The 57,453-nt window shown below is 69.0% G+C and carries 47 protein-coding genes, 3 tRNA genes and 2 pseudogenes (2 of these 52 cut by a window edge); 31 read left to right on the top strand and 21 right to left on the bottom strand.

The window, feature by feature from the left end:
• Positions 1–234 (bottom strand): annotated as a pseudogene (locus ABCR94_RS08165) (hypothetical protein); its annotated part reaches 499 nt to the left of the window's first position; the annotation flags it as partial.
• A gap of 149 nt (positions 235–383) precedes the next feature.
• Between ABCR94_RS08165 and ABCR94_RS08160 the strand changes: the two are divergent.
• Complete coding sequence (locus ABCR94_RS08160) at positions 384–536, top strand: hypothetical protein (RefSeq protein ID WP_347118393.1); 153 nt, start codon at positions 384–386, stop codon at positions 534–536.
• 159 nt (positions 537–695) lie between these two features.
• Here ABCR94_RS08160 and ABCR94_RS08155 read toward each other — a convergent pair whose 3' ends face one another.
• From ABCR94_RS08155 to ABCR94_RS08140, 4 genes are all read right to left on the bottom strand, one after another.
• Positions 696–1,118, bottom strand: coding sequence for a hypothetical protein (locus tag ABCR94_RS08155; RefSeq protein ID WP_347118391.1), 423 nt, complete (start codon positions 1,116–1,118; stop codon positions 696–698).
• A 63-nt stretch (positions 1,119–1,181) separates the two neighbouring features.
• Positions 1,182–2,951 (bottom strand): ParB/RepB/Spo0J family partition protein, encoded by a 1,770-nt coding sequence (locus tag ABCR94_RS08150; RefSeq protein WP_347118390.1) that lies wholly within the window; start codon positions 2,949–2,951, stop codon positions 1,182–1,184.
• Positions 2,952–3,045: 94 nt separating this feature from the next.
• Positions 3,046–3,516, bottom strand: a complete 471-nt coding sequence (locus ABCR94_RS08145) for a DUF6197 family protein (protein WP_347118389.1) — start codon at positions 3,514–3,516, stop codon at positions 3,046–3,048.
• A 65-nt stretch (positions 3,517–3,581) separates the two neighbouring features.
• Positions 3,582–4,325 (bottom strand): DUF2786 domain-containing protein, encoded by a 744-nt coding sequence (locus ABCR94_RS08140; protein ID WP_347118388.1) that lies wholly within the window; start codon positions 4,323–4,325, stop codon positions 3,582–3,584.
• Positions 4,326–4,958: 633 nt separating this feature from the next.
• Here ABCR94_RS08140 and ABCR94_RS08135 point away from each other — a divergent pair.
• The 5 genes from ABCR94_RS08135 (at position 4,959) to ABCR94_RS08115 (ending at position 16,388) form a co-directional block, all read left to right on the top strand.
• Positions 4,959–5,309, top strand: coding sequence for a hypothetical protein (locus tag ABCR94_RS08135; RefSeq protein WP_347118387.1), 351 nt, complete (start codon positions 4,959–4,961; stop codon positions 5,307–5,309).
• A gap of 967 nt (positions 5,310–6,276) precedes the next feature.
• A complete protein-coding gene (locus ABCR94_RS08130; protein ID WP_347118386.1) occupies positions 6,277–7,398 on the top strand; it encodes an ATP-binding protein in 1,122 nt (373 codons plus the stop codon).
• Positions 7,395–10,631, top strand: a complete 3,237-nt coding sequence (locus ABCR94_RS08125; RefSeq protein WP_347118385.1) for a helicase-related protein — start codon at positions 7,395–7,397, stop codon at positions 10,629–10,631. The genes ABCR94_RS08130 and ABCR94_RS08125 overlap by 4 nt, the downstream gene beginning before the upstream one ends.
• Positions 10,628–13,345 carry a DUF1156 domain-containing protein gene (locus ABCR94_RS08120; protein ID WP_347118384.1) on the top strand — a complete coding sequence of 906 codons (2,718 nt, stop codon included), beginning with the start codon at positions 10,628–10,630 and terminating at the stop codon, positions 13,343–13,345. The genes ABCR94_RS08125 and ABCR94_RS08120 overlap by 4 nt, the downstream gene beginning before the upstream one ends.
• Before the next feature lie 49 nt (positions 13,346–13,394).
• The gene (locus tag ABCR94_RS08115) at positions 13,395–16,388 is read left to right on the top strand and encodes a DUF499 family protein (RefSeq protein ID WP_521976410.1); all 2,994 of its coding nucleotides are present in this window, start codon (positions 13,395–13,397) and stop codon (positions 16,386–16,388) included.
• A 782-nt stretch (positions 16,389–17,170) separates the two neighbouring features.
• Here the strand turns inward: ABCR94_RS08115 and ABCR94_RS08110 are convergent.
• Entirely contained in the window at positions 17,171–18,286 is a 1,116-nt protein-coding gene (locus ABCR94_RS08110; protein WP_347118382.1) for a helix-turn-helix domain-containing protein, read from the bottom strand.
• 243 nt (positions 18,287–18,529) lie between these two features.
• Here ABCR94_RS08110 and ABCR94_RS08105 point away from each other — a divergent pair, with 243 nt between their 5' ends.
• Genes ABCR94_RS08105 through ABCR94_RS08085 form a run of 5 tightly spaced genes read left to right on the top strand, consistent with a single transcriptional unit; the run spans position 18,530 to position 21,798 of the window.
• Complete coding sequence (locus tag ABCR94_RS08105; RefSeq protein WP_347118380.1) at positions 18,530–19,435, top strand: AAA family ATPase; 906 nt, start codon at positions 18,530–18,532, stop codon at positions 19,433–19,435.
• 19 nt (positions 19,436–19,454) lie between these two features.
• Positions 19,455–19,901 (top strand): CBASS system Cap8 protein, encoded by a 447-nt coding sequence (locus ABCR94_RS08100; RefSeq protein WP_347118379.1) that lies wholly within the window; start codon positions 19,455–19,457, stop codon positions 19,899–19,901.
• Positions 19,898–20,401: a hypothetical protein gene (locus tag ABCR94_RS08095; protein WP_347118378.1), complete on the top strand. Its 504-nt coding sequence runs from the start codon at positions 19,898–19,900 to the stop codon at positions 20,399–20,401. The genes ABCR94_RS08100 and ABCR94_RS08095 overlap by 4 nt, the downstream gene beginning before the upstream one ends.
• Before the next feature lie 24 nt (positions 20,402–20,425).
• Complete coding sequence (locus ABCR94_RS08090; RefSeq protein WP_347118377.1) at positions 20,426–21,292, top strand: CBASS oligonucleotide cyclase; 867 nt, start codon at positions 20,426–20,428, stop codon at positions 21,290–21,292.
• Positions 21,289–21,798 (top strand): S-4TM family putative pore-forming effector, encoded by a 510-nt coding sequence (locus ABCR94_RS08085; RefSeq protein WP_347118376.1) that lies wholly within the window; start codon positions 21,289–21,291, stop codon positions 21,796–21,798. Before ABCR94_RS08090 ends, ABCR94_RS08085 begins: the two co-directional genes overlap by 4 nt.
• Before the next feature lie 33 nt (positions 21,799–21,831).
• Here the strand turns inward: ABCR94_RS08085 and ltrA are convergent, their stop codons facing one another.
• The gene (gene ltrA, locus ABCR94_RS08080) at positions 21,832–23,097 is read right to left on the bottom strand and encodes a group II intron reverse transcriptase/maturase (protein WP_347117696.1); all 1,266 of its coding nucleotides are present in this window, start codon (positions 23,095–23,097) and stop codon (positions 21,832–21,834) included.
• A gap of 573 nt (positions 23,098–23,670) precedes the next feature.
• On the opposite strand from ltrA, the gene ABCR94_RS08075 reads away from it, so the two are divergent.
• The gene (locus ABCR94_RS08075) at positions 23,671–24,195 is read left to right on the top strand and encodes an S-4TM family putative pore-forming effector (RefSeq protein WP_347118503.1); all 525 of its coding nucleotides are present in this window, start codon (positions 23,671–23,673) and stop codon (positions 24,193–24,195) included.
• Positions 24,196–24,268: 73 nt separating this feature from the next.
• On the opposite strand, the gene ABCR94_RS08070 is transcribed toward ABCR94_RS08075, so the two are convergent.
• The 4 genes from ABCR94_RS08070 to ABCR94_RS08055 all read right to left on the bottom strand — a co-directional run bounded on the left by ABCR94_RS08070 (position 24,269) and on the right by ABCR94_RS08055 (position 25,978).
• On the bottom strand, positions 24,269–25,483 hold the full coding sequence (locus ABCR94_RS08070; RefSeq protein ID WP_347118375.1) for a tyrosine-type recombinase/integrase: 1,215 nt from the start codon (positions 25,481–25,483) through the stop codon (positions 24,269–24,271).
• Between the two features lie 100 nt (positions 25,484–25,583).
• A tRNA-Ile gene (locus ABCR94_RS08065) sits at positions 25,584–25,660 on the bottom strand.
• A 167-nt stretch (positions 25,661–25,827) separates the two neighbouring features.
• Positions 25,828–25,900, bottom strand: a tRNA-Asn gene (locus ABCR94_RS08060).
• Positions 25,901–25,905: 5 nt separating this feature from the next.
• Positions 25,906–25,978: transfer RNA gene (locus ABCR94_RS08055), tRNA-Asn, on the bottom strand.
• Positions 25,979–26,190: 212 nt separating this feature from the next.
• Here ABCR94_RS08055 and ABCR94_RS08050 point away from each other — a divergent pair.
• From ABCR94_RS08050 to ABCR94_RS08035, 4 genes are all read left to right on the top strand, one after another.
• A complete protein-coding gene (locus ABCR94_RS08050) occupies positions 26,191–26,493 on the top strand; it encodes a YtxH domain-containing protein (RefSeq protein ID WP_347118374.1) in 303 nt (100 codons plus the stop codon).
• A gap of 121 nt (positions 26,494–26,614) precedes the next feature.
• On the top strand, positions 26,615–28,051 hold the full coding sequence (locus ABCR94_RS08045; RefSeq protein WP_347118373.1) for an FGGY family carbohydrate kinase: 1,437 nt from the start codon (positions 26,615–26,617) through the stop codon (positions 28,049–28,051).
• A gap of 177 nt (positions 28,052–28,228) precedes the next feature.
• Positions 28,229–29,962, top strand: coding sequence for an ABC transporter ATP-binding protein (locus tag ABCR94_RS08040; protein WP_347118501.1), 1,734 nt, complete (start codon positions 28,229–28,231; stop codon positions 29,960–29,962).
• Complete coding sequence (locus ABCR94_RS08035; RefSeq protein WP_347118372.1) at positions 29,959–31,884, top strand: ABC transporter ATP-binding protein; 1,926 nt, start codon at positions 29,959–29,961, stop codon at positions 31,882–31,884. Before ABCR94_RS08040 ends, ABCR94_RS08035 begins: the two co-directional genes overlap by 4 nt.
• Positions 31,885–32,493: 609 nt before the next feature.
• Here the strand turns inward: ABCR94_RS08035 and ABCR94_RS08030 are convergent.
• The 3 genes and pseudogenes from ABCR94_RS08030 to ABCR94_RS08020 all read right to left on the bottom strand — a co-directional run bounded on the left by ABCR94_RS08030 (position 32,494) and on the right by ABCR94_RS08020 (position 37,117).
• A pseudogene (locus ABCR94_RS08030) lies at positions 32,494–33,769 on the bottom strand (RNA polymerase sigma factor).
• A 128-nt stretch (positions 33,770–33,897) separates the two neighbouring features.
• A complete protein-coding gene (dnaG, locus tag ABCR94_RS08025; protein ID WP_347118371.1) occupies positions 33,898–35,808 on the bottom strand; it encodes a DNA primase in 1,911 nt (636 codons plus the stop codon).
• A 46-nt stretch (positions 35,809–35,854) separates the two neighbouring features.
• A complete protein-coding gene (locus ABCR94_RS08020) occupies positions 35,855–37,117 on the bottom strand; it encodes an NAD(P)/FAD-dependent oxidoreductase (protein WP_347118370.1) in 1,263 nt (420 codons plus the stop codon).
• A gap of 135 nt (positions 37,118–37,252) precedes the next feature.
• Between ABCR94_RS08020 and ABCR94_RS08015 the strand changes: the two genes are divergently transcribed.
• Together ABCR94_RS08015 and ABCR94_RS08010 are read left to right on the top strand one after the other, a co-directional pair.
• Positions 37,253–37,390 (top strand): hypothetical protein, encoded by a 138-nt coding sequence (locus ABCR94_RS08015; RefSeq protein ID WP_347118369.1) that lies wholly within the window; start codon positions 37,253–37,255, stop codon positions 37,388–37,390.
• A gap of 199 nt (positions 37,391–37,589) precedes the next feature.
• Positions 37,590–38,606: a helix-turn-helix domain-containing protein gene (locus ABCR94_RS08010; protein ID WP_347118368.1), complete on the top strand. Its 1,017-nt coding sequence runs from the start codon at positions 37,590–37,592 to the stop codon at positions 38,604–38,606.
• Here ABCR94_RS08010 and ABCR94_RS08005 read toward each other — a convergent pair.
• From ABCR94_RS08005 to ABCR94_RS07995, 3 genes are all read right to left on the bottom strand, one after another.
• On the bottom strand, positions 38,578–39,882 hold the full coding sequence (locus ABCR94_RS08005) for a deoxyguanosinetriphosphate triphosphohydrolase (RefSeq protein WP_347118367.1): 1,305 nt from the start codon (positions 39,880–39,882) through the stop codon (positions 38,578–38,580). The genes ABCR94_RS08010 and ABCR94_RS08005 overlap by 29 nt on opposite strands.
• 95 nt (positions 39,883–39,977) lie before the next feature.
• The gene (locus ABCR94_RS08000) at positions 39,978–40,847 is read right to left on the bottom strand and encodes a sirohydrochlorin chelatase (protein ID WP_347118366.1); all 870 of its coding nucleotides are present in this window, start codon (positions 40,845–40,847) and stop codon (positions 39,978–39,980) included.
• A gap of 153 nt (positions 40,848–41,000) precedes the next feature.
• Complete coding sequence (locus tag ABCR94_RS07995) at positions 41,001–41,189, bottom strand: hypothetical protein (RefSeq protein WP_347118365.1); 189 nt, start codon at positions 41,187–41,189, stop codon at positions 41,001–41,003.
• A 157-nt stretch (positions 41,190–41,346) separates the two neighbouring features.
• Here ABCR94_RS07995 and ABCR94_RS07990 point away from each other — a divergent pair, with 157 nt between their 5' ends.
• Together ABCR94_RS07990 and ABCR94_RS07985 are read left to right on the top strand one after the other, a co-directional pair.
• Positions 41,347–41,961 (top strand): SanA/YdcF family protein, encoded by a 615-nt coding sequence (locus ABCR94_RS07990; RefSeq protein WP_521976479.1) that lies wholly within the window; start codon positions 41,347–41,349, stop codon positions 41,959–41,961.
• 119 nt (positions 41,962–42,080) lie between these two features.
• On the top strand, positions 42,081–44,246 hold the full coding sequence (locus tag ABCR94_RS07985; protein WP_347118362.1) for a molybdopterin oxidoreductase family protein: 2,166 nt from the start codon (positions 42,081–42,083) through the stop codon (positions 44,244–44,246).
• Between the two features lie 51 nt (positions 44,247–44,297).
• On the opposite strand, the gene ABCR94_RS07980 is transcribed toward ABCR94_RS07985, so the two are convergent.
• On the bottom strand, positions 44,298–44,945 hold the full coding sequence (locus tag ABCR94_RS07980; RefSeq protein WP_347118361.1) for an NADPH-dependent FMN reductase: 648 nt from the start codon (positions 44,943–44,945) through the stop codon (positions 44,298–44,300).
• A 245-nt stretch (positions 44,946–45,190) separates the two neighbouring features.
• Here ABCR94_RS07980 and ABCR94_RS07975 point away from each other — a divergent pair, with 245 nt between their 5' ends.
• From ABCR94_RS07975 to ABCR94_RS07965, 3 genes are all read left to right on the top strand, one after another.
• Positions 45,191–45,985, top strand: a complete 795-nt coding sequence (locus tag ABCR94_RS07975; RefSeq protein ID WP_347118360.1) for an aminotransferase class IV family protein — start codon at positions 45,191–45,193, stop codon at positions 45,983–45,985.
• Positions 45,986–46,260: 275 nt separating this feature from the next.
• Entirely contained in the window at positions 46,261–46,815 is a 555-nt protein-coding gene (locus ABCR94_RS07970) for a GVDTG sorting domain-containing protein (protein WP_347118359.1), read from the top strand.
• A gap of 130 nt (positions 46,816–46,945) precedes the next feature.
• Positions 46,946–47,575 carry a class F sortase gene (locus ABCR94_RS07965; RefSeq protein ID WP_347118358.1) on the top strand — a complete coding sequence of 210 codons (630 nt, stop codon included), beginning with the start codon at positions 46,946–46,948 and terminating at the stop codon, positions 47,573–47,575.
• A gap of 76 nt (positions 47,576–47,651) precedes the next feature.
• Here ABCR94_RS07965 and ABCR94_RS07960 read toward each other — a convergent pair whose 3' ends face one another.
• Entirely contained in the window at positions 47,652–48,437 is a 786-nt protein-coding gene (locus tag ABCR94_RS07960) for a sulfite exporter TauE/SafE family protein (RefSeq protein WP_347118357.1), read from the bottom strand.
• A gap of 62 nt (positions 48,438–48,499) precedes the next feature.
• A complete protein-coding gene (locus ABCR94_RS07955) occupies positions 48,500–48,946 on the bottom strand; it encodes a MarR family winged helix-turn-helix transcriptional regulator (protein ID WP_347118356.1) in 447 nt (148 codons plus the stop codon).
• 105 nt (positions 48,947–49,051) lie between these two features.
• On the opposite strand from ABCR94_RS07955, the gene ABCR94_RS07950 reads away from it, so the two are divergent.
• The 7 genes from ABCR94_RS07950 (at position 49,052) to ABCR94_RS07920 (ending at position 56,447) form a co-directional block, all read left to right on the top strand.
• Positions 49,052–49,333 carry a DoxX family protein gene (locus ABCR94_RS07950; RefSeq protein ID WP_347118355.1) on the top strand — a complete coding sequence of 94 codons (282 nt, stop codon included), beginning with the start codon at positions 49,052–49,054 and terminating at the stop codon, positions 49,331–49,333.
• 187 nt (positions 49,334–49,520) lie between these two features.
• Positions 49,521–50,882: an NAD(P)/FAD-dependent oxidoreductase gene (locus ABCR94_RS07945; RefSeq protein ID WP_347118354.1), complete on the top strand. Its 1,362-nt coding sequence runs from the start codon at positions 49,521–49,523 to the stop codon at positions 50,880–50,882.
• Between the two features lies 1 nt (position 50,883).
• Positions 50,884–53,439: a nitrite reductase large subunit NirB gene (gene nirB / locus ABCR94_RS07940; RefSeq protein ID WP_347118353.1), complete on the top strand. Its 2,556-nt coding sequence runs from the start codon at positions 50,884–50,886 to the stop codon at positions 53,437–53,439.
• Positions 53,440–53,525: 86 nt separating this feature from the next.
• Positions 53,526–53,882 (top strand): nitrite reductase small subunit NirD, encoded by a 357-nt coding sequence (gene nirD, locus ABCR94_RS07935; protein WP_347118500.1) that lies wholly within the window; start codon positions 53,526–53,528, stop codon positions 53,880–53,882.
• A 33-nt stretch (positions 53,883–53,915) separates the two neighbouring features.
• Complete coding sequence (locus ABCR94_RS07930) at positions 53,916–54,500, top strand: TetR/AcrR family transcriptional regulator (RefSeq protein WP_347118352.1); 585 nt, start codon at positions 53,916–53,918, stop codon at positions 54,498–54,500.
• A 152-nt stretch (positions 54,501–54,652) separates the two neighbouring features.
• Positions 54,653–55,423 carry an SDR family NAD(P)-dependent oxidoreductase gene (locus ABCR94_RS07925; RefSeq protein WP_347118351.1) on the top strand — a complete coding sequence of 257 codons (771 nt, stop codon included), beginning with the start codon at positions 54,653–54,655 and terminating at the stop codon, positions 55,421–55,423.
• 70 nt (positions 55,424–55,493) lie between these two features.
• Positions 55,494–56,447 (top strand): oxidoreductase, encoded by a 954-nt coding sequence (locus ABCR94_RS07920; RefSeq protein WP_347118350.1) that lies wholly within the window; start codon positions 55,494–55,496, stop codon positions 56,445–56,447.
• 27 nt (positions 56,448–56,474) lie between these two features.
• On the opposite strand, the gene ABCR94_RS07915 is transcribed toward ABCR94_RS07920, so the two are convergent.
• Positions 56,475–56,912 carry a MarR family winged helix-turn-helix transcriptional regulator gene (locus ABCR94_RS07915; protein WP_347118349.1) on the bottom strand — a complete coding sequence of 146 codons (438 nt, stop codon included), beginning with the start codon at positions 56,910–56,912 and terminating at the stop codon, positions 56,475–56,477.
• 123 nt (positions 56,913–57,035) lie between these two features.
• On the opposite strand from ABCR94_RS07915, the gene ABCR94_RS07910 reads away from it, so the two are divergent.
• A protein-coding gene (locus ABCR94_RS07910) for a CoA transferase subunit A (protein WP_347118348.1) crosses the window boundary here: on the top strand, positions 57,036–57,453 show its 5' portion. It continues 410 nt past the right edge of the window; 418 of the gene's 828 nt are visible here — the first part of the coding sequence; it begins with the start codon at positions 57,036–57,038; its stop codon lies off the right edge, out of view.

The following is a 57,453-nucleotide window of genomic DNA, read 5'->3' as shown; positions in this document are numbered from 1 at the left end:
GCGAAGATCGGCCGGGATGCCGCCTTCGCCGCCGTCCCAGTCGGAGTCCTTCAGCGTGCCGAACCGCCACAGGGCCTCTAGGCCCTTGATCGGGAGACCGGTGTACGGCTCAACGCACGTCGTGCCCAGCTGCCGGAATTCCCCGTTCTCGTGGCGGGCGAGATAGGTGGCTGTGCGGTGCCGAGCGATCTTGCAGCCGTGACAGAAGTTCTCAACTGCTCGGTATCCGCGCACAGCCTCGGCGTCCGGCTCGGGAAGTCCAGGGAAAAGGCTGAGCAGCGTCTCGCTGTCTCGCCCTCCTCGTCGTGGTCCAGTCGGGCGACGACGGTCCAGCCGTGGTGGCGGGGGATGTCTCCGGAGATCGTCACGGTGACAGTGGGGCGTTGGCCGATCAGGCGGCCGTCTGTGTCGCGGTGGTCGGCCAGGAACGGCGCGGAGGTGTCGAGCGAGTAGGCGGTGAGCTGGTGGACGGCGGCGCGGGCGTTGGCCGCCTCGACAAGCTGACGGACGCGAGACTCGGCCGTGGCGGGGACTGAAAACCGCATGGCTGCGCTGGTCATTGTGGGTGCTCCTGCTGGCGAGAGAGGAATCGAGTGCCCGGCCGGGCGGGTTGCCCTCCGCCTGCGGCCGGGGGGTCGGGCTGCTGCGGCCCGTGTGTCGGATGGGGTGTTGCCCTCCCCTTCCGACACAAGTAATTAAACCATGTTTTGTGGTGTGGGGCAAGCATCCCGGCCGGGGATGTCGAGTGCAGCGCGGTCGCGGAGATACGCGGCGAACAGAGCGGCGGTGTAGCTGTCGGCGGTGCCGTAGGTGCGGCGGCAGTCCAGGGCTCCGATGCGCTCGCCCCGGTGGCGGACGGGGAACGGCTGGCCGGGGGCGGGGATGGCGAGTGCGTACAGTCCGCGCGGGGTGTCCACGCGCAGGACGACGGCGGCGGCCTGGTGGTCGTAGGCGGCGGACCAGCGGGCGGGCCCGATGCCGAACTCCGCGAGCCCGGACGCAATGGCGCGGGCCTGCATGATGTCGGCGGTGGTGGCGGGGTCGGGCTCGGCGGGGGCGGGGATGCATCCGCAGCCGTGGTCGTCGGCGTGGATCTCGAACGTGGCTGTACGGGTCACTGTGGGGCTCCTGGGGTGGCCGGGGGCGGGATTCCCGCCCCCGGCGTCGGACGGCTGAGGGGGCTAGGCGGCGGCTTCGTCGTCGCTCGCCGGGTCGTCCGCCTCGGCCTCCGGCTCGCTCGACTCCCCTTCAGCGCCCGCCTGCTGCTCGGTCTCGGGCTCGCTGCCGGACGCGATCGCGGCGCGGGGCTTCTTCTTCGCCGGGTCGTACGGCTCGTCATCCACTACGGACTGCTCGATGGACGTGAGCGGGTACCCCAGCGATTCCAGGGCCTTGAACCACTGGCCGGTGGGCCTCCGCGTCCACGGGGCGTGCTGGTCGTCGGTCCGCCACGCCGACCGGCTCGCGCACTTCTCGCGGACGGCGGCGATGGCCGCGAACTGGAGCTGCGGGGCCCTGCGCGGGTCCTTGGCGGCGTGCGCGGCAAAGCGGGTCCGGTCGTTGGCCTGCTGGGCGTTCAGGCCCAGGAAGGCGGCCAGGATCTCGGTGGTGCCCTCCTTGTTCAGGTCGTCGGAGACACCCCAAGTGCCGCTGAGAAGAGCATCGTTGACGTGCCCGATCAATGCGTTCGTGGTGTTCTTCGTGGGGGTGCGGCGCTTGATCAGATCAGTGATCCACTTCCGGCGCAGCGCCTCGGAGGCGTCCCAGTCGATGTTGCCCTTCTTGACGGCGGCGCGGGCGGCGCGCTCGACCTCCTTCTCGGCGGTGGTCTTCGTGCCGCCGCTGCCGCTGGCGCTCTCGGGCACCGTGTGCCCGTACAGGCCGGGGGCGGAGCAGTAGGGCTCGTACCGATCGCCCCGCCGCTCGTCGAACACCCAGACCAGCCCCTTGCACTCGGCGTGCTCCTCGGTGCTGATGCCGCGCAGTCGCCACACGGTTGTGGCGCGGTCGGACAGCTCCTCGGCGTCCCTGATCCTCTGCCCGGCCGCCTCCAACTCGGCTCGGTGCGTCTCGGCCTGGACTCGCTTGTCACGCTTGGTTCGCTCAACGGCAATGGTCCAGTCAACGTCGCCGGGGTCCGCGTCGTCCTCGGCGGCGGCCTCGGTGATCGTGGCGAGCGCTTCGGGGTCGTCGGCAAACTCGGTGAGGGCAGCCATGTGCTCAAACGTCCACGCGTAGCTTGCGGCCGTGACGGCGGCGCTCAGCTTCTCGTCTGTCCGGACCCTGACCAGGGTCTTGACGTCCTTCTGTCGCACGCCTGCGGCCTTGGCGATGCGGCCGACCTGCGCGCCTGCCTCGGCGGCACTGAACATGGCCTGATTCATCTCCGACGGGGTCAGACTCTTGCGGTGCTGGGCGGTTGTGATCATGTCGAGGAACTGCCCGGCCTCATCGCGGTCGTCGTCGTCCCACTCGTACGGCACGTGGGTAAGGCCCGCGTCCTTGGAGCCGAAGAATCTACGGTTCCCGTCGTTGACCTGGAGGACTCCGCCGTCAAAGCGCTGGATCTTGACGGGGATGCGGCATCCCTCGGCACGGAGGGAGTCCACGAACGGCACGTTGATGTCGAGGTCTTCGCGGGCGTTCTTCGGGTGCGGAGTGAGCGCGTCGATCCGAATAACCGGACGGGGCGTGACCGGCAGGGTCTCCAGCCCTGCGGCGACGGCGGCGGCGAGACGCTGGAACCCGTCGATGATCTGCGGCACGTCGCCATGTGTCCGCACGACGTACAGCGGCTCTACGACACCACTCTCCTTCACGTCGGCCACCAGGTCGGCCGGGGCCTCGATGTCGCGGAGGTTGCCGGGGTGCGCGGCAAGTTCAGCGACAGTGAGGGTCGACCAGAGGGCAGGGGCAGCCTGGACGCCGGCCTGGGTCTTGATGTTGGTCATCGTTCCTTCTCTTTCTGGTGAGAGTTTGTCGGGGCCGTTCGACCCGGTGGGGATGTCGGTCGGGGGTGTTGCCCTCCCCCTCCGATACGCTTAATTAAACCATGTTTCGAAGGGCTGGGCAACCATGCTTCGCGTGACCGCCGCCACTCAGGTACGGGACTGCGGCGGCTCGGATCATCGCGGTGGCCTCGGCTGCGGTCCGCTCGGGCGCGTCTCCCCAGCACCACAGCAGGGTGCGACGGTAGGCGTCCTCGGTGAGTCGCAGCTTGCGCCACCGGACGCCGGACACGGGGCGGCCGTTGATGTGGTTGCTGAGCACCACAAGCGAATCGGCGAGGGCTCGACGGAAGATGTCCCACGGTTCACCGCGCACGGACCAGCCGGGCCGGGCGGCGCGGACGCCTCGCTCCCATGCGTGCAGCACGGTGCACGGTGCGTTCTCGCCCATCCGGCCGGGCTGCCAGAGGTGATCACCCTGATACAGGCCGACGCGTTCGATGTGGTCGGCGGCTGCGGTGAAAATGCGGGCGGGGGTGGCTGGCGGCTTGCGAGACGGCACGATCATGCTCCTGGGGTAGGTCGCGGGCAGGGTGGCCGGGGACGGCGGAGCCGCCCCCGGCCTGGATATGCCTACGCGGCTATGGACCCGGCCGTGGTGCGGCCGATCCGCTTACCGCCGATGTCGGCGCGGCTCCCAGCGGCCCAACCTGCTCCGTACCCGTTGCCGGTGATGGTGGTGGTGCCGCCCTTCCGGGAACGCGGGTACGCCTGCCGGTAGTTGCGCTCAACTACGGTCTTGCGGTCCGCGAGCACAAGGGCCGCGCTGCGGCCGGTGGTGGTGGTGGTCTCACCCTTGGCGTCTTCGCGTGCGCCGCGCTCGGCCTCCGCGATGCGGTCGCCCACCCGGTTGATAAAGCCGATGAGCCAGGAGCGTCGCCATGCGCGCGCCCCCTGCCCCGGCGGGACGGACTGAGTCACCAGGCCGCTGTTCATCTGGAGAAGGAGGGAGGTGTACAGCAGCTCGACGCGCTGAAGGTCGCTCGCGTACCCGAAGATGTGGACACGGCGGGACGGCCCGCTGCCGTCGCGGCCAAGGTGGATGAGTTCGCAGCCGAGTGCGGTAGCGATGCGGTTGATGAGGCGGACGCGCTCCATGGCCCACGGGTTGTCCAGAACGATCTGACGGTCCGTAGGGGCATCGCTGGACGGGTTGGAGTCGTTGAGCATTGCCTGCTCGACGCCGTACTTCGCCATCATCTCGAATGCCCGCTTCCGGGCCAGCTCCGCTTCCGCCTCGGGCGTGCGGGAGTCCTCCGCCGTGGCGAGCAGGGCCCGGATGGTTTCGAGTTTCATGGGCGTCTTGGTGGTGGTCACGTTCGTTCTCCTGGTGAGAGAGGTTCGCGGCGGCCGGTTGGCCTTCCGGTGCCGGTCGGGGGTTGCCCTCCCCTTCCGACATGACTAATTAAACCATGTTCTGGGGTGCTGGTCAACCTAAATAAGGGCTCTGACCTGCTCTTTCTCCACCACCGACCCGCACCCGCCCGGCCGGGCCCGGCCACAACGCGCCTGGGCGGGGTTCCCTCCTCGGTCGGACAGCTCCGCCGTACCAGGGTTCCGGGCGCGGTGTCCAGGCTCGCAAAGCGACCGCGCAGCGGCTCGGCCTGGACGCCGTGTCCGGGTTCCTGGTACGCCCCCTGGGGGTCCGGCCGAGGAGGGAACCCCGCCCTCACCTGCACCACAACGACACCGCACCCAACCAACCCGCCCCCACCCCCTCCGAGAGAGGACCCGCCAGAGGCACAAAATCCCTGACGTCGGCACCGACACCGGCGCCGCCCTCGTGGTTCGAGATGCCCGCAGACCTGTGCGTACGGTGCGCGCGATGAGCAGTGCATTTGAACAGAACTGGGGGCAAGAGTGAGCTCGACACCGGCAGCATCGGTAAGCGCGACAGAGCTGCGGCGGCGGGTTCGCGCGGTGGAAGCCCTCCAGGCGAAGACGCGGGAGATGGCCGCAGCGAACGTGTTGACCGCGCGCGAGACTGCGGCGAAGGCGGCGCGGGCGAAGGACGAGGCCGAGATTGCGGCACGGGAAGCCGCTGCTGTAGCTCTGCGGCTGTTCGACAACAACGCAGAGCTGGTTGCGGAACTGTTGGGTGTGCCGGCGGAGGAACTGGAACGCGAGGCGAAGCCTGTTACCGCAGCGCGCGCGAAGGAGATCATCGAAGTACTGCGGGCTCGCGTTGAACGCCCGCGCTCCAGCCGCGCCGGAAAGTCTCGGGCGGAAGTGTCGCTCCCGTCTCCCCCGGCCCCGGACACCTCGGCCCCGGTCTCCACGCAGGACGGCCGGCCGGGCTGATGCCGCCTGAGAACAATCTTGGGCCCGGACTTTTCCCGCTCTCGGCGGTGAACGGGTTCGGGCCCGCTCCGTTTGATGAACAGCTTGCCCTCATTGGTGAGCCAACGCCCGTACGCATAGCAGCGGTTGAGTGGACTGCCTGGCTTGCCGACGAGTCCGTTCGGGCCCGCTTCTTCGGCGGGATCTCCAGTACCGGCCACGCCAGCTTCAAGGCTGCCTCGCGGCCGGGCAGGACGCGACGCGGCACGGTGCCAGGCCACCTCTACGGGTACCAGCTCGCACACGGCGTCATCCCTCGGCTCGGCTGGGGAACCAACAGCCCAACCATCTGCCACCTTGGTCGGGCGCCGAGAAGGTCGCGGAAACATAACTTTCAGTGCCGTTCCCTGAGACCCCTCGGCCGTCGACTCATTCGCGGCGTCTGCGAAGACGCTTCCCGCTGAGACAGCGAAGCCCCTGAGACATCTGAGCTGTTCCTGACGCCGGGCGATTGAACTGCGGCACGTAACTGCTCGGGCTCGGCGGGCGCCGTTCGTCTGGGATCGGTGGGCCGCCGAGCCGGACGGCTAACCGATCCCGATGGCGGCTGTCTCACTGCAGGCTGGGGACCGCTGACTCTGTGGCCGGGAGTTGACCAGGCTGGGTGTCGGCAGCAACGCAGTCCTGTACGCGGTCGAGTTCGGCGACGCGGCCAGGAGGAAGCAGGGATCTGGTGGCTCGGATGCCGCTGCGGCTCTGGCTGAGGTTGCCAACTTTCACGTGGCGGATGCGGAGCCGGGCGTTCTGCTTGGCATGGCCTCCCCTTCCCCTCAAAGGGTGAAGCCTCGGAGCGACTACCCGTGTCGGGGCGACTGGTGACTGTCGCGGCGATCGGATGATTCGAAGATGAACGCCGGTGGCGTACCAGACGGGTACGCTAGCGGCGTACCTTCTGTAAGCCTCCACGTCATATCTCTTGGAGTCGGCGATGCGGGACACCGCGAGCCCGTTCGAGTTCGACGGGCCAATTCCTCTTGACCGCATGATCGACAGGCGGCGAGAGACCGACATGATCAAGACGTGGACCCGTGATGGGCGGCTGGTGGCGCTGGTGGCGCCACGGCGCTACGGCAAGACGAGCCTGATCCGCAAGATCGCAGCCGATGGCAAGCAGGGTGGGTTGGTGGTGGTTACCGCTGACCTGTTCGAAGTCGCCAGTCTGTCCGATCTGGTGCTTCGTCTGGAGCGGGCGTGGACGCAGCACACACCCGACACCCTGCGAGCGGCGGCCAGCAAGATCCTTGCCGCCGCGCAGACCGGCGTATCGATCACCGGCGCCGGATTCGCTGTGGCCCTGGCCGACAGGCCCACCGCCGACCCGGTGCCGGCGCTGCATACCCTGCTGGAGCTGCCCGCCCAGCTGGCCCAGCGCGAGGGCGGGCGGACTTTGATCGTGCTGGACGAATTCCAGTCCGTCGCTGGTGTGCCAGGGGCCGAGGAGCTGATCTGGCAGCACGTGTGGCGTCACCGGGACGCCGTCTCATATCTGTTCTCCGGAGGGAGGCCGGACATGCTGTCCGCGGTGTCCCATGGCGGGGAACAACTCTCTGGCAGGCAGGTAGAGACTCTGCGCCTGGATCGGCTGCCGACCGCAGAACTTCATGAGGTGATCAAGGAGCGGTTCGCCGCGCAGGGCCGTGACGTGACCAGTGTTCTGGGCGGAATGGTGACTATGGGTGAGGGACATCCGCAGCGGACCATGCTGCTGGCTCACCTGCTCTGGCTGGAGGTCCGCGCCGGGGAACGGGCCACCAGCGATCACCTTGAGGCGGCGGCCACTGCGGCGCTGCGGCAGATCGATCCCGAGGCCAGGGCCACGATGAGCGGGCTCACAGTGGGGCAGCGCAAGGTACTGCGGGCTGTGGCCGAGTACGGCACGCCCATGGCCGCGCGGGCCCTGCGGACGTTGGGCCTTCCCAAGACCACGGCACAGAAAGCGACGCCGCACCTGGTCGCTGCGGGGCTCATCGAAGACGCAGACCAGGGATGGCGAGTGATCGACCCGCTGTTGGCCCGCTGGATTCGGACGAACTACGGGACGCGCGCATGAGTATGCAGCCGGAGTACGAGATGGGGTTCGAACGCGGGCAGAGGGTGAGGGTCCGTGCCGCGGGAGTACCTGAGTTCGCCACCATCCGGTTCGCTCTCCCGGGCGACGAACCGGGGTCGTGGGACCTCATTCTTGTCGATGACCAGGACCGCCGGCACGAGGTGAACCTGTCAGTCGGAGACACCCAGACCGTGCGCCCCCTGGTCAGCGACGGACGAGCCGACTCCGCGCGGGTGCTGGCGGCCATGTGGACGCAGTGGATGCATGCGGCAGCCACCAACGCAGAGTCCAGTGCCATGGCGGCCACGCCGCTGAAGCCGTACGCGCACCAGACCACGGCCGTCTACGGCGCGATGCTGCCGCAGCCGCTGCTGCGGTTCCTGCTCGCTGACGAGCCGGGCACCGGCAAGACGATCATGGCCGGCCTCTACCTCCGGGAGATGCAGCGGCTGAGCCTGGTCAAGCGTGCCATCATCGTGTGCCCGGCGAACCTGGCCTCGAAGTGGGTGGACGACTTCGAGCGGCTGCTGGGGGGCGGGCTGCGGCAGCTCACCTCGGCCACGGTGCGTGAGAACGCGCTGAACTCCAACGACCTATGGGTGGTCTCGCTGGAGCTGGCGGCGGTCAACCCCGCCGTTCAGGAGGCCATTCGGCCGGACAAGGCCGGCTGGGACCTCGTGGTCTTCGACGAGGCGCACCGGTTGACCCCGACCGCGGCCGGGTTCCACCAGGTTGGCCGCCTGCTGGCGAAGAACACTCCACGGGCGTTGCTGATGACCGCGACCCCGCACCGGGGCAAGGAGTGGCTGTTCCGGCATCTGTTGCACCTGGTCGACCCGGCGATCTACCCGGATCCGGGCAGCGACCCCAATGTCGAGCTCAGCGCGCTGCGGCCGGGCCCGATCCACTTCCTTCGGCGGATGAAGGAAGACCTGGTCGACTACGACGGCAAGACACGGCTGTTTAAGGGCCGTTCCGCCCACAATCACAGTGTTCCTCTGTCGCAGACCGAGTACGGCTACTACCAAGCTGCCTTGGACATGGTCGACCGGTTCTTCCCCTCGACAGCGCAGCCGCTTGCCCGCATGGTGTACGGCAAGCGGACCGCTTCCAGCCTGCACGCGCTCGCCGAGACTCTGCGCCGACGCTACGACCACATGGGCGCGATGAGCGAGGCAGAGGCCGCCCTCATCGCCGACAGCGAGGACCAGGGCGACGAGGCGGAGATCGACGAGGCGAAGGTCATCCATACGGGCTCGACCTCCACCAGGGCCGAGCGGGCAGCGATCAAGAGCCTTGGGGACCAGATCAACGCCACGATCGGCGACCCCGTCTGGAAGCCGTCGAAGTGGAAACGGCTCACCGGCGACTGCTTGGCCAAACACGGGATTCTTCCCGGGAACGGCGAACAGGCCGTGGTGTTCACCGAGTACGCGGACTCGGCCCAGTGGATTGCAGAGCGCCTCGAATGCGAGGGATTCACCGCAAAACTCTACTCCGGACGACAGAGCAAGGCAGAGCGCGACGACGTGCGCCGGGCCTTCATGCGTGGAGAGTTTCAGGTCATCGTCACCACCGATGCTGGCAATGAGGGCATCGACCTGCAAGCCGCGCACGTGCTGGTCAACTACGACATCCCGTGGTCCCTGGTCCGCCTCGAACAACGGATGGGACGCATCCACCGCATCGGCCAGCTGCGGGACGTCCACCTGTACAACCTGGTCGCCACCGACACTCGTGAGGGCGAGACCCTGCTCAGGTTGCTGGACAACTTCGTCACCGCGGCGAACGAGATGCACGGTCAGATGTTCGACAGCCTGTCGGCCGTTGCCGAGATCACGGGCGTCGACTACGACAAGTGGCTGTCCGACCTCTACGGCAACGACGAGATCAAGAAGCAGCAGGCGATCGACGCCGCCCGGGCCATCCAGGCCCAGGAACTTACCCGGGCGGCCCGGCAGGTGCGGGACAACGAACGGCGTCTGGCCAGCCAGGTGGACGCGGTGGCCGCGCTGACGCTGCTTCAGCGTGATCTATTCGCGCGGATCAACCCGGCAATCGTCGAGGCGTATCTCGACCGGCTCGCCGCTGCCAACGTGCTGCAGTCGTCGCCGACCGCCGCCGGAGCCGGATTCCGGCGGCTTTCCCTCGGAGGCGGGGCCACGTTCCCGGCCACTCTCGGCAGCAGCAGCGAAGTCCACATCGCCACCAGCGGGGACGCGGTGCGGGAGGCGGCAGAGAGCATCGACGTCGGCGACACCATCACGCTCGGGCCCGGGGAGCCGGGATTCACTGATCTGATCGGCATGGTCGAACACACCCTGGCCGAGGACCTGCACCAGTCAGGTGCCGCCGCCGACCCCACCAGCCTCACACCGTACGACCTTTACGCATACACGGCGACCATGACCGAAAGCGACGGGAAACGCGCCAGCATCTGGGCGAGTCTGATCAAAGTCGACGACAGCGGCAACGCCCGCCCGGTGCGGTGGGAGGCTCTGGCCAACCTCGTGCCCACCGAGCAGCACGGCACCGCGCCCCATCCCGCACGCGAGGGACGGGCCTTCGCGGCGGCTGGCGAGGTGGCTGCCGTGACTGTCGAGGAGCACCGGCGGGTACGTTCCGACTGGTTCGCCCAGGCTCGCCGGGACTTGACTAACCTGCCGCTGAGTCTTACCGACGGCATCGGCGACCGAGCCGCCCGGGTCGAACTGCGACGTCGGCTTCAGGCTCAGACCGCTCAACGGCTCGACGAACTCGAACGGCTCGCTGACGTGCAGCTGACCGACCCGAAGCTGATCGGCCGGATCCGCGTCCTGGCCGCAGCCGACGTCACTGTTCAGGCCGAGATCGATGCCGAGTTGGTCTCCATGCGGCACGTCCAGCAGCTCCTCCAGGACGATGGGTGGGTGGTGGAGGACGTGCACACCGAGGGCCGGGGCTACGACCTGGAGGCCCGTCGTAACAGCCAGGTCCGGCACGTCGAGGTCAAGGGTGTGCTGGGCAGCGCGGCCAGCGACGGTATCCGGATGACCGGGAACGAGGTCCTGATCGCCACCCAGCACCGCAAGGAGTACTGGCTCTACGTCGTCGACCAGTGCGCCGACGGCCGAGGCCGCTTCTTCGGTGCCTACGAGGACCCGGCCACCCTCTTCGCCAACGACATGACCGGGAGCGCGGTCTTCCGCGTCCCCGGCAGCAGCCTCAAGAACGCACCGGGGAGCAACACATGACCAGGATGATCGAACGATGGTTTCCCAGTGCCGAGGTGTCGGCCAACAGCGACAAGGGCTGGGGATCGGGGAACAGCGAGATCTCCCTGTTCATGTGGTTCGCCAAGCGCCCCACCGCCCAAGCCAAAGCCGCCACGATCTGCTCGCTACTGCCCTGGCCCGACGACACTGAGGAACAGGCCCGGCTGCAGAACCTGGTCCGTGACGCCATGACGGGACGCTACGCATCGTGGAGCGACCTGCAGGCGGAGATCACCAAGGCGAACCCCGAAGGAGCGGCCACCCTCGACCCGTTCTCAGGGCGCGGCATGATCCCACTGGAGTCGGCGCGCTTGGGGGTCCAGGCGTCTGCCGTTGACTACAGCCCGGTGGCGGTGCTGGCGAGCCACCTGCTCACCTCGGCCCCGTTCGAGGACTGGAGCGAGGAACCCGAGCTTCCGTTCGGGGAAATCGGCCACCTGCTGACCTCCCGTACGGACCGGCTGCTCGGCGACCTTGAGAGCCTGTTCACGGAGATCCGGAGCCGACATGCAGCCGCGATGCGGGATGTCTACCCGCGGCACAACGGCGCGCTGCCGTGGGGGTATCTGTGGGCGGTCGAGATCCCCTGCCAGGAGTGTGGCCAGCAGTTCCCGCTCATCGGTTCCTACGAACTGATGCCCGCTCGGGGAAGCCGGGAGTCCGTGTCGTTCTACATCGACGCGGATCGGACCTCTGGTACCTGGGAGGCGGTCGTAGCGCCCGGGAAGCCCACCCGGGCGCCCACACTGACCAACGCCGTGGCGAACGGCAAGAAGGTGCCGGGCAAGAGTGCGATCTGCGTGTTCTGCAGCCACGTCCACCCGCTGGCCGTGCACCGGCGGCTGCTACAGGAAAGGCAGGGCCGGGACACTCTGGTCCTGGCCGCGGACATCGACTCCAAGAGCAAGAAGGCCTTCCGCCAGCCCACGTCCCAGGAGCGGGAGGCAGTCGAGGTCGCCAGCCAGGCGCTGGCCGCCGAGCCGGCGTTCAGCCCCTTCCTCCCGGCCGTCCCGGACGAGGTCATCGCCCCGGGGAATAACAACATCATCGGCCCGAGTATCTACGGGGCGAAGACGTACGGCGACTTCATGGTCGACCGTCAGACCCTCTCGTACGTGCGCCTGGCACGCATCATCAACCAGCTTGGGGACGAACTCACCGCAACCGGACTGTCACGGGACTACGTTCGCGCCCTGACCGGGTACGCGACGGCCGTCGTGGTCAAGAAACTGCGGCGTTCCACCCGCGGCGCCCGGTTCCAGAGCAAGGGCGGCGCGCAGGTCGGAGATCTGTTCGTCAACGAAGGCTCGATCACCTTCTCCCACGACTTCTTCGAGGCCGGCATTGGCGACGGCCCCGGAACGTGGAGCTCGATCTCGGACAACGTGTTGGCCGCCTGCCGCAACCTGTTCTCCGACCTGCGCGGTGCACCGGCCTCCGTCCAGCGGGGGACCGCCACCGCGCTGTCCTACCCGCCCGAGACCTTCACCGCAGTCGTCACCGACCCTCCATACGACCAGATGATTGCCTACGCGGACGCCTCCGACCTCTTCTTCACCTGGGCCAAGCGGTGCCTGCACAACACCTGGCCGGAGCTCGCTGTCACGGCCGACCCGCACGGCTGCCAGGACAAGAGCCAGGAGATCATCGTCAAGCGGGTCCGCGGCGAAGCCCCGGACGAGCACCGCACCCGCGCGCATTACGACACCCTCATCGCCGAAGCGTTCGCCCAGATGCGGCGGGTCGTACGTGACGATGGCGTCGTCACGATCGTCTTCGGCCACGGCGAACCGGAGGTCTGGCAGCGGCTGCTGCACTCGATCGAACACGCCGGGCTGGTCATGACCGGCTCGTGGCCGGCCAACACCGAGTCCGGCGGGCAGCAAGGCAAGGCCAACATCGAAACGACCTTGACCATGGCCTGCCGCCCCGCCCCTGCCGGCCGGCCAGCAGGCCGCAAGGGCGCTGTCGAGGCCGAGATCAAAGCGGAGATCAAGCGGCGTTACCCCGACTGGGAGCGGTGGGGCCTGGCCCCCGCGGACATGCTGATGGCCGCGGCCGGGCCTGCCATGGAAGTCGTGGGCCGATATAGCGAGGTCCTCGACGCCAAGGGCGAGCCCGTCGACATCTACACCTTCCTGCCGCTGGCCCGCACCGCAGTCCAGGAGGCTATGGCGGTCGAGGTCAACCACCAGCCGCTGGCGGCCTTCGATGCCCGCACCCGGTTCGCTCTGTGGTGGATCCGGCTCTACGGCCGGCAGGCCCAGGCGAAGTCCGAGCTGCGATGGCAGGCTCTCGCCTCCTCACTCGACCTGACCTCGGTCCGCGACCTGGTGGGCGATGCCGACAAGGGCGTCTGCTTCATCACGTCACGTGAGCACACCGGCAAGGTCAACGGGGACTCCGCCTCCATCGACGTCGCCCTGGCGCTCGCCGCCGCGTCGGACGAGGGTCTGCAGGCCATGGGGCAGGTGCTGGCGGCCTCGGAGCGGGGCGTCGACGACACCTACCTCTGGTCGACCGTCCAGTTCCTCGCAGACCGGCTCCCCGGAAACGACCCGGACTCCATCGCGTTCACCCGCGTCCTGCGCACCCGGCCCGGCATCAGCAACGCCGCCGAAGCAGTCACGGCCAGCAACCGCGAGAACGCCCGCCGACAGCAAAACCGCGAAGCCCAGCTGAAGCTGATCTGATGACAAGCACCCCACGAGCGCCCATGCCCACCATCCCAGGAGAACAGCAGTGACGACGAGCGTGACACCGTGGTGGAAGGCACTGAAGATCCGCCAGGAGATCTTGAATGCCTCCGGCGAGATCGACGACATGCAGATGTCGCTGTTCCGGGCCGTGCACGGCACCGGCACGGACCGGCCGCCGTACGCCGACGCTGGCTACTACGGTGACATCACCCACCCCGCCGGGCGACTAATCGACCTCCTCACCGAGATCGCAGTCCGCGTCGGGGGCGGTGACGACTACCTCAAGGCCCGGGCCGTCACCCGACTCGACCAGGGCATGGGGGGCGGCAAGTCGCATGCGTGCATCGGCGCCTTCCACCTGGCAGCCCACCCCGAGGCACTGCTGGCCACCGAGCTCGGCGAGAAGGTCGCCGAGCGGGCGAAAGCCAAGATGGGACGGCAGCTCGCGCACGACCTCGGACGGCCGCACGTGCTCGTCCTGCCGTGCGACAACATGACCGCTGGCGCCGGGGTGCAGGAGCTCGACGGTCCGGCTGTGAGCCTCTATGAGCGATTCCTGTGGCGGCTATTCTCCAAGGATTACGCCCTCTACGAGCGCTACCGGCCGTTCTGGAGCGACAAACATAAGATCGCCGAGGCCATCCGGGCAGTGAATCGGCCCGTGCTGATCATCGTCGATGAGGTCCTTGACTACATTGGCAACGGACTCGACGGCGCGAACAAGCCGGACCTCGCAGCTCAGGACATGGCCTTCTTGCGCGCTCTGCTCGACACGGTCAGCGACGTACCCCACGTGGCCATGTTGATGGTGATGATCGCGTCAGACGTCGACAAGACCGCGCTGTCGGCGGCAGCCAAGGAACGACGCGACGATCTGAACACCCTGCTCGAACGCAACGGGAAACCGGACACAGTCACCGAGGCAGGCGACTTCGCCGACATCCTGCGTCGGCGGCTCTTCGACACCGAGCCCGCCAACGAGGTCCTCACCGCGACGGCCGCCCTCTACGAGCCTGTGCTCAACGACAAAGCATGGAACAAGCACGTCTGGGAGCAAATGGGCGCCGACTGGCGGCGCGACTGGTCTGCCGAGGTCGCAGCCTGCTACCCCTTCCACCCCATGCTGATGAGCGTAGCGAAGGAGGAATGGAGCAGGGTCACCGGATTCCAGCGCGTCCGATCGACGATTAAGATCTTCGCCGCCACGGTCTACGCCCTGCAGCAGCGAGGCAAGGCGGGAGGGTGGGTGCCAGCGCTCATCGGGCCGGGCGATATCCCACTCTCAGAAGGGCCTGTCCGAGAAGCCCTCCTCGGAAGCGGTCTGGTCGAGGACGAACGTACGACTGCTAACTACCGGAGCCTGGCTGAGATCGAGATCGTCAACCACGACGGCTCCTCAGGAACCGCGTGCAGGCAGGACCTTGAGCGCCCCGAGACCCCGTGGGTCAAGGCCAACCCGCACGCGGCTGAACGCGCGGCCACCTTCATCTTCCTGGCGAGCATCGTTGGCACCCTGCGCCCCGGGCGTGGACGCGGCGCCAGCGCACCGGAGGTCAAGGCAGCCACCAGCGTCCCGGACACCAGCTACACGATCACCGACGCCGACAGCGTCGTCGACGAACTGGTCAACCCGGACCGTGGCATAAGCGCCCTCGACATCGTCCGCGGCCAGGGCAATAACAAGCCGGCCCGCTACTTCCTGTCCACTCGGCTCACTCACCGGATGCTGGTCAACAACATCCGGCGCACCATCACAGAATCCGAGCGGGACCAGGTCATCGCTGAGTTCGCCCAGAAGCTGGCCAACAGCGGCCCATTCCGCGAGCTCAAGTTTGTCCCCGCAGACCCTCATCGCACCGCGACCGAAGTCATGGCCACCAGCGGCCTGGACACTGCGTACACGGCCCGGCTCATCGTGCTCGACCCTGCGCAGTTCAGCCTGCGCAATGGCATGGAGAAGTCCACCCTCGAAGCGCTGAACGTCGCGATGGGGCTCGGGCAGGGCGCTCAGCAGCTCCCCGTGCAGTGGGCCAGCAGCGCTGTCTACGCGGTAGTGAACACCCAGCGCCGCAGCCTGGTGCGCGGCCTGGCCATCGAGTACGTGGCGAGGCAAAGGGCCCTGGCCGCCCCTGCGGTGCAGAACGACAGCGAGCTTAAGTCGACCGGCACCAAGGAACTCGCCGCCGCGAAGGACCAACTGGAAAAGGCCCTCAAAAGGGCCTACCAACACGTCGTCTTCCTGGCACAGCCCGACCCTGACGGAGAACGGTACCTTGACGAGGTCACCCACGACGACGACAACTTCACCGCGCTGAACGGCACCGCCGTCTGGAAAGCGCTGGCCGCTCGGGACAAGGTATTCGACGTAGGGGAATTCACCCCCAGAGCACTGCAGCACAACCTCCGCGAGCAGGACCACGGAAAGACCCTCTCCGACATCCGGGCCGCGTTCTACAGCGCCCCACGGCTGCCCCTGCTCTACGGCGGCGACCGCGACCTCCAGCAAGCGATCTACGACGCCGTGAACGAAGGCCTGGTAAGCATCGTCGACGGCGTGGGCACGGAAGTCGCTGTCACCGCAGCCGGACAAGTCAACCTCGCGAGTACCAGCCTGCGGTTGGCGAAACCCCTGCCCCCGGTGTGCCTGACTTGCGGAGAGCAGGCCCACGAGGGCCAATGCGCAGCAGGCAGTGAAACCTCACCCCCCAATGACTCTCCACAAGGCGGGACCTCCAGCTCCGTCCCGCCGAACGGGCCAAAAGACCAGGCAGCTGGCGCCGGTCGTCCACACGGTGGCGCGACACCACCCGCTAAAGACCAGAAGGTGGCATTTTCGTTCACCAGTAACCTGCTGGCCAGCAGCGAGAGCGCCGACGGCTTCGCCGCACTCTTCCGGGCGTTCTACATGGCCCTGGACGAGAGACAAATCAGCTATCTGCAGGGCACAGTCCAGATTGTGTTGCAGGCCGAGGCAGCCGAGCAGATCCAGCAGCGTCTCAACGACCTTGGTATCACCGCGACGTTCAAGGAAATCTAGGCGCCGGGTCAAATCGGCTGGGTCAGCATCCGCCATTTGAGTGGCGGATGGGCTTCCGGGTGGCACGGCTTCCGGTCCCAACCCTCGCGCCGCTACATGCCGGATCACGCTGGCCAATTAAGGCTGGCAGTAGCGAATCGGCGAACAGATGGAGAGTCCGCATCGGTAACCGGTGCGGACTCTCCTACGCTGCTGGTTCGGACGCAGACAACGCCACCGCTCGTGCCCTGGTCGACAGCCTGACTATCAAATGGCATCAAGCGTCTACCCTCGCGCCCGCCAGCCGCCAATGCGTGATCTACATCACGGATGGGGACTGTCGAACTGTCTCATCAAGGCCATATCTCCATCGACTGCCCGCCCGACGTTCGGGTACGGCCTTCGTAGGGCCGGACGTCTTGTGTCTCATGAGACATACGAAATATGGAGAACACTTCAACCACTCCTGCCACCAGCCGACGCACCTGCGACTGGGGACAGCGGCGGAGAACCGGGCCGAATGGCTGGCCCGCCGCAGAGACCCGGGTAACCCCCTCGCAGACCTTCGAGGCCCGGCCGGACGCTCCGCGCGATCGGCGCTGCTATCCGCGCCGGCCAGGAAGGCGGGAGGACCAAAGCGGAAATCGCGACAATCATTAAGGCAGCGATTACAGCGGGCCACCCACTTAGCCTCTGGTGACCTAGCAACCGACTGAGCATAGATCGCTAAACAACGTCCACGCTGAGACAACCGCCACTGCTACCTCCTACGCCTTCGGGCCTTAGCGACCGCGAGCGGTAGGTCAGAATTCCACGCGTGGGCGTTCGCTGATATCTCGGCCGAGCAGGGTTCGAATATCATCTTCCGGAAGCCCAGAGTGGTTAATGAAATCCGCGAAGGAAAGGCCGGTTGTTTCCATCAATTCTAGTGCCCTTTGCAGGAGAACCGGAACCTCTGGATTTCCAAGAGGGCCTGGCTCCACTTTCCTCCACCCCCGGACCGACAAGGCTTTCCACCCTTGCGCAAAGGCGTGTTCGCTCATGACACCAAGCGTCTTCGCTCTGACCAGTAGGGCGGCTAGCGAGACGTGCCATCTTGCCTTCAAGTGGAGAAGTGCAGGCCAGTCTAGCCGTTCGGGAAGTTCGGGTCTGATGTCCTCGGCTGGCATAAGAAACGCGGCGGCAAACTCGTGGGCCTGACTCTCAGTTCCCTTATCTCTCGTTTCCCCACGGAGGCCGTGCAGGACCAAATGACCTAGCTCGTGGGCCGCATCGAAACGGGAGCGGTCGCGCAGGCCCTTGTCGGCCCCGAGAGCAACAACGGGCCGGTCTGGGAAGTCGACACAGAATGCATCAACTTTTTCGATACTGACACGAAACCGGACGACAACCGTTCCATTAATTTCCAACAGCCGAACAACATCTTGAACTGGACCGCGTGAAACGTTCCAATGGTCACGAACCCGGGCTGCTGCTTGTTCGATGTCAGCGGACTGACAAGGTTCCCCTTCGCCAATCGGGTAGCGGGGCAAATTCAGATCGGGCAACACGACATGTTTTTCGAGCTCAAGCGCGAGCTCTCGCGCTAGGTGCACATAGGCAAGCGCCTGTTGCCGATCCCGGGGAGAGGTGGACCGCAGGCTGCGGAAGAATCCGTTCAACTGGTGTTGGGCAGGTGGGCGGGCAGGAGCGGCGAAGAACGACGGCGGCACCCGCAACGCGACCGCAAGCCGACGAAGCGTCGATGTGGCCGGCCTGCTGTGCCCGTTCTCAAACTGGCTGACCGAGGCCGCGGTGATGGAGCCGACTTCTCTGGCCAGCTGCACTTGAGTGAGTCCACGGAGTTCGCGCGCCATCCGCAATCTGGCGCGGTCGAACAGAGCCGCCACATCGCCGGGGTCCAGTTGCGGGCCGTTCATTGCGTTCGCCTCCGCGTCAGTCGACGCCCGCCGATCAGCGGACAGGTTTCGATCTTGAGGGTTTCGCTCGCATCTTAGGTCCCTCTTGGTTACCGAGCTGTAAAAACACACGGAACCCCGCACGACACGCCGAACCAGCTGTTCCGATTCACACGCCCCTCCTGTCGTGTACCGTACCGGCCAGCAGGAAAATGGTGTTCAAATCTGAGGTCATCTGCCCTTCGTGGGGACGGAGTTGAGGGTATGAAGGTTCAGGAGTGCGTGCTGTCGGACGAGTTGGTAACCGCTAACTCGCCAGAAGTCGCCTTGTGGGACGCCATCGTGGTTCCGAGGACGATCAAGGAACGACTCCGCAACCAGACCGTATTGTCGCTGCTGGTGCGGCCCGACCTTCCGTTCGAGGTGACGGCCTTGCACGGATTGTGCACTCTTTACGGCCCTCCCGGCACCGGCAAGACCACCCTGGCCCGGGGCCTGCCGGCGCAGGTAGCCAGCTACGTCCCCGGAGGCGAGGTCCGGCGGATCGAGATCAACCCGCACGGGCTGATGAGCGCCGAACACGGGCAGTCGCAGCAGCGGGTCAGCGAACTACTCGGCGAGTACGTGCCGGGTCTCGCGTCGGACGGCACGCCGACCGTGGTGATCCTCGACGAGGTCGAATCGATGGCGGTCGCCCGCTCGGCGGCATCACTGGCTGCCAACCCCGCCGATGTCCACCGCGCCACCGACGCGGTACTCACGGCCCTGGATCTCAACGCCACCCAGCACCCACACCTCTTCTTCGTCGCGACCAGCAACTTCACCAGCGCCCTGGACGAGGCCTTCCTCTCCCGCTCCGACGCTGCCATCCTCATTCCCCTTCCCGAGCCCGAGGCCCTGCGGGAGATTCTGACCTCCACACTCCTGACGTTGGCTGGCAAGTACCCGGCCTTGGGTGATCTGGCGCGCTCCTCCGCCATGGACCGCATCGCTGAGACCGCTCACGGCCTGGATGGCCGCCGTACGCGCAAGGTGGTCTTCGAAGCCCTGGCGCAGCGGCTGGACACGGTGCTGGACCCCGGCCGCCTCACCGAAGACGACTTGGCCGCTGCAGTACGCAACGCCGTCGGGGAGACGAGCCAGCCGGAGGTGCCCCGTGCGGCGTACTAGGCAGGTGGCAGCCTCTCCTATGCGCAGCGCCAGCGGAACCTGGGCAGTGATCGCGGACCTCGTGGCGGACACCGTGGAGCAGTCCTCCGAGCTGTCCCGCGACGAGGCGGTGCAGGCGATGTCGGCCGCCGAGCCGGTCGGACGGATGCTGATCGCGGCAGGACACCTGCAGCAGCACCCGATCACCTTGGTTGTCGGCAAGGTGCACTGCGAAATCACGACGGTGTCCGGCACAGATGCGCTGACGTTGGAGGAGAACCTCAGCCCTGTCCTCGGCGCGGCGGGCGCCGACGTTTTCACGATCTACCTGCCGCCCCCGGTCCCGCTCCAGGAGCAGGTGAAGGCAGCCGCCGACGGTCACGCCCGGTTGTCCGACGCTGTGCCGCCCGCTCCGGAGGCGAAAGCTGCCAACTCCGGTCCGCTGATCGACCGTGAGGCTCTGCGACGGGCGGTGGGCCAGCGATGACTTCCACCTATACCTACAGCTACACGCGGGCCCATACCGCCACGCACCTGACCGACGTCATCCTCGGCACCATCACCGACATCCTCGCCGACCTGGGGATCGACATGGACCGGCTGCATCACGACTGGATGCAGAACGAGAACGCAATCAAGGCGTGGATCGAGGAGGGTTCTCTCGACACGGTGGTCGTGGAGTGCCGCCAGCCCTCGGGCACCGTGGCGCCGGTGATCGAGTTCCCGGTGTCCTACACCACCTCTGGCGACGGCAACGCTGAGTTCACTGCCTCCCGTGCCCGGGCCGCCCGCTTCCGAGCTAAGTTCGACCAGGTACCCACGGGCACCACCCACCGGCTGTTCTGCACCTTCAACGGACCCCGCACCCCACAACCGGGTTGGGGCCCCGGCCAGCGGGCGAGCACCGACGGCCTGCGCAGCATCACCTTCGGCACTCTCGGTTCCGCTCCGCATGCCTCGACCGGCATGCGGTATCACCACAGCTGAGACCACGGGCAGGGAGACACCGGTATGGGATACATCGACGACGCCTTCACCAGGCTCAAGCACAACCTGGAGATCACCCAGACCGAGCAGGACCTGGCGAAGGCGCGGCACGAGGCAATCCGCGACTTCGTCCGGTCGCATTGGGACCTCTCTGACGACTTCCTCACCGGCAGCTACCGGCGCGAGACGAAGACGAAGAAGCTCAAGGACATCGACATCTTCGTGGTCCTCGACGCCAACGGCTCCCAGGCAGGTTTCCGCGACCAGGCCCCTATCCAAGTGATCAACGCCTTGGAGACCCTGCTCCGGCAGAAGTGGAGCTCCGCCGCCCGTGACGGTATGGCCGTCGTCATCCCCTACGGCCCCGACGACGAGGTCATGTCGATCGACGTAGTCCCCGCCTTCAAGCGAGCCGACGGTGGCTACTACATCCCCAACCCTTCTGCAGGTGGCTGGATTGCGACCAACCCCAAGCGCCACCACGAGCTGAGCATTGCCAAGAACGCCGGCTGCGACGGCAAATTCGTACCCTTCGTCAAGATGGTTAAGGGGATCAACCGCGAACTCAGCGAGCCGGTGTCGCCCTCGTTCCTGCTGGAGGTCATGGCCCAGTCACTGGTGAAGCCACCGATCGGGCGCTACCAGGACGAGGTCGTGCTGTTCCTGGCTACCGCTGCCGAACGCATTGGCGATGAGTGGCCCGACCCCGCCGGCTTGGGCGGTGACGTCAACGCCGTCATGAACGCGACTCAGAAACTCGCCGCGGCCAACGCACTCAACCAGGCCCGCGCCATTGCAGAACGGGCGGTCGACCTGGAGGACGAGGGCCAGGAGCGCGCCGCCTATGACGAGTGGAAGAAGCTCTTCGGGAACCGGATGACCAGGCCATGAATCTCTCCACCGATTCCGGCGGCGTGCATGGGATCCCGCCTCGGGCCATCCACGAGCGGCAGCTCGACGACGACATGCTGCTCCTCCAGCGCGCGGCGTCGGCAAGCCATCACCGCGGCCAGCTCCTCGAAGCCGTGCGCGTCACCGTCGCCGTCGCCCTCGCCGCCGCCGGCGTCCTGATCACCTTGATCGGCCACGGCCGGACAGTCATCTCGATCATCGGATTCCTCTGGTTCGTCGTTTCCGCGTTCCTACTCAAGGGCCTCGCTGGCAACACCGCCCGCCAGGGTGCGCTGCTCCAGGAGATGTTCGACATCGCTCTGTTCCACTTGCCGTGGCGCGCCACGGTTGCAGGCGATCCCATCCCCGAACCTGACGTCCGTCGTCTCGCGCGTAAGCTCCCCCGAGGTGGCGCAAAGGACAAGCGCATCACTGATGGCTGGTACGACCCGAGTCGAGTAGCCGGGGGGAGTTTCACCCCCCGGCTCTCGCAGAACCGTGCGTAAAGATCTCTCTTTACACGGCTCTTGCCGTTCTGATCACCAGGCTGAGGACGCTGCGGTGGTCACCTTCCAGTGCGCGAACATACGGGGGTATCGCTGGGCGATGTCCCGCATCTTCGAAAGGGCCTTGCGCAGCGCCGCGAGCCGCTTGTACTTCTTGCGGATCCATCGCACCAGGTAGGCGTTGATGCGCTGTAGGAGGGGGGTCAGGGCCGATTGGTAGAAGCGGCCGTAGTAGTTGACCCAACCCGCCACGATCGGGTTGATCCGTCGGGCGAGTTCCACGAAGGAGAGATCGGACCGTCGGTGAAGACGCCAGCTGCGCACTTCCCCGCTGATCCGTTTCAAGGCGTCCTTGCTGATTGCAGGCTCGAAGGACAGGAAACGCCTGCCCCACTTGTCCTGCGACTTGCGCGCGCGGAACGTGTACCCGAGGAAGGTGAACTCCATGTGCTCATAGGAGCCCTGGCGTTGCCCGTCCCGGCAGTAGACGATCCTGGTCTTGTCGGGGTGCAGTTGCAGCCCGACCTTCTCCATCCTGTCCGTGAGCGCGGCCAGCACTTCGCGGGCCTGACGCTCAGTGACGCAGTGCACGACGGCGTCGTCTGCATACCGTTCGAACGTGACGGTGGGATGCTCCCGGGCCAGCCACATGTCGAACGCGTAGTGCATGAACAGGTTCGCGAGCACGGGCGAGACCGCTGATCCCTGTGGGGTTCCACGGTCCCGCTGTTGCAAGGTCCCGTCGGGCAGTTGAAGCGGCGCTTGGAGCCATCGCTTCACATATAAAATCACCCAGACGGCATCGGTGTGCGCTTCCACTGCCTTGACGATGAGGTCCCATCGGACGCTGTCGAAGAACTTCTGGATGTCAAGCTCGATCACCCAGTCCTTCTTCCAGCAGCGTCGTCGGCAGGACTCCACCGCATCCAGCGCCGAGCGCCCCGGCCGGTAGCCGTAGGAATCCTCATGAAAGACGGGCTCGGCCCGGTCCATGAGGTGCCTGGCGGCTACGGTCTGGGCAACTCTGTCGGCCACCGTGGGCACGCCCAAGATCCTTGAGCCGCCGCGGGGCGACGACTTGGGGATCTCCACCGCACGTACCGGCGGCGGGAAATACGTCCCGGACGACATACGATTCCAGATCTTGTACAGATTGTTCTTCAGATCCTTGTCGAAGTCCTCAAGGGACTGCCCATCCACACCGGGCGCACCCTTGTTCGCCTTAACTCCCTTGTATGCCTCCCAGACTTCCCGCTTCGAGATCTCAAACGGCTTGCCTGTTGACTTCAACGTGTCCATATAGTTCCTCCCGGAGAGCGTCCGGTTGTCTAGATACACAACGTCACGAATAGCCCGACCCCTTCGCTCCACCTCTATTACAGAGGCTTCATCACTACTACGAGCCGGTCCGCCGGCGCGCCTCGTATCGGTACTCGATCCCTCGCGGTTTCAGCCGCTTGGGACACTCCCTCTCGCCACCCCTACCAGGGCAGACAGTGCCGAGGAGCGCCTTCTCCTGTTCCGTACGGAAGCGGCAGATCAGGCTCACGTCGTCTTCATGCCGGACACCGCCTGGCCAATAAGCGGGCACCCGCCAGGCTCATCCCGGAACCCGTTGTACGTCCCGGTTCTGATGTCGTCTAAGAATCTTTCGACACTTCAGCAACGATTCACTTGCGTTCGTCTTCCTGATCCCCACCTGACGCCTCTTACGACGCCTTTTCCTCAATCGCTCACCACGACAGTCATTAGCTAGCGCAGCATGAGGCGGTTTGAAGCCTCCCCCGCAGGGCGGCTCCGAAGGGCCAAACACCTTCATCTCCCGTACAGCACTACTTCAAGGCAGCTTTCCTACAACCAGCTCCTCTACGTATTCAGGACACACCCAACGAGGTTCACCACCCCTACGACGTGTTCATCGCCCAGGAACAGAACCTCGCCTGGGACGCCCGCCTCCGCCGCCGCTACGGTCACCTCATCGCCACCACCGCGATGCTGTGGGCCGCTATCGGTCTCATCGCCGGTCTGGTGGTCGCGGGCGTCACTCTGGGCGACACTCTCCTCAGCTTCTATGTCCCGTCTCTGGCGGCATTCCAGATCGCTTACGAGATTTGGTCCGGTCAGCGCAAGGTGGCCGACGAACGCGACCGACTCACCAAGGTCGTCAGCGCCGAGCTACACAACGGACGCCCCGGCCCCGTCCTCGACGACGAATGGCACCGCCTACGAAACGTCGCACGGGACGTGCAGGACGGCGTACTCCGCACCCGCCTGGATACCACCCGAGTACCCGAGTGGTTCTACAGACACTTCCGCGACGACGACGAATGCGACTTCGGCGACACCGCGGAAGGCCACCGCCTCCGCCTCGCCCAAATCACGCCACCACCCAGATAAGTTCGCGCCGTCACGCTCCAACCTCACCCAGCGAATTGTCCTCGCAGCACACGGAGGCCACATTGGCAACGCCCTACGGGATCACAGCTCCCATAGCCCACTCGACGGCGGCCACGACCTCGTCGTCCGAAGCTTCCAGTAGGTGCCCGTACCGGTCAACGGTCGTCGTGATCGACTCGTGGCCGAGGCGAGCCTGTATCACCGGCAGTGGAACCTTGCCGGCGATGAGCCAGGAAGCGTGGGTATGGCGAAGGTCGTGGATGCGCGGCCGCTTGGTGAGACCGGCTGTATTGGCCGCGTCCAGGGCGGGCTTCCAACGATGTGCGTAGAACACGCCGGAGTGCCAGGCCCCGCCCTCCGGTGCGGTGAAGACCAGGTCGGTTGGCTGCTTACCTAGACAGCGCCGCTGGAACAGTTGTACCTGCTCCGGGGTGAGCACGAGAGTCCGTCGCGACTTCTTCGTCTTTGGGGCACCGAGGAATGTCCCGCCCTCACCTCGCCGCTTCCAGGCACGCTGCACACGGAGCGTCGGCCGCTTCGACGCGAAGGTGAAGTCCCGGGGCTGTAGTGCCGTTATCTCACCCCACCGGAGGCCGGTGCTCACCAGGACATCGACAATGTCGACGGCGTCGGCACGCACATACGTCTTGAGGAGGGCGTACTCCTCGGGTTCGAGGAAGACCTCGTCATCCTCGGTGTCGTTGCTCTTGGGCAAGCGCGTGTGGGCGCAGGGGTTCGAGTCGCGCAGGGCGGGATCGGCGCTCACGGCGGACTGGAAGATGCTGTAGAGCAAGCCGTGGAGGTTGGCAATGGTCTTCGGGGCGTACGCCCGGCGCTTCGTACCCGCTGGGTGCAGAGGGCCGGGTCTCCCGTTCTGAAGGTCCAGAATCCACCGGCTGACGTGGTCCCGGGTAAGCCTGCTCCCGCGGTCGGAGACTGACAGCTCGCCGAACCACGGGATCATGTGGTTATCGATGAACCTTGTGTAGTTTATTCTGGTGTGCTCCGATATGTCCGTTAGCAGCCCCACGTAGGCGTGCGCATAGACCGGAAACTTCTCCGAGTCCGGCATCGGCGACCCGCCCGTCTCGACGAACCCCCTCCCCTTGAGCCACCCCGGCGGCCATTGCTGTCCGTGACCGTTGACCAGATCGCGGAAACGTTTCGCCTGATCCTCGTCATCGAAGGTCTCACGGCACCAGTCCCCTGTTCGGGACCCGCCAGCCCGCCAGACGATGGTGTACGAGGGGTCTCCCGACAGCCGGGAATTGGTCTTGATCGAAGCCATGGAGAAATCGTACGGGGATTCGGTGTGGCGTTTGTGTGGCGAACGCGACGCCTGCGCTAGCGTGAAACCTACATTCTCGCAGGTCACGACGTTTCTGCTGTGGTGGGGCGGGTGGGACTCGAACCCACGGCCGACGGATTATGAGTCCGCTGCTCTAACCGGCTGAGCTACCGCCCCTAACGGCGCGTCGCGCACATATGTGCGCGCCGTCTGCCGCAGCATAGCCGGTCATACGATCTCCTGCCTCGGATGGTCGGCAACGCCTGCCCATCAGGACTTCATGGCCACCTGCCCGGTTCCCAGGCACACGAAAAAGGACCCCTGAGGGGTCCTTTTCCTTGCTGCTCCCCCGACTGGACTCGAACCAGTAACCCTCCGGTTAACAGCCGAATGCTCTGCCAATTGAGCTACAGGGGACTGCGCTCCCCCGACTGGACTCGAACCAGTAACCTGCCGGTTAACAGCCGGCTGCTCTGCCAATTGAGCTACAGGGGATTGCTGCGTTGCACCGAACGTACCCACCGGATGGCGTCCCGGGAAGCGTGTGCTCGCTGCGACACATACATTAGCGCAAGCAGGGGGGTGCTCCGCCAATCGGTATGCCCCCTGGGTGATCACGGGTGCCTCCGGGTAGGCGGCCAGCACAGCCCCGCCGTCCGGAATGCCCCGGCAGCAGGGGACCGCCGACGTAAAGAAGGGTGGCAGCCATGCGCTACCGACTCACGTTCATCGCCGGACTGGCCCTCGGGTACGTGATCGGCACCAGGGCCGGACGCGAGCGCTACGAGCAGTTGAAGAAGTCCGCGCGTCAGATCGCCCAGAACCCGGCGGTGCGCAACGCCGCCGAGTCCGCGGCCCACAACGGCCGTGACATCGCGAGCAAGGCGTTCAACACGGTCAGCGACAAGGTCGGGGACCGGATGCCCGATTCGGTGGCCGAGCGGGTGCGCTCGCTGCGTGAGCGCAGCGGCCAGAGCGGCGAGGACGACTGGGGTACGACCAACACCTAGCCCCGCGCCCGACCCGTGGCGGGTCCGTCCCAGCCCCGAATAACCGCTCCACCTGCCGCGCCCGGCCGCCGATGGCCGGGCGCGGCGCACCATGCCCGGCACATGCGGCAGAATCTTGAGCATGGGGATAGTCGCCGGCTTGGACAGTTCGTCTGCATTTACGCGCATTGTGGTGTGCGACACCGACACGGGTGCCGTGCTGCGGCAGGGGTACGCCCCGCATCCCGTGGAGGCGAAAGCCACCGAGGCGGATCCACAGGTGTGGCTGCTCTCGCTGGGCGAAGCCGCGGCCGGTGGGCTCCTTGAGGGCGTCCAGGCCATCGGGGTGTGCGCGCAGCAGCACGGCATGATCCCGCTCGACGGGCAGGGCTCTCCGGTACGTCCGGCCCTCCTCGGCAATGACAAGCGCGCCCAGGTCTCGGCCGCCGATCTCATCGACGCCCTCGGCGGGCGCCAGCCGTGGGCCGAGGCCGTCGGGTCGGTGCCGCAGGCGCCGCAGCCGGTGGCGAAGCTGCGCTGGCTGGCGCGCAACGAGCCGGAGGCGGCGCAGCGCACCGCCATGGTGATGCAGCCGCACGACTGGCTGGTGTGGCAGTTGCTCGGGCGGCCCGCCCGCAGGACCACCGACCGGGGTGCGGCGTCCGGCACCGGCTACTGGTCGGCGGCCACCGGCACGTACCGGCCCGATCTGGTGGAGCTCGCGCTGGGGCACCCCGCCGCGCTGCCCGAGGTGCTCGGCCCGTCCGACGCGGCGGGGACCACCCCCGAGGGGCTGCTGATCTCCGCCGGTACGGGCGAGACGATGGCCGCGGCCTTCGGGCTCGGTGTCGGGGTGGGTGACGCGGTCGTGTCGCTGGGGGCCTCGGGTTCGGTGATGGCCGTGCACCACGAGGCACTGGTCGATTCGAGCGGGCTGATCACCTCGTTCGCGGACGCGACGGGGATGCATCTGCCGGTCGTCCACACCCTCAATGCCGTACGGGCGCTGCGGGGCACCGCCGAACTGCTCGGGACGGATCTGGACGGGCTCTCGGAGCTGGCCCTGAAGTCGTCGCCGGGAGCGTACGGGCTCGTACTTCTGCCGTATCTGGAGGGCGAGCGGACGCCGCAGCTGCCGCACACCGCCGGGACGCTCAGTGGGCTGCGGCGCGAGTCGATGAAGCCCGAGCACCTGGCGCGGGCGGCCTTCGAGGGCATGCTCTGCTCGCTCGCCGACGCGCTGGACGTGCTGCGGGGCCGCGGGGTGGAGGTCAGGCGGGTGTTCCTGCTCGGGGCCGCCGCCGAGCTGCCCGCCGTGCAGGCGGCGGCGCCCGCGATCTTCGGTACGCCGGTGGTCGTGCCGCAGCCCGCGGAGTACGCGGCGCTGGGCGCGGCCCGGCAGGCCGCCTGGGCGCTCGGCGTCTCGCAGGGCGCACTCTCCCCGCACACCCCGCCGGCCTGGCAGGGCGCGGCGGTGCAGGTGTTCGAGCCCGGCGAGGAACTGCCGATGGGCCAGGCCGTGCGACAGCAGTACGCAGCGACGCGGGACCAGATCCATCCCGGCGCGTTCGATTCCTGACCGGGATGCGGCGGTCCGCGAGCGGGCTTGGGCGGTTCCGGGGGCTTTGTGGATCCCGGCGCAAGTATTGACCCCTGGTTGACGTAATCCCTTGGAATTCCCGGGGTCCGGTGGCGGAAGATGGGGCGGTCCCCGATCTTGCCGACCGCCGCCCCGCCGACCACCGAGAGACTGCGTGTGCTCATAAGACTCCTGCGGGCCCACCTGGGCCCGTACAAGAAACCCATCGCCCTGCTGGTGCTGCTGCAGCTGCTGCAGACCTGCGCCACTCTCTATCTGCCCACCCTCAACGCGGACATCATTGACAACGGTGTCGTGACCGGGGACACGGGCTACATCCTGGAGTTCGGCGGTCTCATGATCGCCATCAGCCTGGTCCAGGTGGCCGGCAACATCGGTGCGGTCTTCTACGCCGCGCGGACCGCTTCGGCGCTCGGGCGCGACGTCCGGGTGGCCGTCTTCGAGCGGGTGCAGAGCTTCTCCGCGCGGGAGGTCGGCCAGTTCGGCGCCCCGTCGCTCATCACCCGGACCACCAATGACGTCCAGCAGGTCCAGATGCTGGTGCTGATGGGGTTCACGATGATGGTGTCGGCGCCGATCATGTGCGTGGGCGGCATCATCATGGCGCTCGGCCAGGACGTGCCGCTCTCGGGTGTGCTCCTCGCGGTCGTCCCGGTCCTCGGGATCTCCGTGAGCCTGATCGTGCGACAGATGCGACCGTTGTTCCGCACCATGCAGACGCGGCTCGACACCGTCAACCAGGTACTGCGCGAGCAGATCACCGGCAACCGGGTGATCAGGGCCTTCGTACGGGACGACTACGAGAAGGGCCGCTTCCGCAAGGCGAACACCGAGCTGACGGACGTGTCGCTGGCCGCCGGGCGGCTGATGACACTGATGTTCCCCATCGTGATGACGGTCGTGAACGTCGCCAGCGTCGCGGTGGTCTGGTTCGGCGCGCAGCGGATCGACAGCGGCGGGATGCAGATCGGGGCGCTGACCGCGTTCCTCGCGTATCTGATGCAGATCGTGATGGCCGTGATGATGGCCACCTTCATGTTCATGATGGTGCCGCGCGCCGAGGTGTGCGCCGAGCGCATCGAGGAAGTGCTCGACACCGCGTCGAGCGTGGTTCCGCCGACTGATCCCGTACGGGAACTGCGCAGGCACGGGCAACTGGAGCTGCGCGGCGCGGGTTTCTGCTATCCCGGCGCCGAGGAGCCGGTCCTGCGGGACATCTCCCTGGTCGCCAGGCCGGGTGAGACGACCGCGATCATCGGGTCGACCGGCAGCGGGAAGTCGACACTGCTGGGGCTCGTACCGCGGCTGTTCGATGTGACGGACGGCGAGGTGCTGGTCGACGGCGTGGACGTGCGCAGGCTGGAGCCCGTACTGATGGCGAAGACGGTGTCGCTGGTGCCGCAGAAGCCGTATCTGTTCTCCGGGACGGTCTCGACGAATCTGCGGTACGGGAAGCCGGACGCCACGGACGAGGAGCTGTGGCACGCGCTGGAGGTGGCGCAGGCCCGGGAGTTCGTGGAGGAGTTGGAGGGCGGGCTGAACGCGCCGATCGCGCAGGGCGGTACGAATCTCTCCGGCGGTCAGCGCCAACGGCTTGCGATCGCGCGGACGTTGGTGCAGCGGCCGGAGATCTATCTGTTCGACGACTCGTTCTCGGCGCTGGACTACGCGACGGACGCGGCACTGCGGGCCGCCCTGGGGCGGGAGACCGCCGACGCGACCGTGGTCATCGTCGCCCAGCGGGTGTCGACCATCCGGGACGCCGACCGGATCGTGGTCCTCGACGAGGGCCGGGTCGTCGGGACCGGACGCCATCACGAACTGATGGCGGGCAATGAGACGTACCGGGAGATCGTGCTCTCCCAGCTGACGGAGGCTGAGGCGGCATGAGCGGGCCTGCTGGACGCATGATGGGCGGACCGCCCGTCGAACGGTCCATGGACTTCAAGGGCTCCGCGCGGCGGCTGCTGAGGCAGTTCGCCCCGGAGAAGACCACGCTGTGCTGGATGCTGGCGGCGGGGGTGCTGAGCGTCGCGTTCTCGGTGATGGGGCCGAAGATCCTCGGCAGGGCCACCGACCTGATCTTCTCGGGCGTGGTCGGCCGGCAGATGCGCGAGGGCGGCACCAAGCAGCAGGTCATCGACGGCCTGCGGGCCAAGGGCGACGACGGGCTCGCCGACATGCTGTCCGGGGTGGACTTCACCCCCGGACAGGGCATCGACTTCGGCGCCGTTGGGGAAATCCTGCTGTTCGTGCTCGTGGTGTACGTGGCCGCGGGGCTGCTGATGCTGGTGTCGTCGCGGCTCTCCATCCTCATCATCAACCGGACCGTGTACCGGATGCGCGAGGACATCCAGGCGAAGCTGTCGCGGCTGCCGCTGAAGTACTTCGACCAGCAGAAGCGCGGCGAGCTGCTCAGCCGGGCCACCAACGACGTCGACAACATCTCGCAGACCATGCAGCAGTCGATGGGTCAGCTCATCAACTCGGTGCTGACCATCGTGGGCGTGCTGGGGATCATGTTCTGGATCTCGCCGCTGCTGGCGCTGGTCGCGCTGGTGACCGTACCGCTGTCGGTGCTGGTGGCCGCGAAGGTCGGCAAGCGGTCGCAACCGCATTTCGTGCAGCAGTGGAAGACCACCGGCAAGCTGAACGCGCACATCGAGGAGATGTACACGGGCCACGCTCTGGTGAAGGTCTTCGGGCGCGCGGACGAGTCCGCCGAGGCGTTCCGTGAGCAGAACGACGCGCTGTACGAGGCGGGGTTCAAGGCGCAGTTCAACAGCGGGATCATGCAGCCACTGATGATGTTCCTGTCGAACCTCAACTATGTGCTGGTGGCGGTCGTGGGCGGCCTGCGGGTCGCTTCGGGCACGCTGTCGATCGGTGATGTGCAGGCGTTCATCCAGTACTCGCGGCAGTTCTCGATGCCGCTGACGCAGGTCGCGTCGATGGCGAACCTGCTGCAGTCCGGGGTTGCTTCGGCCGAGCGGATCTTCGAGCTCCTCGACGCGCAGGAGCAGGAGCCGGACTCGGCGGACGCGCCGTTCCCGGTGGAGTCGCTGGGGCGGGTCTCGCTGGAGAAGGTGTCCTTCCGCTACGAGCCCGACAAGCCGCTCATCGAGAGCCTGTCGGTGAAGGTCGAGCCGGGCCAGACGGTCGCCATCGTCGGCCCGACGGGTGCGGGCAAGACGACCCTGGTGAACCTGCTGATGCGGTTCTACGAAGTGACGGGCGGCCGGATCACCATCGACGGCACCGACATCTCGAAGATGTCGCGCGAGGGGCTGCGGTCGGGGATCGGCATGGTCCTCCAGGACACCTGGCTGTTCGGCGGGACGATCGCCGAGAACATCGCGTACGGGGCGTCGCGCGAGGTCACGCGCGAGGAGATCGAGGAGGCGGCGCGGGCCGCCCACGCGGACCGCTTCGTGCGGACGCTGCCCGACGGTTACGACACGATGATCGACGAGGAGGGGTCGGGGGTCAGCGCGGGCGAGAAGCAACTGATCACGATCGCGCGGGCGTTCCTCTCCGACCCGGTGATCCTTGTCCTCGACGAGGCGACGAGCTCGGTGGACACCAGGACCGAGGTCCTGATCCAGAAGGCGATGGCGCGGCTGGCCCATGGCCGTACTTCGTTCGTGATCGCGCACCGGCTCTCCACGATCCGGGACGCGGACGTGATCCTGGTGATGGAGAACGGCTCGATCGTCGAACAGGGCACGCATGACGGGCTGTTGGCGGCGGGCGGAGCGTATGCGCGGCTGCATGCGGCGCAGTTCGCGCAGGCGGTGGCGGAGGTGGATTAGGGGCGGGCTCGCGGGGGCGGGCGCGGTGCCGGGGCGCGGGTGCGGTGCGCGGAGCGGATGCGGTGCGCGGAGCGGATGCGGTGCGCGGAGCGGATGCGGTGCGCGGAGCGGATGCGGTGCGCGGAGCGGATGCGGTGCGCGGAGCGGATGCGGTGCGCGGAGCGGATGCGGTGCGCGGAGCGGATGCGGTGCGCGGAGCGGATGCGGTGCGCGGAGCGGATGCGGTGCGCGGAGCGGATGCGGTGCGCGGAGCGGATGCGGTGCGCGGAGCGGATGCGGTGCGCGGAGCGGATGCGGTGCGCGGAGCGGATGCGGTGCGCGGAGCGGATGCGGTGCGCGGAGCGGTGTGCGGGGGCGGGCTGGGTGCGTGGGCGGGCTGGGTGCGGGGGCGGGCTGGGTGCGGGGGCGGGCTGGGTGCGGGTTGCCTGCGGCGCTTTCCCCTACCCGCCCCTTCCCGTAACCGGGGCAAGCCCCGGACCCCGGGACGCCTTACGGGCGTGTCCTCAAACGCCGGACGGGCTGAAAGAGTTCTTTCAGCCCGTCCGGCGTTTGAGGACTTCGGGAAGGGGCGGGGTGGGGAACAAAGCCCCGCGCCCCCCACCCGCACCCTCAGTCCAGATAGCCCCGCAGCTGGTCCGCCAGCGCGTGGTCGCGGAGCTTGTTCAGGGTCTTGGATTCGATCTGGCGGATCCGCTCGCGCGTCACGCCGAAGATCCGCCCGATCTCCTCCAGCGTCCGGGGCCGCCCGTCCATCAGCCCGTAGCGGAGCTGCACCACCTTGCGTTCGCGCTCGCCGAGGGTGGAGAGCACGGCTTCCAGGTGCTCACGGAGCAGCAGGAACGCCGCCGACTCGACAGGTGACGCCGCGTCGCCGTCCTCGATGAGGTCACCGAACGCGACATCGTCCTCCTCCCCCACGGGCGCGTGCAGCGACACCGGTTCCTGGGCGAGGCGCAGCACTTCGCTGACTCGCTCGGGGGTGAGTTCCAGATGGGTGGCGACCTCCTGGGGTGTCGGTTCGTAACCCCGCTCCTGAAGCATCCGGCGCTGGACGCGCACCACGCGGTTGATCAGCTCGACGACATGGACGGGGACCCGGATCGTGCGGGCCTGGTCGGCCAGCGCGCGCGACATCGCCTGCCTGATCCACCACGTCGCGTACGTCGAGAACTTGTAGCCACGGGCGTAGTCGAACTTCTCGACGGCACGGATGAGGCCGAGGTTGCCCTCCTGGACCAGGTCCAGCATCGTCAGGCCGCGGCCGACATAGCGCTTGGCCACGGACACGACGAGGCGCAGATTCGCCTCGATCAGACGGCGCTTGGCCATCCGGCCCAGGACCACCAGCTTGTCGAGGTCCACCGCGAGCCGGGAGTCCGGATCGGGGACCGTACGGAGCTTCTCCTCGGCGAACAGGCCCGCTTCGACCCGGCGGGCCAGGTCCACCTCCTCGGCCGCGGTGAGCAGCGGAATGCGGCCGATTTCGCGCAGATACTGCCGGAAGAGGTCGGATGACGGTCCGCCCGTGTCGGTGCGGCTGTTGCGCCGCTCGGTCACTTCGGGCTTTTCGGGGGTGTCTGCCGGATCGTCCACGAGGATTTCGGCCTCGGGTTCTGCGGACTCGGCTTCGGGGTGGTGTACGCCCCGGCTCTGCGGAGGGACCTTGGCAGAGCCGGCGACATCGGCATCGGCATCGGCGTCTTTCAAGGTCTGAGTCTGGGTCTGCACGGGGGCGACCTCCAGGGTGATCGCTGCCGGTTCGGGGGCGTGCGGCAACGGAACGGGGGCGGCGACCGGGCCGCCGTCCGTCCCGTACACATTGAGCGGATCCGCGGGTGTGTGGCCCACTCGGCGTGGGCCGGCCGCGCTCCGAGGACTCAGGCACCGCAACCAGTGTGGGGTACGACACAGCACCGCCACGAGGGGCGTGCGGTGACTTTTTGAGTCCGGTCCGTGACCGGCCGGTTACGCAGGGGGCGCCCGGTGCCTCCCGGGGCTGCAGGGCACTGCCCGTCAGAGCGCGGCGGCGCCGTTGTTGCGCAGGGCCTCGCCGTACTGCTGGAGGACCCACAACTCGCTCTGTACGGCGGCCTGGTGCTCGGGGTCCGCGCTCGGACCGAGGCGGGCGAAGGTGCCCTGGACGTCGAGGATGCGGCGCTCGACGGCGCGCAGCCGGACCTGGACCAACTGGATGCCCGCGTAGACGTCGTCGACGGTCTTGCGCATGATCGCCTCGACGGCGAGCTCGGTGACCAGGGCGCGCACCGTGTCGTTGGGTGCGGTGTCCCGCACCCGCGTCAGATAGTCGGAGGGGTCGATGACGCCCTGCTCGGCGCCGCCCGCGTCGTCGATGGTCTGGCGCACCGTGGCGTACGGCGGGGCGGTGAACTCGTCGATCCCGTAGGCGTCGAAGGCCGGGGAGACCAGGTCGGGGCGCTGGAGGGCGAGCTTGAGCAGCTCGCGCTCGGTGCGGTGGGCGGGGCTGCGCAGATTCAGCGCGGGACCCGAGGGACCCTGGTGACCGCCGCCGCCCAGGTCCTGCGCGGGCGTGGGGCGCCGGCTCTGGGGTGCGTTGGGGCCTCGGCCGCCGCGGTCGCGGGCCCAACGGGCCAGCTGCGCGACGCGCTTGACCACGAACTGGATGTCCATGATGCCGAGGATGCCGGCGAGCTGGACGGCGGACTCGTGCTGGATCGCGATGTTCTTGATGTTGGCGACGATCGGCGCGGCCTCGTCGAGGGCGGCGGCCCGGCCCGCGGGGGTCTCCAGGTTGTGCCGGGACACGACGTGCCGGATCGCGAACTCGAAGAGCGGCGTGCGCGTTTCGACCAGGGACGCCACGGCTGCGTCACCCTGCGCGAGGCGCAGGTCGCAGGGGTCCATGCCGCCCGGGGTGATCGCGATGGAGGTCTCGGCGGCGAACTTCTGGTCGTCCTCGAAGGCGCGCAGTGCGGCTTTCTGTCCCGCCGCGTCGCCGTCGAAGGTGAAGACGACCTCGGCCGACGCGTGGTCCATGAGCAGCCGGCGGAGGATCTTGATGTGGTCGCCGCCGAAGGCCGTACCGCAGGTGGCGATGGCGGTGGTGACGCCGGCCAGATGGCAGGCCATCACGTCGGTGTACCCCTCGACGACAACGGCCTTGCTGGTCTTGGCGATTTCCTTCTTGGCCAGGTCGATGCCGTACAGCACCTGGGACTTCTTGTAGATCGGGGTCTCGGGGGTGTTGAGGTACTTGGGCCCGTTGTCGTCGTCGCGGAGCTTGCGCGCGCCGAAGCCGACGACCTCGCCCGTAATATCGCGGATCGGCCACATCAGCCGGCCGCGGAACCGGTCGATGGGGCCGCGGCGGCCCTCCTGGGAGATGCCGGAGAGCGTCAGCTCCTTGTCGGTGAAGCCCTTGCCGCGCAGATAGCGGGTGAGGTGGTCCCAGCCCGCCGGGCTGTAACCGACGCCGAAGTGGTGGGCCGCGCTCTGCTCGAAGCCGCGCTCGGCCAGGAACTTGCGGCCGATCTCGGCCTCCGCGGAGTCCAGCTGCTCGACGTAGAACTCGGCGGCGGCCTTGTGGGCCTCGACCAGGCGGACGCGCTCACCGCGCTGGTGGGTGGGGTTGTACCCGCCCTCTTCGTACCGCAGGGTGATGCCCGCCAGGGCGGCGAGGCGCTCGACCGTCTCGGAGAAGGAGAGATGATCGATCTTCATCACGAAGGCGATCGTGTCGCCGCCTTCCTGGCAGCCGAAGCAGTGGAAGAGACCCTTGCTCGGGCTGACCTGGAAGGACGGGGACTTTTCGTCGTGGAAGGGGCACAGCCCCTTGAAGTTGCCACCACCGGCGCTGCGCAACTGAAGGTACTCGGACACAACGGCGTCGATCGGGACCGCGTCCCGAACCGCCTTCACGTCGTCATCGTTGATCCTGCCGGCCACGCGTGAAGTGTACGGCGGCGCTCGGACACTCCTGTCGGTGCGACGCTCAGCGGAGCAGGGAAGCCAGGTCGACGGTGGGGTCGGAGAGGGCGTCGGCGTCGACCCTGGCCCCGGTGCGGATCAGCTGCTGGATGTGTTCGGTGACTTCCCACACATTCACATTCATGCCCGCGAGGACCCGGTGGTCCTTCAGCCAGAAGGCGATGAACTCGCGTTTCCCCGCGTCGCCGCGGATGAGGACCTGGTCGTACGAGCCGGGGGGCGCCCAGCCCGAGTACTCCAGGCCGAGGTCGTACTGGTCGGAGAAGAAGTACGGAACACGGTCGTACACGACCTCCTGGCCCAGCATGGCGCGGGCCGCGGCCGGGCCGCTGTTGAGCGCGTTGGCCCAGTGTTCGACGCGCAGCCGGGTGCCGAGGAGGGGGTGGTGCGCGGCGGCCACGTCACCGGCCGCGTGGATGTCGGGGTCCGAGGTGCGCAGCGCGGCGTCGACGACGATGCCCCCGCCCTGCGCGGGGTCGAAGAGGTCGAGGCCGGCCGATTCTGCGAGCGCGGTGCGCGGGGCGGCGCCGATCGCGGCGAGCACGTCGTGGGCGGGGTGCTCCTCGCCGTCGTCGGTGCGGGCCGCGAGCACCATGCCGTCCTGGCCGATGATCTCGGTGAGGCGGGCGCCGAAGTGGAAGCGCACGCCGTGCTCGCTGTGCAGGTCGGTGAAGAGCTGGCCGAGCTCGGGGCCGATGACCTGATGCAGCGGGGTCGGCTCCGGTTCGACGACGGTGACCTCGGCGCCGTAACCGCGTGCGGCGGCGGCGACCTCCAGGCCGATCCAGCCGCCCCCGGCGATGACGAGGTGGCCGTTGTCGCGGCCGAGGGTGGCCAGCACGCCGCGCAGCCGCTCCGCGTGGGCGAGGCGGCGCAGGTGGTGGACGCCGGCCAGGCCGGTGCCCGGGATGTCGAGGCGGCGCGGCTCGGCGCCGGTGGCCAGCAGCAGCTTGTCGTAGCGGACGGTGGCGCCGTCGCCGAGCAGGACCGTCCTGGTGGCACGGTCGAGGTGGACGACGGTCTGGCCGAGGTGCAGCTCGATGTCGGCCTGGGCGTACCAGCCGGGCTCGTGGACGAAGACGCTGTCGCGTTCCTCGGTGCCGGCCAGGAATCCCTTGGACAGGGGTGGACGTTCGTACGGATGCTCACGTTCGTCACCGATGAGGATCACCCGGCCGGTGAAGCCCTCGGCACGGAGCGTTTCCGCGGCCTTCGCCCCCGCCAGTCCCCCACCGACGATGACGAACGTCTGATCTGCGTCGACCACTTGGTGCCTCCTCTGTGCCTGCCCATACGCTACGCCGCCGGGTTCGAGCGTCCCGCACAGAGGGTGATGGGGGAAGAGGGGGTGCGGTGCGGTGCACCCGTGGCGGGCTTGTTCCCGCCCCTGTCGCTTCCCGCTGTGACAGCTGTGACAGCTCGCGGCTGCCGCCGGGCGGGGCTACGGCCCTGGCCCGCGGTCCTCGCCGTCGGCGCCGTACGGGCCGCAGGGCTGTCGCCGCCGACGCCGTACGGGCCGCAGGGCTGCTCGGGCGCATGAAAACGGTGGCTGCGGACGTCTCCCCCGTTGACGCCCGCAGCCACCTCTCCTCCAGGGTCACTCCGATATGGACGACGTGCGGGGCTTTCGTGCACAACGCAAATGGACTGCACAGTTCCGCCTGAAGGTGACTAGTCTCTGACGCACCGGAGTTGCACAAGAGAGCAGGGCGCGGGGAGAGAGCGGGGCGTGCGGGCGCATGTTGCGCATCCACTTCACCACCGAGGATCTGAACCGGCTGCGGGTGGCCGCGCAGCCCGACCCGCTGTGGGAGATCGTGCACAGCCTGCACCTGCTGCAGAACCGGCAGGCCGCGCTGGTCTTCGACCCGTGGCGCCGCGAGGTGCGGGCGGCGATCGCACGGGCGGGCCTGACCAGGACGGTGGCCGCGCTGATCCGGCTGTGCCCCTCCGCCGCGTACTTCCCGGACTTCCTCACGCCGGGCCAGGGCATCGCGGACCTGGAGACCGGGCTGGACCGGATACTGTCCACCCCGGTGTCCCGGCTCGGCGACGAGCTCGGCCGGCTCTACGAGGGCGGCCCGGTGCCGCCGGTCGCCCGGCTGCTGGCGCAGGGCGACCCGCGGGCGCTGCTGCGGCTGGGCGACGCGCTGCGCCGCTACTACGCGGTGGCGGTGGCGCCGTATCAGGAAACGATCGCTTCGGCGGTGGCCGCTGACCGGCGGGGGCGCGGCGAGGCGGCGCTGGAGTACGGCCCCGAGGGGCTGCTGGCGACCTACAGTCCCGTGCTGAGCAGGCGGGACGACGGGACGCTGGAGGCGTCGTATCCGGTGGAGCGCGAACTGGAGCTGCGGGGGCGGTCGTTGACCATGCTGTCGTCGTTCTTCTGCGTCCGGCGCCCGATCGCGCTGGCCGATCCGGCGCTGCCGCCGGTGCTCGTCCATCCGCTGACGCTCGAGCCTGGCTGGCTCGCCCGCCACCACGCCGCCGGTGAGGCGGGCGAGGGAACGGCCGGGCAGCCCGTCGCCCATCTCATCGGCCACACCCGGACCGCCGTGCTCGACGTACTGGACCGGCCGATGACCACGACTCAGCTCGGCGACACCCTGCGGCTGACGCTGTCGACGGCGAGCAGGCACGCGACGGTGCTGCGGGAGGCCGGGCTTATCGCCTCGGAGCGGCGGGGCAGCCATGTCCTGCACCGGCGGACCACGCTGGGGGACGCGCTCATGAACGGCGTGGCGTTCGCGTCGTGAGGCGGGCGTGCAGGGAGCGGGCCGCCGCGTCGGTGAACGACGAGATCTGGTCGACGAGCACCCGCTTGCGGGCCCGGTCGTCGGGCGCGGTGTCCCACAGGGCGCGGAACTGCGGGTCGAGGCCCTCGGGGGCGCGGGCCGTGAGCTCCTCGGCCAGCTCGGCGATGACGATGCGCTGGTCGGCGCGGAGCCGCTCCTGCTCGTCGCGCTGCATGACATAGCGGTCGGCGACGGCCTTCAGGACGGCGCACTCGTGCCGTGTCTCGCGCGGGACGACCAGCTCCGCGGCGTACCGGGTGAGGCGGCCCGTGCCGTACGCCTGGCGGGTGGCGCCCTCCGCGGACAGGCAGAAGCGGCCGATGAGCTGGCTGGTGGCGTCCTTCAGGCGGGCCTGGGCGACGGCGGACCCGTCGTACCCGTGCGGCCACCACTCCTGTTCCAGGAGGCGGTCGAGGGCGGCGGCCAGCTCCTCGGGTGCGGTGTCCTCCGGTACGTACCGTCCGACGGCCACGGCGAAGATCTCGTGGCGCTCCGGCTCGGCGAGCAGGAAGTTCGGGTCGAGGTGGCCGGCGTGCAGACCGTCCTCGAAGTCGTGCACGGAGTACGCCACGTCGTCGGACCAGTCCATGACCTGGGCCTCGAAGCACTTGCGGTGCGCCGGGGCGCCCTGGCGGACCCAGTCGAAGACCGGCAGGTCGTCCTCGTACACCCCGAATTTCACCGAGGCCGGGTCGGTGGGGTGGCCGCCGCGCGGCCAGGGGTACTTGGTGGCGGCGTCGAGGGCGGCCCGGGTGAGGTTGAGCCCGACGCTGACCATTTCACCGGTCGTCGACGAGGGCACGAACCGCTTGGGCTCCAGGCGGGTGAGCAGCCGCAGCGACTGGGCATTGCCCTCGAAGCCGCCGCAGTCCTTGGCGAAGTCGTTGAGTGCCAGCTCGCCGTTGTGCCCGAAGGGCGGGTGGCCCATGTCGTGGGACAGGCAGGCCGCCTCGACGAGGTCGGGGTCGCAGCCGAGGGCGGCGCCGAGCTCGCGGCCGACCTGGGCGCATTCCAGGGAGTGGGTGAGGCGGGTGCGCGGGCTGGCGTCCCACACCTGGCTGCGGGAGCCGGGGGTCACCACCTGGGTCTTGCCCGAGAGGCGGCGCAGTGCGGCGGAGTGCAGCACCCGGGCGCGGTCGCGCTGGAAGGCGGTCCTGCCGGGCCGTTTGTCGGGCTCGGTGGCCCAGCGGTCGGTGTCGGCGGCGTCGTACAGGGTGTCGTGTGCAGTGCCTTCCATGCACCGACAGTAAACGGCAGCGCCGACAGGCGGACGCGCAGGCGGGGCGGACGAGGCGCCGACGGGCTCGCGCGGGACGGACGCGTCGCGCGGCCTCAGGCCGTCGCGAGTTCGCGCAGCGGGATCGCGGGACGGGTGGCGAGAGCCTGGTCGTAGCGGAGCAGGACCAGCCGGGCCATGGCGGCGTGGGCGCCGAGCGGCGCGGTCGCGAGCCAGGGCGCGGCGGCCGCGCTCTGGGTGGCGAACCGGCCCGGCGCGGTGAAGTACGAAGCCACGGCGGCCCGGTGGCGGCCCCGGGCGGCGAGGGCGCGCAGCGCCTGCGGGACGGTGGGCGACGCGGCGGACGCGTAGGCGGCGAGTACGGGGACGCCGCCGAGGCGTTCGCTGAGCAGCGCGGCGGTGCTGCGGGTGTCCGCGGCCGAATCGGGGTCCCGGGAGCCTGCGGCGGCCAGCACGACGCCGCTGCCCCGGTCCGCCCCGTCGGCGTCGGTCCAGCCCGCCTCGGTGAGGCGGGCGTACAGCGTCTCCACCAGCAGCGGGTGCGGGCCGAGCGGCGCGGCGATGCGGGTGCGCAGGTGCGGGGCGGTGGTCGCGGCCAGCGGCAGGTCGTGCTTGACGTGGTGGCCGCGGCCGAGCAGTAGCGGTACGAGCACGGCGTCGCCCCGGCCGAGGCCGGCGAGGGTGTCGGGCAGCAGCGGTGCGTTCAGCTCGATGTGCCCGAGCCTGATGTCGAGCCCGGGGCGCAGCTCGCGGACCCGCTCCAGGAGCGTGGTGACGGTGCGCAGGGCTCCTGGGTCGCGGCTGCCGTGGGCGACGGCGACGAGGGTGGGCGGGGTCATGTGCCTGCGGCTTCCGTTCAGGGAGACATGGCTGAGCCGGGTGCCCAGCTCAGCGGTGATGCGGGTGAGCAGTTGCGCCGTGCTGTCGAGGGGCAGTGACTCGCGGTGTGCTGCCGACTCCGTCATGGACCGATACTGCCGGGCCGACATTGCCGCGTCGTTGCGTCGGAATGACGGGTGTTTTCCGGGCCCTCACCGTCCGGGTCGCGGCATTGTCAGGCCGGGGTCGACGCGATCACCGGCGGGCGCGCCAACTGGTCACCGCGAAGTCGGACGCCATCAGGTCCTGCCCCAGGCCTCGGGGGTCCCTTCGGTCCACGGCACGGAGAACGGCATGGCCGCCTCGTCGTGCACACCGGCCGCGGCGACGGCGGCGAGTTCATCCAGTACCTCCCCGTGCGGAACCCGCAGCTCAAGATGTGGCGTCATGATCCGTAGGCCGTACAGCGGCCAGAATTGAGGGGACATGGCGGGATCATCGCAGCGGGAGGCGGGCACTGACATGCGGTTTTCGCGCACGAGGCGCACGGCGGGCGCGGTCGTGAAGAGAGCGGCGCAATGGCAGAAACGGCTGCGCCTGATACCGAGAACCCGGCGCGGACAGCGGCGCGTGACACAAGCGGTCATGCTCGCCTGCGTGCTCGCGCTGGCGCCCCCGACGTGGATGCACGCGGTCGCGGACAGCCGCGTCCGCACCACCGCCGACGCCCCCGTGCAGGACGTCGCCGTCGTCTTCGGGGCCGGGCTGTGGCGCGGTGGTCCGTCGCCGTATCTCGCGCACCGGCTGGACGCGGCGGCCGAGCTGTACCGGGCGGGCAAGGTGAAAGTCGTGCTGGTCACCGGGGACAACAGCCGGGTGGAGTACGACGAACCGGACGCGATGCGCACCTATCTGGTGCGCCAGGGCGTGCCGGACGACCGCATCGTCAGCGACTACGCGGGCTTCGACACCTGGGACTCCTGCGTGCGCGCCAAGAAGATCTTCGGGGTGGACCGGGCGGTGCTGGTGAGCCAGGGCTTCCACATCCGGCGGGCGATCGCGCTGTGCCGGGCCGCGGGCATCGAGTCGTACGGCGTCGGGGTCGACGCCAAGCGCGACGCGACCTGGTACTACGGCGGCGTACGGGAGATCCTCGCGGCCGGCAAGGCGGCGCTCGACGCCACGGTCGAGCCCGATCCGCGGTTCCTGGGGCGCCAGGAGCCCGGGGTCGAGGACGCGCTGGCCCTGGCGGGGCGGTAGCGGGCCCGTCGCGGCGGTCGGGCACCTCACGGGGTGGCCGGGGCGGGGCGGAGGGCTGCGTACCGGGGGCGTAACCCGGTGCGCCCGCCGCCGTAACACGGCCGACGCACGCTGATGGCATGCCCCGCACTTCCCCCGCACCGCCGCCCGCACAGCCCGCACCGCCGCCCGCGCAGCCGCCCGTACAGCCCGCGCCCGTCGCGACCCACTGCCCGTACTGCGCGCTCCAGTGCGGCATGAACCTGCGGCCCGCCGGCGACACCGTCGAGGTGGTGGAGCGCGCGGACTTCCCGGTGAACCGGGGCGCGCTGTGCGGCAAGGGCCGTACGGCGCCCGCCGTGCTCTCCTCCCGGGTGCGGCTGACCGAGCCACTGGTCCGGAGCGCGGCCACCGGCAGCCTCGAACCAGCCACCTGGGAGGAAGCCCTGGCGAGGATCGCGGAGGGGCTCGGGGGCACCCGGGAGGCGCACGGCCCCGACGCGGTCGGCGTCTTCGGCGGCGGTGGCCTCACCAATGAGAAGGCGTACGCGCTGGGGAAGTTCGCCCGGGTCGCGCTCGGCACCTCGCAGATCGACTACAACGGGCGCTTCTGCATGTCGTCGGCGGCCGCCGCGCACCAGAAGGCCTTCGGGCTCGACCGGGGTCTGCCCTTCCCGCTGGAGGACATTCCCCGCACGGGCTGCGTGATCCTCGTCGGGTCGAATCTGGCCGAAACCATGCCGCCCGCGCTGCGGTACCTCACGGAGCTGAAGGAGAACGGCGGCACGCTGATCGTCGTCGACCCGCGCCGCACCCGGACCGCCGAGCAGGCCGACCTGCATCTCGCACCGCGCCCCGGCACGGACCTCGCGCTCGCGCTCGGGCTGCTGCACCTGGTGGTGGCGGAGGGCCGTACGGACGAGGAGTTCATCCGGGAGCGTACGAGCGGCTGGCCGGAGGCAAGGGCGGGCGCGATGGCGCACTGGCCCGAGATGGTGGAACGCATCACCGGTGTCCCAGTGCCTCAACTCCGTTCAGCAGCACGGATGTTCAGCGACGCGGACACCGGCATGGTGCTCACCGCACGCGGACCCGAGCAGCACTCCAAGGGCACGGACACCGTCGGCGCCTGGATCAACCTGTGCCTGGCCACCGGGCACGCGGGGCGACCGCTGTCCGGTTACGGCTGCCTCACCGGCCAGGGCAACGGGCAGGGCGGGCGCGAACACGGCCAGAAGGCCGACCAGTTGCCCGGCTACCGCAAGCTCACCGACCCCGCCGCGCGCGCCCATGTGGCGGGCGTCTGGGGCGTGGACCCGGACAGCCTGCCGGGTCCAGGCCGTAGCGCGTACGAACTGCTCGACGCCCTGGGCGGTGACATCAAGTCGCTGCTGCTGATGGGGTCGAACCCGGTCGTCTCCGCGCCCCGCGCCACCCACATCGAACAGCGCCTGCGCTCCCTGGACTTCCTCGCCGTCGCCGATGTTGTCCTGTCCGAGACCGCGGCGCTCGCGGACGTGGTGCTGCCGGTGACCCAGTGGGCCGAGGAGACCGGCACGACAACGAATCTGGAGGGCCGGGTACTGCTGCGGCGCAAGGCGATCGACCCGCCGCCCGGCGTACGGACGGACCTGGAGGTCCTGCACGGCATCGCCGCGCTCCTCGGCCACGAGAAGGGCTTTCCCACCGACGCCGAGGAGGTCTTCGGGGAGCTGCGCCGCGCGTCGGCGGGCGGCCCGGCGGACTACTCGGGGATCTCCTACCGGCGGATCACCGACGAGAACGGCGTGTTCTGGCCGTGCCCGGACACGGCGGCGGGGACGAGTGGCGCCCCCGGCGCCGTCCACCCCGGTACGCCCCGGCTCTTCCTCGACCGCTTCGCCACCGCCGACGGGCGTGCCCGCTTCGTGCCCGTCGTGCACCGGCCCGCCGCCGAGGAGCCGGACGCCGACTATCCCGTCCTGCTGACGACGGGGCGGGTCGTCGCCCAGTACCAGTCGGGGGCCCAGACCCGCCGCGTGGCTGAGCTGAACGCCGCCGCGCCCGGCCCCTTCGTCGAGCTGCATCCCCGCCTCGCCGACCGGGTCGGGGTGGCCGACGGCGACCCCGTCGCCGTGGTGTCCCGGCGCGGCCGGGCGGTCGCGCCCGCCCGGATCACCGATGCGATCCGGGACGACACGGTCTTCATGCCGTTCCACTGGCCGGGCGAGGGCCGGGCCAACAACCTCACCAATCCGGCGCTGGACCCGACGTCGCGGATGCCGGAGTTCAAAGTGTGCGCGGTGCGGATCGGGCCCGCGGACTGAGCGCGGACCGGCGGCCAACGCCGGTCCCGCCCCACCCCACGTGGGTCACCCTCAGCCGGTGTAGGGCGCGACGGTCTTGGCGGTGCGCAGGGCGCGGGCCCACCAGGAGATCTGGTCGATCAGCGACTTGGCCGCCGCGTCGCAGGCCGAGGGGTCTGTGTGCTTGCCGTCCTCGTCGAAGTGGCCCCACACGTTGTGGAAGCTGACGGTGTCGCGGACCGTCACGGTGTGCATCTCGGCGAAGACCTGGCGCAGTTGCTCGACGGCGCGCAGGCCGCCGGACATGCCGCCGTAGGACACGAAACCGACCGGTTTCGCGTGCCACTGCGTGCCGTGCCAGTCGATGAGGTTCTTGATGGAGGCGGGGAAGGAGTGGTTGTACTCGGGGGTGATGACAACAAAGGCGTCGGCGGCCTCCAGCCGCGGCGAGACGGTTCCCAGAACGGCCTTCACCTCGTCCGACGGGTTGAAGGACAGGGCGGTCGGCAGGTCGATGTCGGCCAGGTCGATCACATCGACATCGAGGCCGCCGTGCTCGGTGGCCCGGGAGACGAACCAGTCGGCGACGATGGGCGCGAAGCGTCCCTCGCGGTTGCTCGCGATGATGACAGCGAGCCGGATCGGGGCGTTGGCCTGGTCGCTGACCTGGTTGCTGACCTGATTGCTGACCTGGGCGGATTCATTCGTGTTGAGGTCCATGCGGAAAGCGTCATACGTCAACCATCGTTGAGGTCAAGCGGGCCACCCGGACATGATCCAAGGCCGCCGTCGGCGAGCCGGACCCGCTGCCGGACCCGCTGCCGGAGGGCGTACGCCCTCCGAGGAGGGCCGGGCGACGATACCGGGCGACGGTTTCGCAGTGCGCGCGGCGAACCGGCCGGGCACGGCCCCGCCCCCTGCCCCCGACCCCTGATCGAAGACTGAACGGCCTCTACGGTGGGCGCATGACGACTCCTCCCGTGCCCCACATCGAGATCGACGGCCGCCTGCCCAGCACCGAGGATCTTGTGGTGCCCGCCCTGTACGGCGGCTATGGACACTTCACCGCCATGCAGGTCAGGGAAGGGCGGGTGCGTGGTCTCGCGCTGCATCTGGCCCGGCTCGACGCCAACACCGCCGACGTGTTCGGCACCGGCCTGGACGGTGATCTGGTACGGGCACGGGTGCGGCACGCGCTCGACGGCGCGGGGATACGGGACGCTTCGGTGCGGGTGTACGTGCAGTGGGCACCCGGCGCCGACGCCGCCACCCTGATGGTCACCGTCCGCGCCCCCGCGACGATGCCCGAGACCCCGCAGGCCCTGATGTCCGTCCCGTACCAGCGCCCTTTCGCGCACATCAAGCACCTGGGCGGCTTCGCCCAGACCCATTACGGCGTGCTCGCACGCCGCGCGGGCTTCGACGACGCGCTGCTGACCGGTCCCGGCGGGGTGGTCGTGGAGGGTGCGGTCACCAACATCGGTTTCTACGACGGCACTTCGGTGACCTGGCCGGACGCCCCCGCGCTGCTGGGCATCACGATGGCCCTGGTGGAGCCCCGCCTCCCGGAGGCGGGCGTGCCGTCGATGCGGGGTCCGGTGACGCTGGACGCTCTGTCCTCGTACCGCGCCGCGTTCGTCATGAACTCGCAGGGGATCGCGCCGGTGCGACGGATCGACGACACGGAGTTCACGGTGGACCCGCAGCTGATGAAGACCGTGACGGCGGCGTACGACGCGGTGCCGTGGGATCGCGTCTAGGACGGGCTCGACCTTCTCGGCGGCCCGAGTCGGCTCAGCCCGTCCGGCGCGACCCCGCCCTGCCGACCCGTATCCACCGTCACCCATTCAGCGCGTTCCGCCAAGCGGCCTTGGTGACCCCCCATCACCACCCGCCTGACCTGCGGGAAGGCCGATCGTCCAGCGCGCCACGCCGGGACGGTCCGGTGAATCTGACCTTCCATCAGCAGGCGCGGGGCGCGCGCGGCCCGTTATCTCGGAGGCAGAGGCACGTTCCACGTTCCCCGGAGGATCCCATGCGACCTGCCCAGCTGCTGACCGGCACCGCGCTGACAGCCGCCGCGACGCTCCTGTACGCAGGGCCGTCGTACGCGGGTGAGACCGGTGTGCTGGAGGTGTACCCGGCGAGCGTCGCCCCGGGTGCGAACGTCACCGTGAACACCACCGCCTGCGGTGTCGAAGGCGGCGGCACGGGGGACGCGAAGTCCCTGGGGGCGGGTGATTTCGACCTGTCCCCCGGCACGTACAAGGAAGTCGTGATCGGCGAGTTCACGGTGCCTGCGGGCACCCTGCCGGGGACCTACGGCATCGCCGTGGCCTGCGACAACGGCAAGACCGCCAACGGCGACCTCACCGTGACCGGCGGCGCCACCCCCTCGCCGACGCACCCCGTCCAGCCCACACATCCCGTCCAGCCCACGCATCCCACGGGCCACGTCAAGACCGGAGTCGGCGGCAGCGTGGGCCCCGACACCTTCCAGATCGCGGCGGGAGTGGCCGTACTGGCCGCGACCGCCGTAGGCGGTACCTGGCACCTGCGTCGCCGGGCGAGCGGCCCGCAGGACAGCTGAGGGCAGGCCTCCACCGCCCCAGTACCGCCGGTTTCCCCGTGCCCCCGCCCGACCGAGCGTCAGCGGGGGCACGTGGGGTACCGCCCGCGAACCGACCCGACCCGAACCGCCCCGAAGAGGGGAACCTCCCATGACGGCTCAGCGCACGAAGGGCGGGCTCGTCGCCATCGCCGCCTTCACCGGGCTCTGGCTGGTCCAGCACGGCGCCGAGGAACGGACCCCGCCCCAGCCGTCCCCCGCCGAGGCGTTCGTCGCCGGCCCCGCACCCGAAGAGGTCCGCGAGAAGCCGGCCACGGCGCCGATGTCGCCGTCCGAGCCCGTACGGATCCGCATTCCCGCCGTCAAGGCGGACGCCCCCGTGATGCACCTGGGTCTGGGCCCCGACGGCAGTCTCGACGTACCGCCGGCCGACGACCGCAATGTCGCGGGCTGGTACAAGGACGGCACCCCGCCCGGCGCCCGGGGCACCGCGATCGTCGCCGGGCACGTGGACAGCGCGGAGGGGCCGGCCGTCTTCTACCACCTGGGCACGCTGGAGAAGGGCCACACCGTCGAGGTGACGCGCCGGGACGGACGTACCGCCGTGTTCACCGTCTACGCCATCGAGGTCTACGACAACAAGGCCTTCCCCGACCAGCGGGTGTACGGCAGTTCGGAGCGCGCCGAGCTGCGGGTGATCACCTGCGGCGGCGGCTTCTCACGGCAGGACGGCTACCAGGGCAATGTCGTGGCGTACGCCAATCTCACCGAGGTGCGCTGACGGGTGACAGGCGACGGGTGACGAGGCAATGGTGACGGGTAACGGGGCAATGGTGGCCGGTCACCGCTGACCTGCCTCAGGCCGACCACTGGTCGAAGGCGAGCTTCGCGACCAGCGAGAAGACGACCACCAGCAGCACTCCGCGAACGAACTCGCTGCCCTTCCTGAGCGCCAACCGGGCCCCGGCCATCGCGCCCGCCAGGTTGAACACGGCCAGCAGCGCGCCCAGCTGCCACAGCACCGTCCCCTGGTACGCGAACATCGCGAGCGCGCCCGCGTTGGTGCAGACGTTGACGATCTTGGCGGTGGCAGAGGCGGTGACCAGGTCGAGGTGGAGCACAGCGGTCAGCGCGAGCACCAGGAAGGTGCCGGTGCCGGGGCCGAAGAGTCCGTCGTAGAAGCCGATGCCGCCGCCGACGAGGACGATCGCCGTGACGATACGGGCCCGGGTGACCGGGGCCTTGTCCTCGGTCACCCCGCAGCCGAAGGTCGGCCGCAGCATCACGAACGCGCCGACCGCGAGCAGCACCACCATGATCACCGGGCGCAGTACGGCGCTGCTGATCCCGGCGGCGAAGAACGCGCCGCACATGGAGCCCACGAGGGCCGTGAGCCCGATCCGTACCGCCGTGCCCACCTCGACCGGCGCCTTGCGGACGTAGGTCACCGCCGCGCCCGATGTGCCGACGATGGCCACTGCCTTGTTGGTGCCCAGGATGTACGCGGCGGGCACCTGCGGCAGTCCCAACAGCAACGCGGGCAGGAGCAGCAGCCCGCCGCCGCCGACCACCGCGTCGATCCAGCCGGCCGCGGCGGCGGCGAGGCACAGGACGATGAGCACGGTCAGTGATATCTCGGGCATGATCGCGACCCTATGGGGTGGCGGACCGCGTTCGAGCCCCTACTTCACCCCCGCAAACGCCCTCAGCACTCGTAGTGGTCGGCCGGCGTCCTGATCCGGCCCAGCAGCTCGCGCAGGGATTTTCGGTCGCACTGTGACAGGTCGCCGAACAGTGCCTGCTCGACCTCGTCCAGCGCCTCGTTCATCGAGCGCAGCACCGCGGCCCCGGCGGGGGTCATCTCCACAATGTGCCGACGCCGGTCGGCGGGGTCGCGGCGGCGCTGGGCCAGCTCGTCGCGCTCCAGGTCGTTGAGGATGCCCACCAGCTGGCTCGGGTCGACCTCAAGCCGCTCGATGAGCGTCTGCTGACTCATCGGGCCGGCGTGCAGGTACATGAGCGTCATCGCGTGCCGGGGAGTCAGTCCGGCGACACCGAGCGCGCGCCTGATCCGCGTATCGGTGATCGCGCCGTGCCGCGCGAGGAGAAACCCGAGGCGATCCAGCGGCGTTCCGGCGCCCTTGCTTGTCATAACAGCACGGTAACAGAGCGTCTATTGTGGGCATGGATAAATGATTGAGAGCGTTCAACGATCTATGGGCGTCCACGCATCCACGCATCCACCGCTGGAGGAATCATGTTCATCGCCTACGCCGTCGTCGCCGGCCTGCTCGCCGCGGCACTCCTCGCCTCCGCCACGTTCACGTTCAACCGCCAGGAGCAGATCGTCAGCAGCATGACCAAGCTGGAAGTGCCAGATTCCTGGCTCCCACGGCTCGCCGCCCTCAAAGCGGCCGGCGCCCTTGGGCTCCTGGTCGGGCTTGTCGTGGTGCCGATCGGGGTGGCCGCCGCGATCGGCGTCGTCCTGTACTTCATCGGCGCCCTCATCTTTCACCTGCGGGCGCGTGACTTGCGATAGCACCGGTGATCGTCATCACCGCGGTGGCCGGAGCCGCACTGGTGCTGCGCCTCGCCTCTGCCTGAGCCGTCTCCAGGGTTCGGCTTCCCGCACCTCACAGACAGCGGGCCAGGCCGCTGAGGACAGCGTTCCGTGGGGGAAACGGGCGGGATGCGGCCGGGTAACACCCGGTCCGCACGCTGAGGCCATGAGTTCGGACATCGTGGTGATAGGCGGCGGCATGGCGGGCGCCCGGCTCGCCCGGCAGCTGCCGGGCGCGACGGTCATCGGCGAGGAGACGCACGCCCCGTACAACCGGGTGCTGCTCGCCGAGGTCCTCGCCGGCCGGTACGGGCCGGAGGTCGCCGCGCTTCCCTCGGCGGAGGTACGGCGCGGGGTGCGGGTGGTCCGCATCGACCGCGCCGACCGGGTCGTGCAGTGCGACGACGGTAGTGTCGTGCCGTACTCGACCCTGGTCCTGGCCACCGGGTCGAACCCCGTGCTGCCGCCCCTGCGCGGCCTCCCTGCCCGCGAACTCCCTGACGGCGTACACCCCTTCCGCACCATGGACGACTGCCTGGCGCTCGATGCCGCCGTCCGCGAAGGCACCCGCGCCGTGGTCATCGGCGGCGGCCTCCTCGGCGTCTCGGCGGCCCGCGCCCTGGCGGCACGCGGCGCCCGGGTGGTGCTGGCCCAGCAGGGCGAGCGCCTGATGGAACGCCAGCTGGACCCGGCCGCCTCCGCGTTGCTGCGCGACCACATCGAGGCGCTGGGTGTGGAGGTCCACACCGAGTGCCGGGTTCGCGGTCTGCACTCCGACAACGGCGGGGCGGTACGGGCCGTCGAGCTCGCCGACGGCTACGAACTCGCGGCCGAAATCGTGGTCCTCGCCTGCGGGGTACGCCCCAGGGTCGGCCTCGCGCAGGCCGCCGGTCTCGACGTACGGCGCGGCATCGTCGTGGACGATCAGCTGCGCACCTCGGACCCGCACATCCGCGCGGTCGGCGACTGCGCGGAGCACAACGGCACGGTGTACGGCCTCGCGGGCCCGGCGCTGGAACAGGCGGACGTCCTGGCCGCGCTGCTGAAGGACGCCCCGGCCACCGACACCCCCACCGGCACCCCCAGCGAGGCACCCGGCACAGGAACCGGCACCGCACGACCCGGCACGGCGGCCGGAGCAGCACCGCAGCCCGGCCCGCCCGAAGCCCGCCCGCCCGCATCGGACGACATCGGCACGGGCACCGGAATCAGCACCGGCACCGGCACCGCCCCCCGCTACACCGGCACCCGCGCCCTGACCCGCCTCACCCTGACCGGCCACGGCCACGGCCACAGCCCCCTCGACCTCGCCACCTTCGGCGAGACGACCCCGCTCCCCGGCGACGACGTCGTCCGCCTCACCGATGCCACCCGAGGCGCGTACCGCAAGGTCGTCGTCCGCGGGGACCGGCTGATCGGCGGGATCCTGCTCGGCGACCTCGGCGCCGTCGGCGAGCTCGCCCGTACCTGGGAGGGCGACGAGCCGCTCCCCTCCTCTCCCCTGTCCCACCTGCTTGGAGGCTCCTGAGATGCCCACACCCACGATCGTGGTCGTCGGCCACGGGATGGTCGGCCAGCGTTTCCTGGAGGCCCTCGCCGAGCGGGGAGTCGCCGGGCGGGCGCGGATCGTCGTACTGTGCGAAGAGCCGCGCCCCGCGTACGACCGCGTCCGGCTGACCTCGTACTTCGACGGCCGGACCCCCGACGACCTCGCCCTGGCCGCGCCCGATTTCATGGACGCCCACGGCATCGAACTGCACCTGGACGACCCGGCGCACACCATTGACCGGACGGCGCGCAAGGTCACCTCGCGCGCCGGGCGCACGTTCACGTACGACACGCTGGTCCTCGCCACCGGCTCGTACCCCTTCGTGCCACCCGTTCCCGGCAAGGACGCGGAGGGCTGCTTCGTCTACCGCACCATCGAGGATCTCCTCGCCATCGAGGAGTACGCGAAGACCTCGCGGACCGGAGCGGTGGTCGGCGGCGGGCTGCTCGGGCTCGAAGCGGCGGGTGCGCTCAAGGGGCTCGGACTGACCACCCACATCGTGGAGTTCGCGCCCCGCCTGATGCCCGTCCAGATCGACGAGGGCGGCGGCGCCGCCCTGCTGCGCACCATCGAGGGCATGGGTCTGAGCGTCCACGCGGGCGTGGGCACCCAGGAGGTGACCTGCGACGAACGCGGCGCGGTGAACGGCATGAAGCTCTCGGACGGCTCCGCGCTCGCAACCGACCTGGTGGTCTTCTCGGCGGGCGTACGCCCCCGGGACCAGCTCGCCCGCGACTGCGGCCTCACCGTGGGCGAGCGCGGCGGCATCACGGTCGACGAGCAGTGCCGCACCTCCGACCCGGCCGTCTTCGCGATCGGCGAATGCGCGCTGGCGGCGGACGGCCGGGTGTATGGCCTGGTGGCGCCGGGCTACGAGATGGCCGAGACGGCGGCCGAGACCATAGCGGGCCGCGAACGGGCCTTCACCGGCGCCGATCTGTCCACCAAGCTCAAGCTCCTCGGCGTGGACGTCGCCTCCTTCGGCGACGCGCACGGCGCCGCCGAAGGCTGCCTCGACGTCGTGTACTCGGACTCGCGCTCCGGTGTCTACAAGAAGCTCGTCGTCAGCCCCGACGGCGTACTGCTCGGCGGTGTCCTGGTCGGCGACGCCGACACCTACGCCATGCTGCGTCCCCTCACCGGCACCGTGCCGCCCGTCGCGCCCGAGTCGCTGGTGCTCCCGGCGGGCGCCGGCGCCCACGCCGCCCTCGGCCCGTCCGCGCTGCCCGACGAGGCCGTCATCTGCAGCTGTCACAACGTCACCAAGGGCACCATCCAAGCCTCCGGCTGCACCACCGTGCCCGAGGTGAAGAAGTGCACGAAGGCGGGTACGGGCTGCGGCAGTTGCATCAAGCTCATCGGACAGCTGCTGCCCGAGACTGAGGGCAGCAAGGGACTGTGCGGCTGTTTCGCGCACACCCGCAGTGAGCTGTACGAGATCGTCCGCACCCTGCGCATCACCTCCTACGCGCAGCTTCTCGACAGCCACGCGCGCGTGGCGGCGCAGGGCGGCGACGGCTGCGAGATCTGCAAGCCCACCGTCGCCTCGATCCTGGCGAGCCTGGCCCCGACCATCAACGTGGACGGGTACATCCTCGACGGCGAGCAGGCCGCCCTCCAGGACACCAACGACCACTTCCTCGCGAACATCCAGCGCAACGGTTCGTACTCGATCGTGCCGCGCATCCCCGGCGGCGAGATCACCCCGGAGAAGCTCATCGTGATCGGTGAGGTGGGACGGGACTTCGGCCTCTATACGAAGATCACCGGCGGGCAACGGATCGACCTGTTCGGCGCCCGGGTGGACCAGCTCCCGGCGATCTGGGCGCGGCTGGTCGACGCGGGCTTCGAGTCGGGACACGCCTACGGGAAATCCCTGCGCACGGTCAAGTCGTGCGTGGGGCAGAGCTGGTGCCGCTACGGCGTGCAGGACTCGGTCAAGATGGCCATCGACCTGGAGCTGCGCTACCGGGGCCTGCGCTCGCCCCACAAGCTCAAGTCGGCCGTCTCGGGCTGTGCGCGCGAGTGCGCGGAGGCGCGCGGCAAGGACTTCGGGATCATCGCCACCGCGAACGGCTGGAATCTGTACGTCGGCGGCAACGGCGGCGCCGACCCGCGCCACGCCGACCTGCTCGCCCAGGACCTGTCCGACGCCGAACTGGTGCGGCTGATCGACCGGTTCCTGATGTTCTACATCCGCACCGCCGACCGCCTGGAGCGGACCTCGGCCTGGCTGGAGCGGATCGAGGGCGGCCTGGAGCACGTACGGGACGTCGTCGTGCACGACTCGCTGGGGCTGTGCGCGGAGCTGGAGTCCCTGATGGCGGCGCATGTGACCGGCTACCGCGACGAATGGGCCGAGACCCTCAACGACCCTGAGCGCCTGCGCCGGTTCGTCTCCTTCGTCAACGCCCCCGAGTCCCCCGACCCGTCCGTGGCGTTCATCCCGGAACGCGACCAGGTCAAGCCGGACCCGGCCCCTCTCCTGGCGGGCCCGGTGCTCGCCATCCGTACGCTCGAAGGGACACCCGCGTAGTGAACGCCGAACTCGACCTCGACCTCGGACCCGACCTCCGAGGTGACCTCGGACCCGACCTCGAACATCGCGGACTCGACCTCGATATCAGCGTCGAACTCGAACTCGAACTGGGAATCGGCCAGGAGTGGTTGACGGTCTGCGCACTGTCAGTCCTCACCCCCGGCCGCGGGGTCGCGGCGCTGCTGCCCGACGGCCGTCAGGCCGCGGTCTTCCTGGACCGCGCGGGCACTCCGTACGCGATCGACAACCGCGACCCCTTCTCCGGCGCGTACGTCCTCTCCCGCGGCCTGCTCGGCACCAGCGACGGCAGCCCATTCGTCGCCTCCCCCCTCCTCAAGCAGCGCTTCGATCTGACGACGGGCCGCTGTCTGGACGACGACTCGGTGTCCGTCGGGACATTCCGAGTCCGGCTGGCGGGGCGGACCTCCTCTCTTACTTGACCGCTCGTTCTGTAATCAACTACGGTCACTCACGTGGCCAGGACCAAGGAATTCGATCCGGACGCCGCGCTGCAGGCAGCTCTGGAGCTGTTCTGGCGGCGCGGTTACGAGGCGACGTCGATGGCGGACCTCGTCGAGCACCTCGGCATCGGCCGCGCCAGCATCTACGCCACCTTCGGCAACAAGCACGAGCTCTACCTCAAGGCCCTCGACCGGTACGCCGAGGTCCGCAACCCGCCCCTGCTCGACGAGTTGTCCCAGCCGGGCTCCGCACTGCCGGCCGTACGGACCGTACTGCGCCGCTTCGCCGCCGAGTCGGCGTCCGAACATCAGCGACTGAACGGCTGTTTCATCACCAACACGGCGGCCGAGCTCGCCCCTCACGACAGCGCCGCGGCCCACCGGGTCGAGGTGAACTGGGAGCACCTGGAGACCCTGCTGCACTCGGCGCTCGTACGAGCCCGAGCACAGGGCGAGCTGCCCCCCGGGCGCGACCCACAGGCACTCGCGCGGATGCTGCTCGTCCTGATGCAGGGCCTGCGGATCGTGGGCAAGGCGTCCACCGACCCGGCCAGGGTGCGGGACGCGACCGAGCAGGCACTGACCCTGCTGGACTGACCCGCCCGCCCCGGACCGCCTGATCCTGACCGCCCCACCCACACCAACCACACCACGTCACCGGCGCCTTAGGGCGCCTTATTGACGCCCCAATAATAGACCGATCATTCCAGAATGATACGAGCGCCTCTCATCCTCAAGGAGTCACTGCCATGACCACGACCGCCCGTTTCACCGGCAAGACCGTCCTCGTCACCGGCGCGGGCTCCGGCCTCGGCCGGGCCATCGCGCTCGCCTTCGCCGCCGAGGGCGCACAGGTGGTCGCCTCGGGGCGCGGCCTCGCGCCCCTGGACGAAACCGTCGCGCTGGCCACCGAGGCGGGCGGCACGGCGATCGCGATCAGCGCGGACGTCACCCGCTCCGAGGACATACGGACCCTCGTCAACCGAACCGTCGAGCACTTCGGCAGCCTCGACGTCGCCGTCAACAACGCCGGTGTCTTTCGCGGCGGCCGGCCCCTCGCAGAGCTGCCCGAGGCCGACTGGCGCACCCTCCTCGACGTCAATGTGACGGGCGTGCTGCTCTCCATGCAGGCCGAGATCGACCGAATGCGCGTCCAGGACGGCGGCGGCGCGATCGTCAACATCTCCTCCAATCTCGGCGCGCACCTGCGCGTTCCGGGCATCGCGGGCTACGCCGCGTCCAAGGCCGCTGTCTCGGCCCTCACCCGCGCCGCCGCCCTCGACCACATCCATGACGGCATCCGGATCAACGCCGTGAGCCCCGGCGCCTCGGCCACCACCATGTCGCTGCGGCCCGGTGAGAGTGACGCCGAGCGCGCCGTCCGCATGAAGGAGGAGTCGCCGCTCGGCCGGGTGTCCACGGCCGAGGAGGTCGCCGCCGCGGTGCTCTACCTGGCCTCGTCTGACGCGGCGTCCGTCGTCGGCACCGATCTGGTGATCGACGGCGGGTCCTCGGCCTGACCTTGCGGGGACCGCCGCCCGACCCTGCGGGACCTCCGCCCGACGGGCGGTCCAGTCGTAGGCTGGGGCCATGACGACCGGCTGGAACGCGAGCGACATCCCCGACCAGAGCGGCCGTACGGCCGTGGTGACCGGTTCCAACAGCGGCATCGGACTGGTCACGGCGCGGGAGCTGGCCCGCCGCGGAGCGCGCGTGATTCTCGCGTGCCGCAGCGAGGCCCGCGGCAAGAAGGCCGCGGCGGACATCCTGCGCGACGTACCCGACGCACAGGTCCTGTTCATGCCACTGGACCTGGCCGACCTGTCCTCCGTAAGGGAGTTCGCACGGGACTTCGCACAGGACCTCGCGGACGCGTACCCGCACGACAGCCTCGACCTGCTCATCAACAACGCGGGCATCATGGCCCTCCCGTACGGGCGGACGGCCGACGGCTTCGAGACGCAGTTCGGCGTCAACCACCTCGGGCACTTCGCCCTCACCGGGCTGCTGCTCCCGCACCTGCTCAAGTCGCCCGGCGCCCGCGTCGTGACCGTCTCCAGCGGACTCCACGCGCTCGCCAACATCGACATGGGCGACCTCAACAGCGAGCGCAAGTACCGCCGCTGGGTGGCGTACGGCCGCTCCAAGTCGGCGAATCTGCTCTTCGTCCACGAGCTGGCGCGGCGGCTCGACGCGGTCGGCTCCGACATCGTCGCGGCGGCCGCGCAGCCCGGCTATGCCCGCACCAACCTGCAGACCGCGGGCGTGCGGATGGAGGGCCGCAGGACGGCCGAGCGGATCATCGAGTTCGGCAACCGGATCGTGGCCCAGTCCGCAGAAGCGGGCGCCCTGCCCACGCTGTACGCGGCGACCGCGCCCGGCGTACGTCCCGACTCGTTCACCGGGCCGAGGCTCCAGGGCTGGCGGGGCGCGCCCACTAAGTCGTGGCGCGCGCCGTGGACGCTGAACGATGTGGCGGGCGACCGGCTGTGGGCCGCGTCCGAGCAGGCCACCGGGGTGACGTACGAGGGCCTCAAGTCCTGAGGCCGTCACGTCCCGAGGGGCCCCGCCCTACCCCCGCAGCTCCTCCGCCGCATCCGTGACCCGCCCGATCAGCCGCAGCAGCGTCTCCCGCTCGCCCTCCTCCAGGGTGGCGAGAAATACCTGGTTCATCCGGGCCGTCCTGGCGACCAGTTTGCGGTGCGCCTGGGTGCCCGCCCGCGTCAGCTTCAGGACATTGCGCCGGCCGTCGAGCGGATCACGCACCCGCTCCAGCAGGCCCCGCCCGGCCAGGCGCGCCACCACGTCGGCGATCGTCGAGCGGTCCAGGTGAACGTGCTCGCCGAGGGTGCGCTGGTCGATGTCCGGCTTCTCCGTCAGCGCGTTGAGCACGGCGAACTGCGGCGACGTGGTCTCCTCCGAGACCATCGTGGTCCACAGCAGCGTGTGCGCCTGCTGCAACCGGCGGGCCAGATGCCCGGGGTGGGTGCTCAGATCGACCGCGGCCATGCGGGATCAGCCTCCTGCGCTAGATGCTCCGTGTACTGAGCTATTGACGTCAACACAACTCGATGGAAGCGTACGGCCTCGACCGAGTATTAGTCAGCACACTGAGTAATTTGCGGAGTGATGATGGCCGAGATACGCAGCCTGCACGACGCCGTGGCGGACCTCATCCACGACGGGGACACCGTCGCGATGGAGGGCTTCACCCATCTGATCCCGTACGCCGCCGCACATGAGGTGCTCCGCCAGGGCATCACCGATCTGACCCTCGCCCGGATGACGCCCGACGTCATCTACGACCAGCTGATCGGCGCCGGTCTGGTCAAGAAGCTGATCTTCTCCTGGGGCGGCAACCCCGGCGTCGGCTCACTGCACCGCTTCCGCGACGCCGTCGAGAACGGCTGGCCCCGCCCCCTGGAGCTGGACGAGCACAGCCACGCCGGCATGGCCAACCGTTACGTCGCGGGCGCCTCACGGCTGCCCTTCGCCGTGCTGCGCGGCTACCGCGGCTCCGGGATCGCCACCCGTACGGACACGGTCTCCG

Source organism: Streptomyces changchenzhani, from assembly GCF_039766235.1.
Taxonomy (GTDB): Bacteria; Actinomycetota; Actinomycetes; order Streptomycetales; family Streptomycetaceae; genus Streptomyces.
This window is presented reverse-complemented; position numbering and strand designations above follow the sequence as displayed.

Coding starts and splice junctions, on each gene's coding strand:
- ABCR94_RS08125 (WP_347118385.1), top strand. CDS start 7,395: ATGAGTATGCAGCCGGAGTACGAGATGGGGTTCGAACGCGGGCAGAGG.
- ABCR94_RS08105 (WP_347118380.1), top strand. CDS start 18,530: ATGAAGGTTCAGGAGTGCGTGCTGTCGGACGAGTTGGTAACCGCTAAC.
- ABCR94_RS08130 (WP_347118386.1), top strand. CDS start 6,277: ATGCGGGACACCGCGAGCCCGTTCGAGTTCGACGGGCCAATTCCTCTT.
- ABCR94_RS08010 (WP_347118368.1), top strand. CDS start 37,590: ATGTTGCGCATCCACTTCACCACCGAGGATCTGAACCGGCTGCGGGTG.
- ABCR94_RS07915 (WP_347118349.1), bottom strand. CDS start 56,912: ATGGCCGCGGTCGATCTGAGCACCCACCCCGGGCATCTGGCCCGCCGG.
- ABCR94_RS08045 (WP_347118373.1), top strand. CDS start 26,615: ATGGGGATAGTCGCCGGCTTGGACAGTTCGTCTGCATTTACGCGCATT.
- ABCR94_RS07950 (WP_347118355.1), top strand. CDS start 49,052: ATGTTCATCGCCTACGCCGTCGTCGCCGGCCTGCTCGCCGCGGCACTC.
- ABCR94_RS08135 (WP_347118387.1), top strand. CDS start 4,959: ATGGCCGCAGCGAACGTGTTGACCGCGCGCGAGACTGCGGCGAAGGCG.
- ABCR94_RS07925 (WP_347118351.1), top strand. CDS start 54,653: ATGACCACGACCGCCCGTTTCACCGGCAAGACCGTCCTCGTCACCGGC.
- ABCR94_RS08100 (WP_347118379.1), top strand. CDS start 19,455: ATGCGCAGCGCCAGCGGAACCTGGGCAGTGATCGCGGACCTCGTGGCG.
- ABCR94_RS07920 (WP_347118350.1), top strand. CDS start 55,494: ATGACGACCGGCTGGAACGCGAGCGACATCCCCGACCAGAGCGGCCGT.
- ABCR94_RS08035 (WP_347118372.1), top strand. CDS start 29,959: ATGAGCGGGCCTGCTGGACGCATGATGGGCGGACCGCCCGTCGAACGG.
- ABCR94_RS08090 (WP_347118377.1), top strand. CDS start 20,426: ATGGGATACATCGACGACGCCTTCACCAGGCTCAAGCACAACCTGGAG.
- ABCR94_RS07970 (WP_347118359.1), top strand. CDS start 46,261: ATGCGACCTGCCCAGCTGCTGACCGGCACCGCGCTGACAGCCGCCGCG.
- ABCR94_RS08085 (WP_347118376.1), top strand. CDS start 21,289: ATGAATCTCTCCACCGATTCCGGCGGCGTGCATGGGATCCCGCCTCGG.
- ABCR94_RS07945 (WP_347118354.1), top strand. CDS start 49,521: ATGAGTTCGGACATCGTGGTGATAGGCGGCGGCATGGCGGGCGCCCGG.
- ABCR94_RS07990 (WP_521976479.1), top strand. CDS start 41,347: ATGCTCGCCTGCGTGCTCGCGCTGGCGCCCCCGACGTGGATGCACGCG.
- ABCR94_RS08145 (WP_347118389.1), bottom strand. CDS start 3,516: ATGATCGTGCCGTCTCGCAAGCCGCCAGCCACCCCCGCCCGCATTTTC.
- ABCR94_RS08110 (WP_347118382.1), bottom strand. CDS start 18,286: ATGAACGGCCCGCAACTGGACCCCGGCGATGTGGCGGCTCTGTTCGAC.
- ABCR94_RS07965 (WP_347118358.1), top strand. CDS start 46,946: ATGACGGCTCAGCGCACGAAGGGCGGGCTCGTCGCCATCGCCGCCTTC.
- ABCR94_RS07980 (WP_347118361.1), bottom strand. CDS start 44,945: ATGGACCTCAACACGAATGAATCCGCCCAGGTCAGCAATCAGGTCAGC.
- ABCR94_RS08095 (WP_347118378.1), top strand. CDS start 19,898: ATGACTTCCACCTATACCTACAGCTACACGCGGGCCCATACCGCCACG.
- ABCR94_RS08150 (WP_347118390.1), bottom strand. CDS start 2,951: ATGACCAACATCAAGACCCAGGCCGGCGTCCAGGCTGCCCCTGCCCTC.
- ABCR94_RS07960 (WP_347118357.1), bottom strand. CDS start 48,437: ATGCCCGAGATATCACTGACCGTGCTCATCGTCCTGTGCCTCGCCGCC.
- ABCR94_RS08000 (WP_347118366.1), bottom strand. CDS start 40,847: ATGACGGAGTCGGCAGCACACCGCGAGTCACTGCCCCTCGACAGCACG.
- ABCR94_RS08120 (WP_347118384.1), top strand. CDS start 10,628: ATGACCAGGATGATCGAACGATGGTTTCCCAGTGCCGAGGTGTCGGCC.
- ABCR94_RS07985 (WP_347118362.1), top strand. CDS start 42,081: ATGCCCCGCACTTCCCCCGCACCGCCGCCCGCACAGCCCGCACCGCCG.
- ABCR94_RS07995 (WP_347118365.1), bottom strand. CDS start 41,189: ATGTCCCCTCAATTCTGGCCGCTGTACGGCCTACGGATCATGACGCCA.
- ABCR94_RS07975 (WP_347118360.1), top strand. CDS start 45,191: ATGACGACTCCTCCCGTGCCCCACATCGAGATCGACGGCCGCCTGCCC.
- ABCR94_RS07955 (WP_347118356.1), bottom strand. CDS start 48,946: ATGACAAGCAAGGGCGCCGGAACGCCGCTGGATCGCCTCGGGTTTCTC.
- ABCR94_RS08070 (WP_347118375.1), bottom strand. CDS start 25,483: ATGGCTTCGATCAAGACCAATTCCCGGCTGTCGGGAGACCCCTCGTAC.
- ABCR94_RS08050 (WP_347118374.1), top strand. CDS start 26,191: ATGCGCTACCGACTCACGTTCATCGCCGGACTGGCCCTCGGGTACGTG.
- ltrA (WP_347117696.1), bottom strand. CDS start 23,097: ATGGACACGTTGAAGTCAACAGGCAAGCCGTTTGAGATCTCGAAGCGG.
- nirB (WP_347118353.1), top strand. CDS start 50,884: ATGCCCACACCCACGATCGTGGTCGTCGGCCACGGGATGGTCGGCCAG.
- ABCR94_RS08005 (WP_347118367.1), bottom strand. CDS start 39,882: ATGGAAGGCACTGCACACGACACCCTGTACGACGCCGCCGACACCGAC.